This is a genomic window from Aeromonas sp. s4 (assembly GCF_040907855.1).
In the GTDB taxonomy this organism is placed as follows: domain Bacteria; phylum Pseudomonadota; class Gammaproteobacteria; order Enterobacterales; family Aeromonadaceae; genus Aeromonas; species Aeromonas caviae.
In genome coordinates, this window is sequence record NZ_JBFOCP010000044.1 from 55,260 (window position 1) to 112,804 (window position 57,545).

Here is a 57,545-nt window from a genome sequence, read left to right on the forward strand (position 1 = left end):
GGGTTGCCGTCCACAGGCACCGCCGCCTCACCGGCCATGGCGGGCGATGTCGGGGGCACCACCAGGCTCACATCCTGGCGCAGGGAGGCTTGCAACTGTTGCAGGAAGTCGTCGGGAGGCTGCTCGCCCTCGTCGTCCGCCCCCTTCGAGGAAGACGCGGACTCGGTGGCGGGCTCGTCAGACGCCAAAGATTTGGCAGCCGGGGCAAGCCCCTCCCGGGCGCCCTCGGCGGGCCCCTGGAGCGCTGGATTTCCCTGACTGGCTGGCGCCTTGCCCATCAGCTGGGCCATGGCCATGGCTTGCGAGAAGGCGGCCTTGCCCTCGCCTGACGGCTGCACGCCCCCTTCGCCCCCAACGGTGGGAGCCAGCAGGGTGGCGCTGCCATCGGCAGAAGGCGCCTGGGAGAGAGTGCTAATCAAGGGGGTCTGTATCATGCTGGGATCCCTGACGACGATTCGGTGACGGCCGCACGTGCGGTCATGGCTTGGCCCATCGGCCTCGCATGACCGGAAGAAAGCAAATTACAGGCCAGATTGGTGATAACGACGCAGGATGGCGTAGTCATCCAGCATCTTCTGCTCCTGGCGCTGGGCCTTCTGGCGCACCTTGTCCGCCTTCTTCTCCAGCAGCAGCTCGACCGCCTTGCGCCGCTGCTGGGCTTCGAGCCACTGGGTGCGGCACTCGGCCAGTGCCTCGCGCACCTGCAACACCCCTTGGTACTGCTGGGTCGCCGCGTTTTCGAGCTTGTTGATGAAGGCGTGATACTGGCTGTTCTGCTGGGGGCTGATCCCCTGCAGACCGCGCTCCGTCCACTGCTGGTGGTAGATCTGGCGGTACTGGTTGAGGGCGTTTTGCTGATCCATGAACAGCTTGAGATCCTGCTGGGCCTTGGCAAGCGCCATGGCGGCCTGCTGTTCGGCCTCCTCCAGCCGACTCGCCAGCAACGTCAATCCTTTACTCATAAGGGCTCTCCACCGGTCAACGCATCAGGGGCATGGCCACCAGTTGCAGGGATTGCAGGCCTTCATCGTAGTGAATGACCTCGCGCATTTTCTGCTGCAAGAACTGATCCAGATAGGGTTTCTGGATGATGGCCCGGTCGATGCGCGGATCCGATCCCTGGCTGTAGGCGCCGATGGTGATGAGATCCCGGTTCTGCTGGTAGAGGGAGTAGAACTGCTTGAAGGTGCGCGCCAGCTCCATGTGCTCCGGTGAGGTCACCATGGGCATGACCCGGCTGATGGATTTTTCGATGTCGATGGCCGGATAGTGGCCCGCATCCGCCAGCTCCCGCGCCAGCACGATGTGACCGTCAAGGATGGCCCGGGCCGCGTCGGCGATGGGATCCTGCAGATCGTCCCCCTCCGTCAGCACGGTGAAAAAGGCGGTGATGGAGCCCTGGCCGTCGCTGCCGTTGCCGGCCCGCTCCACCAGCGCCGGCAATTTGGCAAACACCGAGGGGGGATAGCCCTTGGTGGCCGGCGGCTCCCCCACCGCCAGTGCAATTTCCCGCTGGGCCTGGGCGTAGCGGGTGAGGGAGTCCATCAGCAGCAGCACGTTGAGCCCCTGCTCGCGGAAATACTCGGCGATGGCGAGCGCCGTCTCGCACCCCTTGAGGCGCATCAGCGGCGAGGCATCGGCAGGGGCGGCCACCACCACGGCGCGCTCGCGCCCCTCGGCGCCGAGGATCTCCTCGATGAACTCCTTCACCTCCCGGCCCCGCTCGCCGATGAGGCCCACCACGACGACATCCGCCACCGAGCCCCGGGTCATCATGCCAAGCAGCACGGATTTGCCGACACCGGAGCCGGCGAACAGCCCCATGCGCTGACCCCGGCCCACGGTGAGCACGGCATTGATGGCCCGTACCCCCACGTCCATGGGTTGATGGATGGGGCGACGGGCCAGGGGATTGATGCGGTGCTGGGCGAACTGCACCGTCTGGGACGAGAGGATGGGGCCGAGCCCGTCCAGGGGCTGGCCGATGCCGTCGATGACCCGGCCAAGCAGACTCATGCCCACCGGGATGCCGTGATCTTCGGTGACGGGCACCACCCGGGCGCCGGGAATGACTCCCTTGAGCTGCTCGCTCGGCATCAAGAACAGGCGATCCCCGGCAAACCCCACCACCTCGGCCTCCAGGGCCCCATCCTGGGTATCGATGCGGCACAGGGAGCCGATGGCGGCGCGGCAGCCAATGGCTTCCAGGGTCAACCCCACCACCCGGGTGAGCTTGCCTGCCACCGGCGGTATGGGGGCCTGCTCGCGAACCCGGTAGCCTTTAAGCCGATCAAGAAGGGGTGCCGTCATGTCGCCTCCGACGATGAGTGCCTGATGATGCCGTCAGCAGGGCGCTGCACGACGGGTTCGAACCGGGCCATGGCTCAGCTCGCGTTGTCACGCAGGAAATTGCGCAGCAGCTGATCGATGCGCCCGGAGAGGGTGAGATCGATGCTGGAAAGCTCGGTGGCCAGTTGCAGATCGCCGGGGGAGAAGGTGGGCTCGCTTTGCAGCCGCCAGTGGCGCCTGGCGCACTCCTCGGCGCCAAAGGCGGCCTCTACCCGGGTCACGTCCTCCGGGTGCAGCATCAGGGTGACCCCCTGCTCGGCGGCAGGGAGCAGGGCCAACCCCTGCTTGAGGGCCTCCAGCAGCAGCGTGGGGGAGGTTTGCGCCTCGTGGCGGATGAGGGCGCGGGCGAGCTGTTGCACCAGGGCGATGAGCTGCTGCTCCACCGCCTCGTCCATCTCGCCAAGGGGAGTGGCCAGGCGTGAGACCAGGGCTTGCCAGCGGGCTATCTCCAGCTCCACCTGCTCCCGCCCCATGGCGAGTCCCTCTTCCCTGCCCTGCTCCAGCCCGGCCTGGTGGCCCTGCTGCAAGCCTTCGAGCTTGCCCTCTTCCAGCCCCTTGGCAAAACCGGCCTCGCGCCCATCACGCATCCCCTCTTCCCAGGCGGCCTGACGAATCGCCTCCACCTCTTCGGCGGTGATGCTGGGGGCGGGTTCTTCGGGTTGTTCTTCCGGCAGGGCCGCATCGGCCTGCTCCTGACGATACCAGTCAGGAGCCAGCCCCAGGGCATTGGTTTCGACCTCGGCTTCGGTCTCCATCTCTGGCCAGCCCCAGGTCTCAATCTGCGCCGTGTCGGACTCGGGCCTCAGATAGCCGCGCAGTTTGCTGTTCTTGTCATTCATGTGCCGAAGAGACTCCTATCGAGGGCCGGGTACAGGGGCCGACATCATCGCACATTCCATGGCCCATGACTTAGAGGAACTCTTCGCCACCACCCGCCCCCAGCATGATCTCGCCCGCATCCGCCAGGCGGCGCGCGGTGGAGAGGATCTCCTTCTGGGCGGCCTCCACCTCGGAGACCCGGATCGGCCCCATGGCCTCGAGGTCGTCCGCCAGCATCTCGGCGGCCCGCTTGGACATGTTCTTGAATACTTTTTCCCGCATCTGGTCGTCCGACCCCTTGAGGGCCCGTTGCAGCAGATCCCCGGGCACTTCCCGCAACAGGGTCTGGATGCCCCGATCGTCCACGTCGATGAGGTTTTCGAACACGAACATCAGATCCTGGATCTGCTGGCTCATCTCCTCGTCCGACTCGCGGATGGAGTCCATCAGCTGCCCTTCGATGTTGGTATCCAGGTAGTTCATGATGTTGGCCGCCGCCTTCAGGCCACCCATCTTGGCCGCCTGGGCACCGGCCGCACCGGCGAACTGTTTCTCCATGATGTCGTTGAGCTCCTGCAGCGCCGCCGGTTGTACCTCTTCGAGGTTGGCGATGCGCATCACCAGATCCAGGCGCACCTGCTCCGGGAACTGGCTCAGGATCTCGGCGGACTGCTCCGGCTCCAGATAGGAGAGGACGATGGTCTGGATCTGCGGGTGCTCGTTCTGGATGATGCTGGCCACCTGGCGGGCATCCATCCACTTGAGGGAGTCGAGGCCACGGGCGCCTGAGCCCAGGATGATCTGATCCACCAGGTTGCTGGCCTTGTCCTCCCCGAGCGCCGCCACCAAGGCCTTGCGCACAAAGTCTTCACTGCCGATGCCGATATTGGTGTACTTCTGGATGTCGTCGATAAATTGACGATGCACCGCCGCCACCCGATCGTGGCTGAAATCCGACATGGAGGCCATGGACATGCCGAGCCGCTGTACCTGCTTGGGCTCGAGGTGGCGGAAGATCTGGGCCGCGTCCTCCTCGTTGAGGCTCAGCATCAGCACCGCCGCCATCTCCATGCCGCCCATCTGATCCAGGATCAGGCGCTGGCTTTCGGTGATGTCGTTGCCGGTGACCTGGCTTTTATTCTCTTCAGGCATCTTTGGTTACCCATTCTTTGATGACCTGGGCGGCCAGGTCAGGTTCGTTCGCTACCAGGGCGCGCACGGCCTTGAGCAGATCCTCGTCACGGTGCAGGTCAGGCAGCTTGAGCTGACCATCCCGCAGACCGAATACCGGTTCGGCCTCGGCCTGGGCGGCCAGCAGGCTCAGTTCGTCGTCGCCACCCAGCACGGTGTGGTTGTCGAAGTCCAGCTCCCCTTCCGGCTTGGCGTCCGGGTAGAGCAGGCGCTTGAGCATGGGCCGCACCACGGTAACGATGAGCACTATGATGACCAGCACGGAGGCGGCGATGCGCACCGCGCGCCAGAACCAGGGCTGCTCGTAGAGAGGGATGTCGGCCACGGTCTCGAGTTCCGGGCGGTTGAACGGAATGGCGACCACCTCCAGGGTATCCCCCCGGGTCACGTCAAAGCCCAGACCGCCGCTCAGCAGACGGCGCAGGGTATCGAGTTCGGCCTGGCTGCGGGCTTCCCGGGTCACGGCACCGTCGGCGCCGGGGATGGCCTTGTAATCCACCGCCACCGACACCGTCATGCGGCGAATGCCGCCCTGCTGGCGCCGAATGTGGCTGACGGTGGTGTCCAGTTCGAAGTTGCGGGTCGCTTCCTTGCGGGAACGGCCGGAAGAGGCGGTTCCTTCTGCGCCGGCAGCCTGCTCGGGAATGTTGGACGCGGCGGGCGGCTGGTTGGAGAGGGCGCCGGGCACCCCGCCGTTGCTGCCGCTGGCGCTGTTCTCTTCCATGGTCATTTCGGAGCGCACCGCCGGCAGGTCCGGGTTGTAGGTCTTGCGGGTCTGCTCCTGCTGGGAGAAGTCAAGGGAGAGATCCACCTCCGCCGTATAGTTGTCGGCCCCCAGCACCGGGATCAGGATGGCGTCAATTTTTTGTTTGTATTCGAGCTCCTGCTTCTGCTGCATCGCAAACTCCTTGCGGGTCTGGGCAGAGAGGGGATCCTGGGAGCCGGAGTTGAGCAGGCGACCGTTCTGGTCGGTCACGGTGACGCGGGTCGGCTCCAGACCGTGAACGGCGGAGGCGACCATGTCGACGATGGAGTCCACCTCACCCTGGCCCAGGGCGTTGCCCTTGAGGCTCAGGACCACGGTGGCGCTGGGCTTGCGTTCGTTGCGGGCAAACACGTTGTCTTTCGGGATGGCCAGCAGCACCTGGGCCTTGGCGACGTTCTGGAACTGCTCGATGGCGCTCGCTAGCTGACGCTCGCGGCTCAGTTTCAGGCGCTCGCTCTCCATGCGCTGGCTGACGCCGAAGCTGGAGTCCTTGAGCAGGATGGCTTCGCCGTCGTTGCTGGCGTCGCTGTTGTTGGCCAGACCGGCGCGGGTCAGGCGCAACCGGATGTCCGCATAGTTTTCGGCACTGACCAGCACGCTCTTGCCATCCACCTGATAGGGGATCTTCTGCTGATCCAGGTAATCCAGGGTGGAGACCAGCTCCTGGGTGGTGAAGGTGCCGAGGGGACGCATCTCCGGCTCCTTGCCCCACAAGAGGATGAAGACGGCGATGGCCAGACAGATGGTCAGCCCCAGGATCAGGGTGATCTGGCGCAACACATCGGTGTTGGACAGGAAGCCCAGCGCCGAGCTCTTCTGCTCGTGCTCGTCGAGGGCGGCCGCCCCCTCGTTGTTGATCAGCAGATCGCCGTTTTGATCAGTTGCCACGGTTTATGTCCTTGTTGCTGACATCTTCATGATGCTCGGTCGTCATGGGCCCGAGTTACACCGGCATGTTCATGATGGTCTTGTAGGCATCGACCATCTTGTTGCGCACCTGCACCGTCGCCTCGAAGGCGATGGAGGATTTCTGACCGGCGATCATCACCTGGGAGAGATCCACCGACTTGTCGCCGAGATCGAAGCGGGTACGCAGATCGTTGGCGGTGCCCTGCAACTCGTTGACGTTGTCCAGGGCCTGTTGCAGCATCTGGCCGAAATCCGAGCTGACCGGACGACCGGGCTGGGTCAACGGCGTGGCACCGGCTTCCACCTTGAGGGCCTGCATCTCTTGCATCAGGCTGCTTGCGCTAATTTCCATCTTCCCTTCCCAGACAAATCATTGACACTGACTGGCTTGAAGCAATAAAGGTGCCAACCAGAGCGAGATCTCGAGATCAGGGATAAAAGTGGGGCGCGATCAGGCCGGCGGGCACCGGCCATCCGGGGATCAGGTCGCAGATCCGGGGGGATCGCCCAGCAGCAGCCGCAGGTAGATGCTCTGCTTGTCCCACTCCCGGCGGTGGGCAACCATCCGATCCTGTTCGGCCTCATGGGTCATCTTGCTCTCCTGGTCGCCGGACTCTGTGCGGCGCCCATGAAAAAGAGGGCCCAAGGCCCTCTTTTTACTGCAAGTCCCGACAAGTAAACAGAGTGCACCTCGATCTCCTCCAAGAAAAAACGAGTCAGATCGGCAGGGATCACTTGTTCAGGTCATCATCCAGCCAGTACTTGGAGCCCGAGATGTTGGCGTCAAGCAACAGTCCCTTCTCGCCAATCTGATAGATGGCCATGCCCCCATTGTATTTGGCGGTGAGCTCGGCGCTCTCCTTGCCCGCCACGGCGCCCACCTCGGAGGTGGCTTCCCACCCCTTGCTGACGAAGGCATCGAACCTCGCCTTGTCTTCGAACAGGATCACCTGCTGGTAGAACTTGCCGCCGATCCCGGCCGCAAGACCGGCACCGAACATCTTCATGTAGGTGTGCTTGCCACTGGTGCGATTGACGGCGACCCCGGCCCCCTGATTGGTGTGGATCATCAGGGAGAACTTGCGCGAGTCGAACACCGCATAGCCATAAGCCTTGTCAAACAGCAACTTGGCCGAGGGCTGCTCGTTGAACAGCCGCACCAGGGCGGTATCGGCCATGGTATCGAGGGCGGTTCTCGCCTCCTCCGGGGTCTTGGGCTCGAGCATGGTGTCGAGCTTCTTGTCGGCGGCGGTCAGCCACTCCTTGCCGGTGGCCGCACTCTCTGCCGTCCAGGCCCCCGCCTTGTTGTAGGCCTCGGCCCCCCAGCTGGACACCGACTCCCAGGTCTCTTTGGAAAAATCGGTGATCCCCTTCCACGCCTCCTTGCTGGTATCGCTCACCGCGGTACCGAGTTCGGAGGCGGCCTCCTTCAGCTTTGCCCAGTCGGCCAGACCGGGGGTTGAGGCCAGCGCCAGTGCCGTGGCTATCACCAGGAATCGAATCTTCATTGTTTCCACCCTCTGTGATGAGTCGAAGGTCACAGTAGCAGATCTGGCGCCTGCCCGTTAAGGGCATCCCCCCGGCGCGGGTCAGACGCTGACGCGCAGGGGCTCAACGAAGCCGTTTACCCTGGCCGTCCACCACCTGCTCGCCATCCTCCTTGGCAAAGGCCCCTTGCTGCGGGTCGGGCAGGATATCGAGCACCACCTCCGACGGGCGGCACAACCGGGTGCCGAGGGGGGTGACCACGATGGGCCGGTTGATGAGGATGGGGTCGGCCAGCATGGCATCGATCAGTTCGTCATCGCTGAAGCGATCTTCTGCCAGCCCCAGCGCCTCGTAGGGGGGCACGTTCTTTCGCAGCAGATCGCGCACCGGCATGCCCATGGCGGCGATCAGGGCCACCAGCTCGTCGCGGGAGGGGGGCGTCTCCAGATAGTGGATGATGGTGGGCTCCACGCCGCTGCTGCGAATCAGCGCGAGGGTGTTGCGGGAGGTGCCGCACTCTGGATTGTGATAGATAGTGATTGCACTCATTTGCCTGTCTCTCATGACTCAAGTGAATAGAAATGGGTTAGTGGCCATCCGTTAGCGCCTTAGTCCCGCCTCGTACCAGGGTTTGCTGGCGTTGACCACGCGCACCACCAGCAGCATGACCGGCACCTCGATGAGCACCCCGACCACGGTGGCGAGCGCCGCGCCCGAATGAAAGCCGAACAGGCTGATGGCGGCGGCCACCGCCAGCTCGAAGAAGTTGGAGGCCCCGATCAGGGCGGAAGGGCAGGCCACCGAGTGCTTCTCCCCCACCTTGCGGTTGAGCCAGTAGGCGAGCCCGGAGTTGAACAGCACCTGGATCAGGATGGGCACCGCCAGGAGGGCGATGACCAGCGGCTGCTCGATGATGGCGTTGCCCTGGAAGGCGAACAGCAGCACCAAGGTGAGCAGCAGGGCCGCCACCGACCAGGGCTGGATGCGGGTCATGACGCCGTCAAAATGGGCCTGCCCCTTTCTCAGCAAGGCCTTGCGCAGCAGCTGGGCGAGGATGACAGGGATGACGATGTAGAGCCCCACCGAGGTGAGCAGGGTATCCCAGGGCACGACTATGCTGGAGACACCGAGCAGCAGCGCCACCAGCGGAGCAAAGGCAAACACCATGATGAGGTCGTTCACCGCCACCTGCGACAGGGTGAAGTAGGGATCGCCGTTGGTGAGGCGACTCCAGACAAACACCATGGCGGTGCAGGGGGCCGCCGCCAGCAGGATGAGACCCGCCACGTAGCTGTCCAGCTGATCCGCCGGCAGCCAGTCGGCAAACAGCACTCGGATGAAGAGCCAGCCGAGGAAGGCCATGGAGAAGGGCTTGACCAGCCAGTTGATGAAGAGGGTGACCCCAATACCCTTCATGTGGCCCTTCACCTGATGCAGGGCACCAAAATCTATCTTGAGCAGCATGGGGATGATCATCACCCAGATAAGCAGCCCCACCGGCAGGTTGACCCTGGCCACCTCCATGGCGCCGATGGCCTTGAAGAGCTCCGGCAGGCCCTGCCCGAGGCCAATGCCCACCAGGATGCAGAGGGCGACCCAGGCGGTCAGATAACGTTCAAAAAAGCCGATGGCAGGGGCTGCCTTGGCCTCACAGATTGCAGACATGATGACTCCCGGTGCGATCCACGCTCGCACCCCAGGTTGAATAGATGAATGGCACGGCACATGGGCATCGACAGCCCTGGCCCGTTACGACTCGCCGCAGCAGGGCGACGACCCCTCGGCGCGGGAGGCGCTACCGGGCCCGGCGGGCAGCAGGCCGCACGCCTCGGGATGACCGGCGCAGCACTCCTCGGTGAGGTAGGCGATCACCCCCAGCATCAGGGGGATGTTGGCGCGATAGCGCAGAAAGCGCCCCTCCTGCTCCACCGACAGCAACCCGGCGTTGAGCATCCCCTTGAGGTGAAACGAGAGGGTATTGGGGGCGATGTCGAGCTCGCCGGCCAGCTCCCCCGCGACCCGCCCCTCCAGCCCGGCCTTGACCAGCAGCCGCCACACCTCGAGCCGGATGCCGGAAGCCAGCGATTCAAAGACCTTGGTGGCCGTCTCTTTGTTCATGGGTCTCCCCCCTTGGATGCTTCATTTCAACTATACAAGAATTATTGAAATGATCAAAGCGTCACCACCGAGCCGACATCGCGACGGGACGGGCCGCCAGAGGCGCCGCCCCGGCCATATCGTGCCCGCCAGCGGCCTCATGCCAGTCATACGGCTAATATCTGGCCTCTCTTTATAAGGCACTCTTATGACCGTACCCTGGACAATCCTCCCGTTGGCCGCCCCGCCCACCGCGGCGCCCTGCCCCGCCGCAAAGCCGCAATGCCGCAGAGCCCCCCCCCGGCGCCGGATGCACCTCAAGGCGATGAAACAAGAGAGGGCCCCAGGGCCCCGCCATCAGATGACGGGGCCTGGGGAATCCGGGAGAAGCCGGGGAGGAGAGAGAGGCGCAATCAGGTGATCACGGGATCCCGATATTGCCGATGGATGGCACAAAACGCCTCCCGGCTTTGCAGCGCCGCCGCGACGCAGACAGGGTCGAACTGGCTGCCGGCATGGGTCTTGAGGTACTCGAAGGCCGTTTCGAGGGGCCAGGCCTGCTTGTAGGGGCGCTCGCTGGTGAGGGCGTCAAACACATCCGCCACCGCGACGATGCGGGCCTCCAGGGGGATCGCCTCCCCCGCCAGTCCTTCCGGGTAGCCCTGACCGTCGAAACGCTCGTGGTGGTAGGCGATGATGTTCTTGAGCATGTCGGTGTGATGGATGCCGTCGAGGCCGAACTCTCGGATCATCAGGGCGATCATCTCCCTCCCCTTGAAGGGGTGGGTCTTCATCACCCCGTACTCCTCGGCCGTGAGCTTGCCCGGCTTGAGCAGGATGGCGTCGGGCACCGCAATCTTGCCGATATCGTGCAGCTCGGAAAAAAGGTGAATGAACTCCACCTCCTCGTCACTCAAGGGGTAATGGGCCGCCACCTCCCGGGCGATGAGCCGCGAATAGGCCGACATGCGGTGCAGGTGATTGGCGGTCTCCTCGTCCCGGTAGCGGCTGAACTCCCGCACCGTGGTCAGGGCCCCGTTCAGGGTCTGGATGGAGAAGAACTCCACCGCGATGATGGCCGCCAGGATCTGGGCATAGGCCGCCAGCTCACCGCAAATGGCGCCATCGAAGTAACCGGGCTCTTTGGCATCGCAAAACAGAAAGCCGAACAAGCGACTGTTGAGCAGCAGCGGCTCGGTATAGCTCGACGCGTACCCGGCCGCCAGCACTTTGCGGCTGTGCTCGGAGGGGGAGCCCAGCAGGGAATCCAGGGTGTCGAGCACCCTGGGCTGCTGGTGCTCGGCCAGGTAGCGCAGGGAAGGCACCTCGCTCAGCCTGACCTCGTACTGCAACAGCGGCGAGCCCCCGTCCGTGCTGTGGGCAAAGGTCTTGAGCTGGTCCGTCTGCGGGTCGTAGATGGCGATCGCCACCCGGCTCAACTTGTCAAACCGCTGCCTGAGGGTGGCGTGCACGTTCTGCACTTTCTCACCAAATGAACTCTCCATCCCGCACATCCTTCTGATAGGCCTGTTGGGAGTATAGTGACACCCGTTTTGCCCCTCCTGCCAAATGGTGACGGCGCACAGGGATCGTGATCCCGCCCGCACCGGCGACGGCCCCCTCCCTGCCCGTGGTCATGTCACGCCGCCCCACCCCGCTTCCCCGGGCAAAGAGATTGTTCGCTTCCGACGTGTCGGCTGTATAGTTTTTGGTTAGCCATTCCGGTAAAATCCGCGCCCTTGAATAAGAGCCACCTAAGAGTGATTGAGCGATGTCCAACACAAAACAGGCCCCCAAAGTAGGATTCGTCTCCTTGGGTTGCCCCAAAAACCTGGTCGATTCCGAACGCATCCTGACCCAGCTGCGTACCGAAGGGTACGACGTGGTGCCCAGCTATGACGATGCGGAGCTGGTGGTGGTCAACACCTGCGGCTTCATCGACAGCGCGGTGCAGGAGTCCCTGGAAGCTATCGGTGAAGCCCTGGCCGAGAACGGCAAGGTGATCGTCACCGGCTGCCTGGGTGCCAAAGAGAACCAGATCCGCGAGATCCACCCCAAGGTGCTCGAAATAACCGGTCCCCACGCCTATGAAGAGGTGCTGGGCCACGTCCACAAATACGTGGAAAAACCCACCCACAACCCCTTCACCAGCCTGGTGCCGGCCCACGGCGTCAAGCTGACCCCGCGCCACTACGCCTATCTCAAGATTTCCGAAGGCTGCAACCACCGCTGCACCTTCTGCATCATCCCCTCCATGCGCGGGGATCTGGTGAGCCGCCCCATCGGCGAAGTGCTGGCCGAAGCCAAGCGCCTGAAAGAGGCTGGCGTGAAGGAGATCCTGGTGATCTCCCAGGACACCTCCGCCTACGGCGTGGACGTCAAGCACCGCACCGGTTTCTACGACGGCATGCCGGTCAAGACCAGCATGGTGGCCCTGTGCGAAGAGCTGGCCAAGCTCGGTATGTGGGTGCGCCTGCACTACGTCTACCCGTACCCGCACGTGGATGACGTCATCCCCCTGATGCGCGACGGCAAAATCCTCCCCTACCTCGACATCCCGCTGCAGCACGCCAGCCCGCGCATCCTCAAATTGATGAAGCGCCCCGGCTCCGTCGAGCGCACCCTGGAGCGGATCCAGAAGTGGCGCGAGATCTGCCCCGAGATCACCCTGCGCTCCACCTTCATCGTCGGCTTCCCCGGCGAGACCGAGGAAGAGTTCCAGATGCTGCTGGACTTCATCGACAAGGCGGAACTGGACAGGGTTGGCTGCTTCAAATACAGCCCGGTCGAGGGGGCCAAGGCCAACGAGCTGCCGGATCCGGTGCCGGCCGAGGTGCAGGAAGAACGCTTCCAGCGCTTCATGGAGCTGCAACAGCAGGTCTCCATCCGCAAGCTGGCCCGTAAAATGGGCAAAGAGATGCTGGTGCTGATCGACGAGGTGGACGAAGAGGGTGCCACCGGCCGCTCCGCCGCCGATGCCCCCGAGATCGACGGCCTGGTCTACCTGAACGGTGAAACCGGCCTCAAGCCCGGCGACATGGTCAAGGTCCGCATCGACGAAGCGGACGAGTACGACCTGTGGGCCAGCCTGGTGGAATAATCACGCCACTCCCCCTCAAAGCCAGTCGGTCTCACCGACTGGCTTTTTTAATGTCCGCCGCCCGTCAGGCTCTTGCATGCCCCCCTGTCATCCCCTGTCCCGCCCCTCGTCATCGATCTCCCTCCCCTTGCTCTTTTCGCACGCGCCCGTGAACCAGCGCACACTTCTCTCCTGCCACATGAGTCGCTTGTTTCCTGCGCAAAAATAAGCCGTGTCAACGGGGAAAAAACGAGCACGATCCAGCTCACATTATCGTTGTCACAGGGAGTGGCAAGGTGACTTTTTACTTTGTGAGAATTAATGCAACTTTATAATTTAAAAGGATTTAAAATGCATTTTGACGATAATGACGTGCGCCGTGCAATTTTTACGATATCGACGAAATGAAGAGTTGTTGTTTTCCTGTTAATTCTGCTTTTCTAAGGGCGTTGGACGACACAACTACAAGGGTGCAAAACCTGACCAACAGCGAGGGCCGGTATCCAAGCATGCGATGTCGGTGCTCCATTCCAAAACCATGGAAGACCAATAAGAAAGGAAAAAATATGCTTGCCAAAGTATCCAAAATCGCGACCTCAGTCATGCTGGGAACTCTGCTTGCCGGTGCCACCGGTACAGCCATGGCCGCCGACAACAAGACGGTGCTGACCCTGGTTGCCCAGCAGGAAACCGCATGGGTCAAGAACTTCAACCCCTTCCTGCAAGCGGGTCTGCTCCACACCACCCGTCACTTCATCTATGAGCCGCTGGTGATCTTCAACGATATGCAGGGTGGTAAACCCGTCTATCGTCTGGCTACCCACTACGCCTTCAGCGATGATCTGAAATCCGTCACCTTCGACCTGCGCGAAGGGGTCAAGTGGTCCGATGGTGAAGCCTTCACCGCCGACGACATCCTCTTCTCCTTCAACCTGGTCAAGGCCAACAAGGCGCTGGACGAGCGCTCCATCTGGACTCAGATCAAGGGTGTCGAGAAGCTGGGTGACCACAAGGTCAAATTCGACCTGGCCGAGATCAACACCAACGTGGTGAACGACCTGGTGCTGGTGCCCATCGTGCCGGAGCATCAGTGGAAGTCGGTGAAAGACCCGGTGGCCTTCACCAACGACAAGCCGGTCGGGACCGGTCCCTTCACCGAAGTGGACAACTTCTCCGCCCAGCTCTACACCCAGTGCCGCAACCCGCACTACTGGGACAACGCCAGCCTCTCCATCGACTGCCTGCGCATGCCGCAGATGGCCACCAACGACCAGGTTCTGGCCGCCGTGATGAAGGGTGACGTGGACTGGTTCGGCTCCTTCGTGCCGGACATCGAGCGCCTCTACGTCGGCAACGATCCGAAGAACAACAAGTACTGGTTCCCCGCCTCCGGCACAGTGGCGTTCAACGTCAACTTCCAGAGCAAGAACCCGGGCAACCACGAGGCCTTCAACGACATCAACTTCCGCCGCGCCTTCTCCATGGCCATGGACCGCCAGTCCATGGTGGACATCGCGGGCTACGGCTACCCCACCGTCAACGAGTACCCGTCAGGGCTTGGCAAGGCATTCGCTTCCTGGGACAACCCGGACGTCGAGAAGAAGTACGGCAAGTACAACAAGTTCGACCTGGAAGGGGCCAAGGCCCTGCTGAAACAGGCGGGCTACAAGGACTGTGACGGCGACAAGTTCCTCGACACCCCGAGCTGCAAGAAGATCGAGTTCAAGGTGCTGGTACCGAACGGCTGGACCGACTGGGTCAACACCGTCCAGATCGGGGTCGAAGGCCTGCAGGCCCTGGGCCTGAACGCCAAGACCGCCACCCCGGAAGCCACCGTCTGGACCGAGTCCCTGATCACCGGTGACTTCGACGTCGCCCTGCAGGGTTACTTTGCCGGTGCCAACCCGCACAAGTACTTCGAGACCGCCTTCCACTCCCGCAACATGGGTGAGCGCGGCAACCGCTTCGCGGCGCCCCGCTACAAGGATCCCGAGCTCGACAAGCTGATCGACGACTTCACCCAGACCGCCGATGCGGCCAAGCAGAAGGAGATCATGTTCGCCATCCAGGAGCGTGTCGGGGCCAACCAGACCATCATCCCGGTGTTCAACAACCCGACCTGGTACGAATACAGCACCAAGCGCTTCAATGGCTGGTTCAGTGCCGACAACCCGGTCGCCAAGCCGCAGGTTCACCCGGACACCCCGGAGCGTCTGCTGCACGTGCTGTCACTCAAGCCAAACAGCTAATCACCCCGGCCCCCTGCGGGGGGCCCTCTTCCCCGCCATGTCTTCCATCCCCCGTCGTTGCCGGGGTTGGGGGAGCTTTGCCCGGCGCGGGGCAGGCTTGCAGTAAAAGGTATCACCATGGGATTTATACTTAGACGCTTCTCCTTCTATCTGGTCGCCTTCCTGGTGGCCGCCACCATCAACTTCCTGCTACCCAGAGCCATGCCGGGGGACCCCGTCTCCGTCATGTTTGCCCGGGCCGGCGCCATGATGGAACCCGCCGCGCTGGAAGCCCTCAAAGCCACCTTCGGTTTCGTGGACGGCCCCATCGGCACCCAGTTTCTCACCTATGTGAAGAGCGTCTTCACCTGGGATCTCGGCACCTCGGTGCGCTACTACCCCCAACCGGTTGCCGACGTCCTCGGCCGCGCCATCGGCTGGACCCTGTTCCTGGTGGGCACCTCCACCATTCTGAGCTTCTCCATCGGCTCCATCGTCGGCATCTTCGCCGCCTGGTACCGGGGCGGACGCATGGACAGCATCCTCTCCCCGCTCACCCTGGTGATGCAGGCCATCCCCCCCGTGGTGGTCTCCCTGCTCGCCCTCTTCCTGTTCGGAGTGAGCCTCGGCTGGCTGCCCATCGGCTACGCCTACAGCCCCGAGATCCCCGCCGATTTTGGCTGGGAGCACATCAAGAGCATCCTGCTGCACGCCATCATGCCGGTGGGCACCCTGGCCGCCGTGCAGGTAGGAGGCTTTCTCATCACCATGCGCAACAACATGATCAATCTCCTGGGCGAGGACTACATCACCATGGCCAAGGCCAAGGGGCTCTCCAGCAACCGGGTGATCTTCAACTACGGCGCGCGCAACGCCGTGCTGCCCAGCGTCACCGCCCTCTCCATGGCGCTCGGTTTCGTCATCGGCGGATCCCTCATCACCGAGGTGATCTTCAACTACCCCGGCCTGGGATTGACCCTCTATCAGGGCATCCTGGCCCGTGACTACCCCCTCATCCAGGGGCAACTGCTCATCATGACCATCACCATGCTCAGCTTCAATTTCCTGGCGGACGTGCTCTACGTCTTCCTGGATCCCCGTCTGCGTACAGGAGGCAAATAAGATGCGTATGCCGACTATCTTGAAAATCCTGCTGGGCAACAAGAAGGCCGCCTTCGGCCTCGCCATCGTGGTCACCTTCGTGCTGATGGCCCTGTTCGCCCCGCTGCTCGCCAGCAACGAACCCACCAAGCGGGTCGCCCGCCCCCACCAGCCCCCCAGCGTGGAGCTGGTGATGGGTTCCAACCGCATGGGCCACGATCTCTGGGCCCAGTTCACCAACGGCGCCCGCATCTCCCTGATGGTGGGCTTCGGGGCAGGCCTGCTGGTGTGCGCCCTGGCCATCACGGTGGGCATCACCGCCGGCTACTTCGGCGGCGTGGTGGACGAGTGCCTCACCTTCCTGATGAACGTGGTGCTGGTGATCCCGAACCTCCCCCTGTTGCTGGTGCTGGCGAGCTTCATCGGAGAGGCCTCCCCCATGGTGATCGCCCTCATCATAGGGTTGACCTCCTGGGCCTATGGTGCCCGGGTCATCCGCGCCCAGACCCTGGCCCTGCGGGAAAAGGAGTTCGTCATCGCCGCAGAGGTGTTGGGTGAACCGGCCTGGCGCATCATCCTGGTGGAGATACTGCCCAACCTCATCTCCATCATCGGAGTGAGCTTCATCGGGTCCATCATCTACGCCATCGTCACCGAGGCGACCCTGGAGTTCCTGGGACTCGGCGACCCCACCGTCGTGAGCTGGGGCATCATGCTCTACAACGCCCAGACCTCGAGCGCCATCCTGGTGGGCGCCTGGTGGGAGATCCTGGCCCCCTGCTTCGCCATCGCCACCCTGGGGGCGGGTCTGGCCATGCTCAACTTCGCCATCGACGAAATTGCCAACCCGCAGCTTCGTTCCCACAAGGGCCTGCGTCGCTGGAAGCAGCTTGCCACTCCCATCACTGCTCAGGAGAAGACAGCATGAAGCCGCAACAACCCCTGCTGTCGGTGCGCCAGCTCTGCGTCGACTACATCACCGAGAGCGGCGACGTGCGCGCCGTCAATTCGGTCAGTTTTGACATCATGCCGGGTGAGGTGTTCGGCCTCGCCGGCGAGTCCGGCTGCGGCAAGTCCACGGTCGCCTTCTCGGTGGCGCGCCTGCACAAGCCGCCCGCCTACATCAGCGGCGGCGAGATCCTGTTCAAGGGAGAGAACATCCTCGGCTTCGACGACGAGCGACTGCGCAGCTACCGCTGGCGCCAGGCGAGCGTGGTGTTCCAGTCCGCCATGAATGCGCTCAACCCCGTGCTGCGCATGGAGGAGCAGTTCTGCGACGTGCTCTTGGCCCACAACCCCGGCATGACCCGCTATGAGGCGATCAAGCGTGCCCAGGCGCTGCTGGAGATCGTCGACATCCACCCGAGCCGGCTCAAGGACTACCCGCACCAGTTCTCCGGCGGCATGCGCCAGCGGCTGGTGATCGCCATCGCCATGGCCCTCAACCCCGAGCTCTTGATCATGGACGAGCCCACCACGGCGCTCGACGTGGTGGTGCAGCGGGAGATTTTGCAGAAGGTCTATGCGCTCAAGGCGAAGTTCAACTTCTCCATCCTCTTCATCACCCATGACCTCTCGCTCATGGTCGAGTTCTGCGATCGCATCGGCATCATGTACGCGGGGGAACTGGTGGAGGTGGCGCCGGCCAAGGCGATCCTGACCGCGCCCCTGCACCCCTACACCCGGGGCCTTGGCAACTCCTTCCCCCCCCTGCACGGGCCCAAGACCGTGCTGGAGGGGATCCCTGGCAGCCCCCTCAACCTGCTGGAGGTGCCGGTGGGCTGCCGCTTCCAGGCACGCTGCGCCAAGGTGCACGCGCGCTGCCGCCAGGAATACACCCGGCTGGCCGAGATCCGGCCCGGCCAACAGGCTGCCTGCCACCTTCATGAGGCAGCAGAGGAACAACCGGATCTTCCGATCCATCTGGACAAGGCCGCTGGCTGTTAAGGATGTCTGTCATGCAAATCGCCCAAACCGACGCGCCCATCATCGAGGTCCAGCACCTCTACAAGGACTTCGCCGTCAACTCCAACGCCATCAAGAGCGGCAAGATGCGGGCACTGTCCGACATCACCTTCAACCTGCACCGGGGCCGCGCCCTGGCAGTGGTGGGGGAATCCGGCTCCGGCAAGAGCACCATCGCCAAGATCATCGCCAAGATGTACAAGCTCTCCAACGGCCGCATCCTCTACCGTGGCCGCGACCTCGAGGAGTTCAACAAGGGCACCGCCCTGCTGGACTATCGCCAGAGCGTGCAGATGGTGTGGCAGGATCCGTTCGGTTCACTGAATCCGACCCACACCATCTACCACCACATCGCCCGCCCCCTGCTGCTGCACAGCAAGGTGAGTGACAAGCGGGATCTGCCCGACATGGTCTATGGCCTCCTTGAAAAGGTGGGGCTGACCCCCGCCAAGGCGACCGCGGCCAAGTACCCGCACCAGCTCTCCGGCGGCCAGCGCCAGCGGGTCAACATCGCCCGCAACCTGGCGGTGGAGGCGGAAGTGGTGCTGGCGGACGAGCCCACCTCCATGCTCGACGTCTCCATTCGCATCGGCATCCTCAACCTGATGGAGCAGATGAAGAACGAGCTCGGCGTCTCCATGCTCTACATCACCCACGACATCGCCACCGCCCGCTACGTGGCGGAAGATCTGGCGGTGATGTACGTGGGTCACATGGTGGAGTGGGGGGAGGTGGACGAGATCCTGCACCACCCCCAGCATCCCTACACCCAGTTGCTCATCTCGGCGGTGCCGGACCCCGAGAAGAGCATCCACGCCGAGCTGGAGGGAGGCCGCAAGGGGGAAATCCCGCTCTGGACCCCGGAATCCCGTGGCTGTCCCTTTGCCGGGCGCTGCCATCAGGCCATGCCCCGCTGCAAGGAGAGCCTGCCGCCGGTGACCCGGCTCGCCGACAACCACTTCGTGCGCTGCTACCTCCACGAACAGGGGTAAGCAGGCCCGCGGCCGGGCGCCGTCGCCCGGCCATGCCTCACGTCGGGGCCGCAAGGCCCCGCAATGAGCTTCGCCCGCCAGGGGCGAGCCTTCGGAGTAAGACCTTGATGGAACTTTTGATCAACCAGGTGGGTTACGAATGTGACGGGGAGAAGAGCGCCCTGCTGCAGTGCGGCGCCGACCTCGATATCCGCGGCCACGTCAGGCTGCTGCGCCAGCAGGACGACCACCTCCTGCTGGAGACGCCGCTGGTGGCGGCGGGATGCGTCCCCGGCTGGCAGGGGCGCCACTACTGGCGGGCCGATTTCTCCGCCTTCACCGAGCCCGGCCACTACCGGCTGGAAGCCGTCGTGACCACGGGAGCGCAGGAGCGCCTGGTGCGCTCCCCCCCCTTTGCCATCGGCCGGGGGCTGCTGGCGCGCCGCTGCCTCTCCGATGTCATCCACTACTTCAAGGGACAACGCACCAGCGGCACCTTCGATCGGGCGGACCGCAGGGCACGCCTCTTTGGCACCGATCAGCGCCGGGACGTACATGGCGGCTGGTTCGACGCCAGCGGCGACATGAGCAAGTACCTGAGTCACCTCTCCTACGCCAACTACCTCAATCCCCAGCAGACCCCCATGGTAGTCTGGTCCCTGCTCAAGTGCCGGGAGCTCCTGGCGACACGTCGCGACATCGACGGGATGAACCTGTGCAAACGGCTCAATGACGAGGGGCTGCACGGGGCGGATTTTCTCTGCCGGATGCAGGACGAGCGCGGCTTCTTCTACATGACCCTGTTCGACAAGTGGAGCAAGGATCCCGAACAGCGGGAGCTGTGCGCCTATGCGACCCAGCAGGGGATCAAGTCCGCCCGCTGGCAGGCGGGTTTTCGCCAGGGGGGCGGCATGGCCATCGCCGCCCTGGCCCGCGCCGCCCGGGAACCGATTGGCGGCGACCTTGACACAAGCCAGTACGCCGAGGCGGCCAGACGCGGCTACCTGCACCTGCGCGAGCACAACCTCGCCTACCTGGATGACGGGGTCGAGAACATCATCGACGACTATTGCGCCCTGCTGGCGGCGGTCGAGCTCACCAGAACGCTGGGCGCCGAGTGGCTCGCCGAGGCGCGGGATCGGGCCGGCCGGCTGTGCGCCCGCCAGCGCGCCCATCCCGATCTCGGCCACCATTGGGCCGCCAACGACGATGGCTCTCGCCCCTACTACCACGCCGCCGAGGCCGGCCTGCCGGTGCTGGCGCTGCTGGAGTATCTCGCCATCGAGCCGGATCCGGCGCGCCAGTGGGCGGCCCGGACCGTCGCCGAGCAGGCCCTGGCCGCCGAGCTGGCTCTCGCGGCCCGGGCAGGCAATCCCTTCGCCCTCGCCCGCCAGTATGTGAAAGGGGTCGATGAGACGCCCCGGGTGAGCTTTTTCATGCCCCACCACAACGAATCCGGTTACTGGTGGCAGGGGGAGAATGCCCGGCTGGCATCGCTCGCCACCATGGCATTTGCTGCCGCACAGCACCTGCCCGGGCAGAGCGCACTGCTCTGCACCTTCGGCCAGCAGCAGCTCGACTGGATCCTGGGGAGAAACCCCTTCAACGCCTGCATGCTGGCGGGTCAGGGCATCAACAACCCGGAATACACCGCCGGCTACCCCAATGCACAGGGGGGGATCTGCAACGGCATCACCGCCGGCTTCGATGACGAAAATGACGTGGCCTTTATTCCAGAGGCGTACAAGGATCGGCTGGATCAGAACTGGCGCTGGGGGGAGCAATGGATCCCGCACGCCGCCTGGTTCGCCCTGGCCATCACCTGGCAGAGCGCACAAGGAGGCCACCATGATTGAGAGCGGTTCGAACATCACTGGCACCGGGGAGAGCCCTGGCTCCTCCATACCGCCAGCCAGGTTTACCCTGACCATCACCTGGCAAAGCGCGCAGGGAGGCCCCCATGATTGAGTTCTGGGTCGGGGTGGATGGCGGCGGCACCCACACCCGGGCCCGCATTCGCAACAACACAGGCAAGCTGCTCGGCGAGGGGCGCGCCGCTGGCTCCAATCTGGAGCTGGGCATCGCCATCGCCCACGGCCATGTGCTGGCTGCCATCGATCAGGCCCGCATCGACGCGGGTCTGCCCAGGGAGAGCGAACAACGGATGGGAGTCGGGCTCGCACTCGCCTCCGCCGAGCTCGCCGACTGCTACCACGCCATGCTGACCATGCCCTTCCCGTTTGCGCGGGTGAAGCTCACCTCCGATGCCTTTGGTGCCTGCCTCGGCGCCTTCGACGGCCAGGAGGGGGCCATCCTGATCGCGGGCACCGGCTCGGCGGGGCTCATCTACCGGGAGGGACGCCTTCGCACCTGCTCGGGTCGCGGATTCCCCGTCTCGGATCTCGGCAGCGGCGCCTGGCTCGGGCTGCGCGCCATCCAGCAATCCCTGCTCTGCCACGACGGCATCCTGCCCCCCAGCACCCTGGCGGTGCGCCTGATGGATCACTTCAATCGGGATCAGGCCGAGGTGGTGCGCTGGGCTGCGCGCGCCATCCCGGCCGACTATGGCCGCTTCGCCCCCTGGGTGTTCGATGCCGCGAGCGACGGGGACGAGCTCGCCACCGCCCTGCTGGATGAGACCTGTGCCCAGCTCGGCATGCTGCTGGAGGGCATGACCCAGCTCGGGGCAGACCGGATCGCCCTGCTGGGCGGCATCGGCACGCGCCTCGCCCCCCGTCTGGGCCACTTCCATCTGGTCGCCCCCAAGCGCGACGCGCTGGAGGGGGCCATCCTGTTTGCCAGGACGGAGGCGCTGCCATGTCTGCATCCCTGAGCCTTGCCGGGCCGACAACACCTACGGGACAGGCTCCCGTTTCCTTCACCCCATCAGAGGAATTCCCATGTCCGCACCCCTGATCCACACCCGGGTCGATCACCGTGACGGTGACGATGTCTGGTTTCGCTTCACCCTGAGCCAACTGCCAGCAGCCCCCTGGAAACTCCACTTCTGCCTCGCCCGCCAGATCGATCCCCACTCGATCGAAGGGGGCTCCCTGGAGCGCCAGAGCGGCAGTTACAAGGTCATGGTGCCCCATGAGGGGGTGAGCGAGCTGCGCTTCTGTTGTCGCAACACCCCGCTCAAGCATGACTCCGATATGCCCAAGGGTTTCTTCCTGAGCCTGGAGAGCAAGGGACAGCTGCAACCCCTGGTGCTGGAGGGGGAAGACCTTGGCCTGACCAACCCGCCCTCCCCGGGACCCGACCTGCCACAGGTGGAGGCCGTCAACGGCCTCGTGCCCCAGCCCGCCCACCTGATTTATACAGAAGGCAACTTCCGGCTGGCCGAGCGGGCCCACGTCGACGGCCCCGTTCCCCTCGCCTCCCTGCTCGCCCATTTCAACGAGCTGACAGGCCTGGCCCTGACCCAGGATCACGATGCGGAGATCCACCTCGTCGAGGCGACACTTCCCCCCGAGGGGTATGAGCTCACCATCACCCCTGAGGAGATCGTCATCCGGGCCGCCGGCGAGGCGGGCTGGCGCCACGGGCTGGTGAGCCTGGCCCAGTGGGCACTCCAACACGGAGAGAGCCTGCCCTGCCTGACGGTGCGGGATGCACCGCGCTTCGGTTTTCGCGGCATCTTCCTCGACTGTGCCCGCCACTTCCACTCCATCGCCACCCTCAAGCGCCTGCTCAAGCAGATGAGCCTCTACAAGTTCAACCGCTTCCACTGGCACCTCACCGATGACGAGGGGTGGCGCCTGGAGATCAAGGCCTTCCCCCAGCTGACCGCAGTGGGAGCCTGGCGCGGCCATGGCCTGGCGGTGGGGCCCCAGCTGAGCGGCGGCCCCGATCCCTACGGTGGTTACTACACCCAGAGCGAGGTGCGCGAGCTGGTCGCCTACGCCGCCGGGCTTGGCATCACCATCATTCCGGAAATAGACATCCCGGGGCACTGTCACGCCGCCATCAAGGCGCTGCCCGAGATGCTGGTGGAAGAGGCAGACCGCTCCCGCTACCTCTCGGTGCAATATTTCGACGACAACGTGCTTAACCCGGCACTGCCCGGCACCTACCGGTTCCTGGACGCCGTGATGGACGAGGTGTGCGATCTCTTCCCAGGGAGTCAGGTTCACATGGGGGGGGACGAAGTGCCCACCGGCGTCTGGACCGACAGTCCCGCCTGCCAGCAGCTGATGGCCGAGCAAGGGTATCAGGATTGCCGCGAGCTGCAGGGCCACCTGCTGCGCCACTGCCAGCACTACCTGGCTGGCAAGGGCAAGCAGATGCTGGGGTGGGAGGAGATACTTCACGGTGACAAGGTGAGCCGGGAGGCCACCGTCTTCGCCTGGACCAGCTTCCAGGCCGGCCTGGATGCCGCCGCATCCGGTTACCCCGTGGTGATGGCGCCTGCCCAGCACCTCTATCTGGATCTCGCCTGGAGTCAGGACATCCACGAGCCGGGACTCTACTGGGCGGGTACCCTCAACCTGGCGCAGGTGCATGCATGCGATCCTGCCCCGGCCGATTTCCATGCCAACGATAACATCCTGGGGGTGCTGAGCCCCTTGTGGTCGGAACTGATCACCTCTCGCGATCGTCTCGACTACATGTTGTTCCCGCGCATGCTGGCCACGGCAGAGGTGGCCTGGAGCACTCCCGCCCGCAAGGTGTGGGAGCACTTCGTCGCCCGTCTGCCCGGCCAGCTGCACATCCTCGACCAGTTGCAAGTGCGTTACCGGGTGCCACAGAGGTAGTGTTATCTTTTTCTTTTCGGCGACCTTTTGGTCGCCGTTTTTTTACCCGTCGACAACAAAAACCCAACCTAGCCCCTACTTTTCATCTGCCTTTGTTGGCAAAATAAGGCCCCCGATGAAACCAGACAGGGGATGCACCTCCCTGCGGTTCCGCCACAATAACAATCAGCAAACAGATCGGAGCTTACCCTTATGGCCCGCAAACACGCCCAGGTCGTGGACAGTGAAGTGGAATTTCCCGCCGACGTGCAACTCGTTTCCACCACGGATCTGCGCGGCGTCATTACCTACGCCAACCCCGCCTTCTGCCGCATCGCCGGTTACCAGGTCGATGAACTGGTCGGCCACAACCACAACCTGGTTCGCCACCCCGACATGCCCAAGGCCGCCTTCGCCGACCTCTGGGATCGCCTCAAGGAGGGCAACCCCTGGCGGGGAGTGGTGAAAAACCGCTGCAAGGATGGCCGCTATTACTGGGTCGACGCCTACGTCACCCCCATCTACGAGCACGGCAAGATAAGCGGCTACCAGTCGGTGCGCTGCAAGCCCGACCCCCAGCTCAAGCAGGCTGCCGCCCAGGCCTATCGGGCCCTGCTTTCGGCCGAGCAACGGGGCACCCCGGCCCGCCCCTCGCTGCGCCGTTTCAGGCCGCTGATGCTCGGCCTGCCGCTGCTGGCGCTGCTGGTCTGGGCCGCCCTCACCCAGGGCCCCCTCACCGCGCTGCTGATGCTGCTTCCCCCCCTCGCCATTGCGGGCGCCTACTGGCGCGAACTCATCGCCCTGCCCCGCTATCTCAGGCAGCTCGGTCAGCAATATGACAGCCTGACCCGGCTGGTCTATTCGGGGGATGCCCCGGGTGCCATCGCCGATTTTCACCTGAAGATGCTGCAGGCCCGGATCCGCACCGTGCTGGGGCGGGTCGACGATGCCACTCATCCGCTTCAGGCCCTGGCAACCGATCTGCAGGACTCCTCACACCGCGCCTTCCTCGACATCAACGAGCAGGATGCCCAGACCCAGCAGATGGCGGCCGCCATGACCCAGATGGCCAGCACCGCCCACGAAATCGCCCGCAACATCCAGGACACCAACGGCCAGGTGACCGAGGCGCGCAGCAGTTGCCAGAGCACGGTGGAACAGCTGGACCAGACCCAGCAGCAGATGATCAGGCTGGCCAGCCAGGCGGAGCAGGCCTTCCACTCCGCGGTGGAGCTCGCCAGCGAGTCGGAGCGCATTGGCAGCGTGATGGGTGAAATCCAGGGCATAGCCGAACAGACCAACCTGCTGGCGCTGAACGCCGCCATAGAGGCGGCCCGGGCCGGGGAGCAGGGCCGCGGCTTCGCCGTGGTGGCGGACGAGGTGCGCACCCTGTCGACCCGTACCCACAAGGCGACCGAGCAGATCCAGGGCAGCATCAGCCAGATCCAGCACACCCTGGAACGCTGGCAGGGCATGATGCAGGACAACCTGGCCCAGACACGGGAATGTGTCGAGATGACCCGCCAGGGATCAGGCAACCTGCACCTGGTGCTGGGGGAAATCGATCAGGTGACCGAATTCTCCACCCAGATCGCCGCCGCCGCGGAGCAGCAGCAGGTGGTGGTGGAGGAGATCAGCCGCAACATCCACCAGATCTCCGAATACTCCCGCGCCAACAGCCAGAAGATCCAGGCGGTGGACGACTCCAGCCAGGAGCTGCTCAGGCGGGCCCGCGAGCTCAGGGGACTGAGCCAGACCTTCGGCTGACAGATTGCAAGCCCCATGACAGAAGCGCCACAATGGCGCTTCTGCTGTTTTTGACGAGCCATCATCATGAGAACGAACGCGCCCCCTCTGGACAAGACGGCCCGCATCGAGGCGATCCTCGCCCTGATCCCCCCCGGCCGCGTGGTGAGCTACGGCCAGGTGGCGGATCTCGCGGGCCTGCCCGGACGGGCCAGGCTGGTGGGAAAAGTCTTGCGGGAGACCGACAAGGTGCTGCCCTGGCACCGGGTGCTGGGGGCGGCAGGCACCATTTCGCTGCCAAAAGGATCCGCAGGCTTTGACAAGCAAGCAGGGCTGCTGCAGGAGGAGGGGGTGCCCGTGATTGGCGGGCGGGTCAGGATGCGGGAGTGGCAGTGGCAGCCCGACCTGGCCGAGCTGCTCTTTCTGGTTCCCTTCTGACGAGGCTGGCACGTCCCGAAGGGATGGGGGCTCTTGCAACAAAGGGAGGGCCTCTGTGATCGCCCTCCGTCACGTTCTCTTCCCTAGTCGCTGGCAATGGGTCCCAGAATGTCATCGCTGCGCACCTGTACCGGGATGGTCTCATCTTCCCGTTGCAAGAGCACCAGCAGACTCTGTCTGTCCACCTCCAGCACATAGGCTGTCCCTTCACGGGTCAGGCAGGTCATGCCCGGCCGTATTTCATGTATCTCCATGACAACTCCCTGTCTTGCGCTGCCATCCATGCAGCCATTCCAGTATATCGCCATCCACCAACAAAGAAGCCCCTCGCAAGGGGCCTCTTTCATCATGCTGTGAGCGGCGTCGCCATCAGGCTTTCTTCGCCTTGGGCAGGCTCTCCTGCCATTTTCCGTTGTCGTAATGGGCTGTCCAGCCGGTCGCCTTGCCGTTGACCTCGGTCATCACGTACTGCTCCTTGGTCTTGCGGCTGAAGCGCACCACGGAGGCGTTTCCGTCAGGATCTGACGCCGGGGCGTCCGCCAGGTACTGGTGCTTGGGGGAGAGGCGATCGCGGAAGCGCTTGAGCTCCTCCACCAGGGGCGCACGGGTCTCGCGGGATTTGGGGAAGTTGCTGGCGGCCAGGAAGAGGCCGGCGGCGCCGTCCCGCAGCACGAAGTGGGCGTCGGACTGGGTGCATTTCAGCTCGGGCAGGGGTACCGGATCCTCTTTCGGCGGCGCAATGTCGCCATTTTTCAGGATCTTGCGGGTGTTCTTGCAACTCTCGTTGGTGCAACCCATGTATTTGCCGAAACGGCCGTTCTTGAGCTGCATCTCGGAGCCGCAGCGATCGCACTCGATGCTCGGCCCTTCGTAGCCCTTGAGCTTGAACTGCCCCTGCTCCACCTCGTAGCCATCGCAATCCGGGTTGCGACCGCAGACGTGCAGCTTGCGGCTGTCGTCGATGATGTAGGCGTCCATGGCGGTGCCGCAGATCCCGCAGCGATGCTTGGCTCGCAGGGCATCGGTTTCCGCCTCGTCCCCGTCGGTGGCGGAGACGAACTCGTCCGCACTGACCAGGTTGATGGTCTTCTTGCAGCGCTCCTTGGGCGGCAGGGCATAGCCGGAGCAGCCGAGGAAGACGCCGGTGGTGGCGGTACGGATACCCATCTTGCGGCCACAATCCGGGCAGTCGATGTCGGTCAGCACCATCTGGTTGGCACGCATGCCCCCCTCTTCATGGGGCTTATCGGCCTGCTCCAGCTCCTGGGTGAACTCGGCGTAGAAGGCGTCGAGCACCTTCTTCCACTCCAGGCTCCCCTCGGCGATGCCGTCGAGCTTGTCTTCCATCTTGGCGGTGAACTCGTAGTTCATCAGCTCGACGAAGTTTTCCACCAGGCGGTCGGTGACGATCTCCCCCATCTTCTCGGCGAAGAAGCGGCGGCTCTCGACCCGCACATACCCACGGTCGACGATGGTGGAGATGATGGAGGCGTAAGTGGACGGACGGCCGATGCCGCGCTTTTCCAGCTCGCGCACCAGGGCCGCTTCGGTGAAGCGGGCGGGCGGCTTGGTGAAGTGCTGGCGCGGATCCAGCTTGACCAGTTTCAGCACCTCACCGACGGTCACCGCCGGCAGCTGGCTGTCTTCACCCTTGCGGCCCATGGGCGGCAGGGCCTTGGTCCAGCCGGCGAAGCGCAGGGTGCGGCCACGGGCCTTGAGCTCGAACTCCCCTGCCTTGACGGTCAGGGTGGAGGAGTCGTACTGGGCCGGGGTCATCTGACAGGCGACAAACTGGCGCCAGATGAGGTCATAGAGCCGCATGGCATCGGGCTCCATCCCTTCCAGCATCTCGGCAGTCACCTGGACGCTGGAGGGGCGGATCGCCTCGTGGGCCTCCTGGGCATTGGCCTTGGCGCCGTAGAGGTTCGGATCGCTCGGCAGGTAGGCGGCGCCATACTGCTCGCCGATGTATTCCCGCACCGCATCCACCGCCTCTTTGCTGAGGTTGGTGGAGTCGGTACGCATATAGGTGATGTAACCCGCTTCATAGAGACGCTGGGCCATCATCATGGTCTTCTTGACCCCGAAGCTCAGACGAGTAGAAGCCGCCTGCTGCAGGGTGGACGTGATGAAGGGAGCGGACGGCTTGGAGCCGGTCGGCTTGTCTTCCCGGTTGACCACCTTGTAGTCGACCCCTTCCAGGGCCGCTACGGCGGCGAAGGTCTCGGCCTGGGTCACCGGCTTGAAGTCGGCACCATTGCGGCTGACCACCTCCATGCGCAGCTCGCTCTTCTCGGCGGTGAGCAGGTCGGCGTTGAGATCCCAGAACTCCACCGGCACGAACGCCTTGATCTCGCGCTCCTTGTCGACGATGAGGCGCACCGCGACGGATTGCACCCGACCGGCGGAGAGGCCGCGGGCCAGCTTCTTCCACAAGAGCGGGGAGACCATGTAACCCACCACCCGGTCGAGGAAACGACGGGCCTGCTGGGCGTTGACGCGATGAATGTTCAGCTCGGACGGCTGGGCGAACGCCTCCTGGATGGCGCTCTTGGTGATCTCGTTGAACACCACGCGCTTGTAGCGGCTGTCGTCGCCACCGATGATCTCGCGCAGGTGCCAGGCGATCGCTTCCCCCTCTCTATCCAAGTCGGTTGCGAGATAGATGGTGTCGGCCTTGGCGGCCAGACTTTGCAACTCGCTGACCACTTTTTCCTTGCCGGGCAAAATCTGGTAGTTGGCCTGCCAGCCTGCGGTCGGGTTGATGCCCATCCTTGAGAACAGGGCGTTGCGATCCTTGGCCGCCTTCTCGGATTCGCTGAGCTTGATGCCGCGAATGACAGGTTTTTTGGGCTCGGTGCTGGCGCTGCCGCTGGTCGGCAGATCGCGCACGTGGCCTACGCTGGATTTCACCACGTAGTCCTTGCCCAAATATTTGTTGATGGTCTTGGCCTTGGCCGGAGACTCCACGATGACCAGTGATTTGCCCATGCTGTAACTATTATCCTCATTGCACCCGACGGGGTTGGCGTGCGGTTTTGTGGGGCTGTATAAGAGATTTGACGGGAAAAAGCAATCTTGCGGGTCAATTTGCCCGACAGCCCGAACCGCCCTGCTTCTTTATTTATTAATGCGAAGCCGGGGCGCGGGAAGCAACCGCTTTTTTGTTTTTATGCTATATCCCCCCCTTTTTTAGATTGGAAATGACATATCCAGCCACCCTTGTGACATAAAAACCCATTCTGGTTATCAGCTTGTTACAAAGGATGAAATCTCTTTATAATGGCCGCACACCGCAGCTTTGTGCGCGGAAGGAACCGCTCCCCATATAAAAATCGAAAGGATGTGATCATGAAGCACTTCGAGGTCAACTTCGACGGCCTGGTCGGCCCCACCCACAACTATGCCGGCCTCTCCTATGGCAACGTCGCCTCCCAGAGCAACGCCAAAGAGGCCTCCAACCCCAAGGAAGCGGCCAAGCAGGGGCTGCGCAAGATGAAGGCGCTGACCGACCTCGGCATGGTGCAGGGCGTGCTGGCGCCACAGGAGAGACCGGATCTCGCGACCCTGCGCCGCCTGGGCTTCACCGGCAACGACGCCAGCGTCCTCGCCCAGGCTGCCAGACAGGCCCCCGCCGTGCTGGCCGCCTGCTACTCCGCCTCCAGCATGTGGACTGCCAACGCCGCCACCGTCTCCCCGAGCGCCGACACCCAGGATGGCCGCATCCACTTCACCCCCGCCAACCTGACCAACAAGTTCCACCGCTCCCTGGAGCCCGAGGTGACCGGGCGCATCCTGCGGGCCGTGTTCAACAACGATCGCCACTTCTATCACCACCAGCATCTGCCGGAGAACGACCACTTCGGTGACGAAGGCGCCGCCAACCACACCCGGCTGTGCCGCGCCTATGGCGAAGCGGGGGTCGAGCTGTTCGTCTATGGCCGCAGCGCCTTCGACGTCTCCCAGCCCGCCCCCAAACGCTACCCGGCCCGCCAGACCCTGGAAGCGAGCCAGGCCATCGCCCGCCTGCATGGCCTTGGGGATGAGAGCGCCGTCTTTATCCAGCAGAACCCGGACGTGATCGATCAGGGGGTGTTCCACAACGACGTCATCGCGGTGGGCAACCAGAACGTGCTCTTCTTCCACCAGCAGGCGTTCCTCAATACCGAGGCGGCGCTGGCCGAGGTGCGTACCAAGTTCGGCGACGGGGAACTGCACTTCATCGAAGTGCCGACCAGCGAAGTGTCGGTGCAGGATGCAGTGAAATCCTACTTGTTCAACACCCAGATCCTCACCCTGCCATCCGGCGAGATGGCGATCATCGCCCCCACCGAATGCCGCGACAACCCGGCGGTGTCCGCCTATCTGGCCAGGCTGGTGACCCAGGGCACCCCCATCAAGGACGTCCACTACATGGATGTGAAGCAGAGCATGAGAAACGGCGGCGGCCCCGCCTGTCTGCGCCTGCGGGTCGCCATGAACGACACCGAGCTCGCCGCGGTCAACCCGGCCTGCCTCATCACCGACAGCCAGTTTGCCCGCCTAGATCAGTGGGTCGAGAAGCACTATCGCGACAGCCTGGCGCTGGACGATCTGCGCGACCCCTCCCTGGTGCTGGAGACCCGCACCGCCCTGGACGAGCTGACCCAGATCCTGAAACTGGGTTCCGTCTATCCCTTCCAACGCTGAGGTGCGCCATCGGCCTGCAGAGTCGACGCAATAAAAAAAGAGAGCCGGGCAATGCCCGGCTCTCTTTTTAGTCCTTTGCACTGAGCTATAAAACCTGTTCACGAGCTGTAGCGAGAGATCGTCAGCAAGGTGAAGAGCTGCGCAGGAACCGGAGTGTGTAGATACACATGAGGATTCCGAGCAGCACATGAGCCTTGATCACGACCTCGCTGTAAGCTCGAAACAGGTTCTCAGCGCCAGGGGCTCTGCTGCCACAGGCGGCCGAGGGCCCCCTCCAGCCCCAGTGCCGCCTGCTTGCCAAGCTTCTGGGTCAGGCTCCTGGGTTTGCTGTAGCGGATGCCGACCACCTTGTGATGGCTGGCCTGGGCCAGCAGGTAGTCATCGCTGGTGCAAAGCGCATCCACCAGTCCGAGCTGCTTGGCCTGGCTCGCCAGCCAATGCTCGCCGGTGGTCACCTTGTCGATGTCGAGACCGGGTCTGTGCTCGGCCACGAAGGCCTTGAACTGTTCGTGGATGGCCCCCAGCTCCTCGCGAAACTTCTCCCGCCCCTGATCGTCGTTCTCGCCGAACATGGTGATGGTGCGCTTGTACTGGCCTGCGGTGTGCATCTCGAATTCGATGTCGTGCTTCTTGAGCAGCTTGTTGAAGTTCGGCATCTGGGCAATGACACCGATGGAGCCGACGATGGCGAACGGCGCCGCCAGGATCTTGTCCGCGACGCAGGCCATCATGTAGCCACCGCTCGCCGCCACCTTGTCGATGGCCACGGTCAGCGTGATGTCCTTGTCCTGCAGCCGCTGCAACTGGGAGGCGGCCAGGCCGTAGCCATGCACCACGCCGCCGCCGGATTCGAGGCGCAGCAGCACCTCGTCCCCGGGCCGGGCCACGCCTATCACGGCACTCACCTCTTCCCGCAGGGAGGCCACTTCCTTGGCATCCATGCTGCCGTTGAAGTCGATGACGAACAGCCGGCTGCGCTCATCCTCCCCCTTGGCTTTGGCCTTGTGCTCGGCCTTGCGGGTCTTCTCCATCTGCTTGCGCTCGGCCTTGCCCGCCAGGGCTGCCTGCAGTTGATGGCGCCCCTGCTCCAGCTCGCCGGAGAGATCGGTCACCACCAGCTCCCCCTTGCGGGATTTGGGCAGGCGGCTGCTCGCCACCATCAGGATGACGGCGCCGATGGCCAGCAAGAAGGTGAGGGTCTTGGCCAGAAACAGGCCGTATTCGGTCAAAAATGCCACTTGATGCTCCGCGCTATGTCCGGTTTTTTCACATAGTAAGGAGTTTGCCCCCCTCGCGCAAAAACTCTGCCATCTTCCGTGCCAAGGGCGGAGGGATCGACGCTATCGCCCTGTTTTATTCACATTTTTGCCGTCTCATACTGGTCAACTGCCGGGCCGGGTCAGTACACTTGCCCACTCGATTCGTTGCGCCAAGCCGCCAGGCATTGTTAACAGGAGTCCACATGCTCGACTATCAGGCCCCCCGTGATCTGCTCAAGGACAAGGTCATTCTGGTGACGGGTGCCGGTGACGGCATCGGCCGCGAAGCGGCCCTCACCTATGCGGCCCACGGTGCCACCGTGATCCTGCTCGGGCGTACCAGTGCCAAGCTGGAGGCGGTCTACGACCAGATTGAAGCGGCCGGTCACCCCCTGCCCGCCATCGTGCCGGTGGACTTGAAAGGGGCCACTGCCGCCCACTACCGCGGCATGGCGGAGACCTTCGCCCAGCAGTTCGGCCGCCTCGATGGCGTGCTGTTCAACGCCGGGCTGCTCGGCACCCTGTCGCCGTTCGAACACATTCAGGAGCAGGAGTGGGACGAGGTGATGCAGGTCAACGTCAAATCCGAATTCCTGCTGACCCAGGCGCTGCTGCCCCTCATTCGCCAGACCGCCAAGGAGCACGGCGAGGCGTCCATCGTCTACACCTCCTCCAGCGTGGGCCGTAAAGGGCGCGCCTACTGGGGCACCTATGCCATTTCCAAGTTCGCCATCGAGGGGATGATGGAGGTGCTGGCGGACGAGCTGGAGAACACCACGGTGCGGGTCAACACCCTGAACCCGGGCGGCACCCGCACCAGGATGCGGGCCAGCGCCTTCCCGGCGGAAGATCCGCAAACCCTCAAGACCCCGGCCGATCTGATGCCCCTCTATCTCTACCTGATGGGGCGTGACAGTCAGGGCCAGAGCGGCAAGACCTTCGTGGCCCAGCCCAAATAAATCAACAAATCAACCGGATGGGATTACAGTGAAGAGGGGGTGCCAAGGCGCGCCCTGTTGAATCCCATCGGCCCCAGACAGGTTGCACTATGTTTCGTCCCAAGAGCACGTTTGAGCAATGGCGGATCTTTCAGGCGGTGGTGGACTGCGGCGGTTATGCCCAGGCTGCCGAGGCGCTGAACAAGAGCCAATCCTCCCTCAATCATGCGGTTGCCAAGCTGCAACAGAGTCTGGGGGTGGCCCTGCTGGAGGTGCGGGGACGCAAGGCGGTGTTGACGCCGGCGGGGGAGATCTTCCTCAAGCGGGCGCGCCAGCTCAGCCAGCAGGTGGAAGAGCTGGAGAACCTGGCCAACAACCTGGAGCGGCAGTGGGAGCCGCAGATCAACCTCTATGTGTCCGTGGTGCAGCCGCGGGAGCGCCTCTACCGGGCGCTGGCCCACTTCTATCCCCGCAGCCGCGGATGCCGCATCAACCTGCATGAGCGGATCCACTGCCACTTCAATGCGCTGCAGGCGGGAGATCTGATGCTCTCCGAGCACCTGCCCCAGGATCGCACCGGCCTGCCGCTGGACGAAGTCTGTCTGCTTCCTCTGTGCGCAGCGGGCCACCCCCTTGCGGAGCAGGGAGAGCCCATCACCGCCGAGGTGTTGGCCAGCCACAACCAGATAAGCCTGCATCCCCCCATCCACCGCTCGGTGGACTGGAACGATGCGGACGACACCGGCTGGAAGGCGACCCACTATCATGAGGTGCTCAACATGGTGCGCCTTGGCATGGGTTACGCCTGGGTGCCCCGCCACCTGGTGCAGGAGGAGCTCGCCGAGGGCTCGCTGGTGCAGCTCGATCTCACCGGCGGCAGCGAGCGCTATCTCTACACCTACCTGCTCACCCCCTCGGTGGAGGCGCTGGGGCCGGCGGCCGAGCTGCTGCTGCGCTGCCTGCGCATCGAATACCAGGGAGACAACCCCAGGTAAGGCCGCGTCTTCCCCGCACGACCGGGGCACTGGTGCCGGCACATCCGGGCATCGGCTCCCCTTTGCATCCCCTATACGTTGGGGACCCGCCAGCAGGCGGCCAGCGCCATCAGCGCCAGGGCCGCCGCCACCATGAAGACCCCGTGGAAGCTCCAGAACTCCGCCACCGTCCCCGCGATGGCCCCCGCCATGATGGAGCCGGTGCGGATGCTGTTGGAAAAGAGCGTGGTCGCCACCCCGGCGCGCCCCGGCATCAAGTCCTGGAAATAGGACATGCCGATGCCGGCCACGATGCCGATGAAGATGGCATTGAGCAGTTGCAGCGCAATGAGGGCATGCTGGCTCGACAGGGTCACGAGACCGCCATAGAAACCGACCCCGGCCAGCACCGCCAGCAGCATCATGGGCCGCTTGCCGAAGCGCCGGGTGTAGTAGCCCGCCAGCAGCATGAAGGGGATCTCCAGGGCCGCCGCCGTGCCCATCAGCAAACCGGCCAGCTTCTCCTCCAGCCCCAGCTCGCGGGTGATGTAGAGGGGCATGTTGATGAGGTACATGCTGTTGCAGGTCCACATCAGGGTGGAGGCGATGAAGAGCGCCCGCACCGACGGATCCCGCCAGCTGCTCACCCGCTCCACCTCGCTGTCCATCACCGGCAGCGGCAGGGAGGGAAGCCAGCGCCACACCACGAAGGCGCAGATGACATAGGCCAGCGCCGAGGCCAGATACATCACCTTGAAGCCGTAGCCGATGGCGAGCGCGAAGGCGATGGGCGGCCCGATCACCCAGGCCAGGGAGAACTGGGCCCGCAGCACGGAGCTGAACATGTCGGCCTGTTTGTTGCGGCTGTCGGCGTATTCCCGCGCCAGGGCGAACAGCTGCGGGCTGGCGGTGGCGGTCAGGCTCGCCAGCAGCACCCCCAGGCTCACCAGCAACCAGTACTGCCGGTTCCAGGCAAACAGCAGGGAGAGCACGATGCCGGCGAAGCAGCAGCGCAGGATCAGCTGCTTGCGATCCCCCTTGTTGTCGGAGCGGTGGCCGAGCCACTGGCTGATGAGGATGCCGATCACCGCGTTCACCGTGTAGAAGAGCCCCACCAGGAAGGGGCGCACCTGCACCTCCTCGGCCAGAAACAGGCTCAAGGTCGGCACCTGCAGCGCCACCGCCACCCCGGTCATGAAGGTCACGGCGAGAAACGAGAGAGAGACGGGATCCGGCCTCTTGCGGGCAGCAGACAGCAAACTCATAGAGATACCATTGATATGGAAGAAAAAAAGGAGCCAGATGCGGGCGGGCTTGGCGTATGGCGGCGGCTATTTTATGCCATTATCAACAGCTACCTCAAGGGTTGCGGGGGGGCGTCCAAGTCCGTACATTGGAAGCCCATCCAGCGCCAGTACAAGGATTTAACATGTTTGATTTTGACCGGGAAATAGATCGCAGCGGTACCATGAGCCTGAAATGGGACAAATACAAGGGTCAGGATGTCCTGCCCATGTGGGTCGCAGACACCGACTTCGTCTCTCCCCCCGCCGTACTGGAGGCCCTCACCAAACGGGTCGCCCACGGCATCTTCGGCTATTCGCGCCCCTCTCCCCGGCTCATCGAACTCATCGTATCGCGTCTGGCCAGCCGCTATGGCTGGACCATCCAGCCCGAATGGCTCGTCTTCCTGCCCGGGGTGGTGCCGGGCCTCAACCTCGCCTGCAAGGCTTGGAGCCAGCACGGGCGCGGCATCATCACCCCCAAGCCGGTCTACTACCCCTTCCTGCAGGCACCGGGCTTTAATGACCGCCCCCTGCTCACCGTCCCCGTGGTGGAGGAAGAAGGTCGCTGGGTGCTGGATCTCGAAGAGCTTGAGCGTCAGGCCCCCTCGGCGGATCTGCTGCTGCTGTGCAACCCCCACAACCCGGGCGGCACCGTCTTCACCCGGGAAGAGCTGCTGGCCATCGACGCCATCGCCGAGCGCCACAACCTGGTGATCTGCTCCGACGAAATCCACTGCGACCTGCTGCTGGACAAGGATGCCCGCCACATCCCCTATGGTGCCCTGAGCCCGGAGGCGGCCGAGCGCTCCGCCGTCATGATGGCGCCGAGCAAGACCTTCAACATCGCAGGGCTGTGCTGCTCCTTCGCCGTGATCCCCAATGCCCGCCTGCGGCTCAAGCTGCAACAGGCGATGCGCGGCATCAGCGCCGACGTCAATCTGCTGGGGTTCGTGGCGGCCGAGGCGGCCTATGAGGGGGGCGAGCAGTGGCTGAATGAACAGCTCGACTATCTGGCCGGCAACCTGGCCCTGATCGAGCAGGCTGTGGCCCGCTGGCCCGGCGTCAAGCTGGCCCGCAACCAGGCCACCTACCTCGCCTGGATCGACATGAGCGCCCTGGGCCTGGACGATCCCGTCGCCTTCTTCGAACAGGCGGGCGTGGGTCTCTCCCCCGGTGCCCAGTTCGGCAACAGCCAGTTCGTGCGACTCAACTTTGGTTGCACCCGGGCCCGTCTCACCGAGGCCCTGGCCCGCATGGAGAAAGCCATTCTCCAGACCCGCTAGCGAACCGTCCCGGGCGGCGACTCCAGGCCGCCCGGTGCGCGCGAAAGCGGTAAAATCCGTTCAGCTTCCCGTCTGATACGGATAAGATGAGGCTCATCACCGGATGAGCCCGCCTCCTCCTTATGTTCAGCCACGGTTTCGGTCCACTATGCGCCCATTCGCCTTCTCTGCCCTGTTGCGTCTGTCACGTACCGCCCTGCCCTGGCTTGCGGCCGTGCTGGCGCCCTCCCTCTTCGCCTCCCCCGCCTATGTCACCATCGGCACGGGAGCCCTCAACGGCGTCTACTACCCCACAGGGGGGGCCATCTGCCGCCTGCTCAACGAGGAGAGTGCCCGCCACGGCCTGCACTGCACGGTGCAGAGTACCTCGGGCTCCATCGCCAATCTGGCGGCGCTCGCCAAGGGAGAGGTACAGCTCGCCCTGATGCAGTCGGATGTGCTCTACCATGCGGTGCACGGCACCGGCCCCTTCGCGGGCCAGGCCCCGGACGATCAGCTGCGCAGCCTCTTGCGGCTCCACAAGGAGTCCCTGACCCTGATTGCCAGCGCCACCAGCAACATCACCACCCTGGCCGACATCAAGGGCAAGCGGGTCGATGTCGGCGCCCCCAACTCCGGGGACAGGGTCACCAGCCGGGCCCTGCTCGATGCCATGGGGTGGCGGATCGCCGACTTCAGCCGCCCGCCCGTGATCTCCCCGGGCAACCGGCTGGAGGGGCTCTGTGACGGCACCCTGGATGCCGCCTTCGTGGTCGCCGGTCACCCCAATCAGGCCATCGGCGATCTCACCGGCCGCTGTCAGGCCCGCCTCATTCCCATCGAGGGGGAACAGGTGGACAAGCTGCTCAAGCAGCACCCCTACTATGATCGCAGCCGCATCGGCGCCAACCTCTATCCGGGGCAGACAAGCGGCGTCAATACCTTCGCCGTCACCGCCGAACTGGTGGCGCGGGCCAGTCTGCCCGAGAGCGAGGTGCGCACCCTGCGGGACGTGCTGAACGAGCGGCTCAAGCAGTTCACCCGGCTGCATCCGGCACTGACCACCCTCACCTGGGAAGGCATGCAGGCGGGCAGCATCGCCCTGCTCCATCCCGGCATGCTGGATGCCGTGCCCACCCTCCCGGCGGACACCCTCACGGCATCCGGGGCAGAGGCCACCTCGGGCGCCCTGCCGACCTTGTCCCCGGCGAGCAGCGCGGCCACACCGACCGATGGGACAGGCCCCCTGGAAGGCACCGCGCCACTGGAGGGGTCCGACACCTTGCCGGAGCAGCCGGCCGCCGCGACCCTCTCAACCAGTTCGGGGGCGGCCTCCACCAACCAGGCCCCGGCCCTGACCGAGCCGCCCACACCGGGCAGCGCAACCCTGGCGCCAGGCCATCCCCTGACCCCGCCTGAGGCGCCCGCCTCGGCGGCAACGCCGCTGGATGCGCCATCACCGGAGGCCATGCCGGCCAGCCCGCCCAGCCACGCGGTGGAGACCACAGCCCCCGCCGGGCAATGAACACCAACCAAGAGGCCACCCCAGGGGTGGCCTCTTGGTTATCGGGAACGGGCGCCTGGCCTGTCACGGCGCCAGCAGCAGCGCCGGATTCTGGATCTCCTCCTCCACCCAGTGCAGCAGTTGCTTGATGGCCCGGGACAGCACCTGGTTCTGGCGCACCACGTACCCCAGGCTGGTACCGGGAAAATCGGTGAGCCGGGTCACCGGGGCGGTCAGCTTGAGCCTGGGGTGCAGGGAGAAATCCGGCACGATGGCGACGCCAAAGCCCGCCTCGGCCCAGTCGAGCTGGGCATCCACGCTCCCCACTTCCATGATGCGGCAGCTCGGCAGACCGAGCAGGGGCAGGGAGGGGTCGATCAATGCCCGGGTCCGGGTGTCGTGCCCCAGCAGGATCAGGGTCGGCTCGTCCAGAGGATCGCTCTCCCCCGAGTTGGCCCGCGCCTGCCAGCGGGCCAGGCCGTGCCCCAGGGCACACCAGGTCACCTGCTGCAACTCGGTGTAGAAGAGCGGCTCGCTGCGCTTTTGTGCCATCACGAAGCCCAGATCCGCCTTGCCCGCCCGCACCAGATCCGCCGCCTGATCCGAGGTGGTGTTGAACAGGGTGAGGTCGATGCCGGGGAAGGCCTGCTTGAAGCGCTGGAACGGCTGGATGAGCAGCAGGCGCGAGATGATGTCGCTGGCGGCGATGGCGAGCGTCCCCTGGCTCAACTGGCTCAGGGCATTGAGATCGGACTGGCAGAGCTGCAACTCGTTGATGGCGCGCTCGGCGCTTTGCAGCAGCCGCTCCCCCGCCTGGGTCAGGCGAAACGGGCTGCGCTCCACCAGCTTGACCCGGGTCGCCTGCTCCAGGTTCTTGAGGTGCAGGCTCACATTGGGTTGCGTCATGTGCAGTTCGGTGGCCGTCTGGCCGAAGTGCTGCAACCGGGCCAGGGTGACGAAGGTGTGCAGCCAGTGAATGTCCAGCATGGGGTTCCTCTTCTCCCGGGTCGGTGGCAGGGCCAGCGCCGCCAGGGCACGGGCACCACGCAAGGGAGCGCGGTGTCGATAATTGCACCGGAATTATATGGCTTCCTTATCGGAATTATAAAGATAATTAATTTTTCTAATCCTCACGGGGCTCCTAGGATGGACGCCTAACGTCTTAGGAGAAAGAGTCATGTCGTCTATCGTAGTCGTAGGTGCTAACTGGGGTGATGAAGGCAAAGGCCGCATCGTCGATTATCTGGCAGGCCAGGCTGGCGCCAGTATTCGTTTCCAGGGCGGCAACAACGCCGGCCACACCGTGGTCAACGATCTGGGCACCTTCAAGCTGCACCAGGTGCCGAGCGGCGTCTTCAACCCGGATTGCCTGGTCGTGCTGGGCCCCGGCATGGTGATCAGCCCCGAGAAGCTCACCGTCGAGCTGGAAGAGGTCAAGGCCTCCGGCGTCATTCCCAAGCTCGCCATCTCTGACCGTGCCACCCTCTGCCTGCCGCTGCACGCGCTCGAAGACACCCTGGAAGAGCAACGCCTGGGTGACGGCGCCTACGGCTCCACCCGTCAGGGCATCGCCCCGGCTTACGGTGATCGGGTCATGAAAAAGGCGATCCTGGTGGGCTGGCTGAAACAGCCGGACGTGCTGGTCGAGCGCATCCAGTTCATGCTGGACTGGAAACTGCCGCAGATGAAGGCTCTCTATCCGGACTTCGAATTCACCCAGACCGCCCAGGAGATGGCCGACTGGCTGCTGGAAGTGTCCGCTCCCTGGCTGGACGCCGTCTGCAACGTCAGCATGCCCCTCAAGGCGCTGCAAGCCGAAGGCAAGACCCTGCTGTTCGAAGCCCAGCTGGGTGCCGGCCGTGATCTCATCTACGGCGAATACCCCTGGGTCACCTCCTCCCACGTTTCCGGCGCCTACGCCGGCATCGGTGGCGGTCTGCCGGGCCTGCGCCCGGAGCGCGTCATCGCCGTGGCCAAGGCATTCAGCTCCTCCGTCGGTACCGGCACCCTGCTGACCGCCATGGAGAACCAGGACGAGTTCCGCAAGATCACCAACGAGTTCGGCGCCACCACCGGCCGTCCCCGTGACGTCGGTTACTTCGATGCCGTTGCCACCAAGAACGGCGTCGAGCTGCAGGCTGCCACCGAAGTGGCCCTGACCAAGCTGGACTGCCTGACCGGTCTGCCGGATCTGAAGATCTGCGTGGCCTACGAAGGTGCCCACACCGAGAACCCGATCTGGCCGCAGACCGCCGCCCTCACCCCCGTCTACGAGAAGATGGAGAGCTGGAGCGAAGACATCAGCGCCTGCCGCACCTTCGCCGAGCTGCCCAAGGCTGCCCAGGACTATGTGCTGCGCATCGAAGCCCTGCTGGGCGTGCCAGTGCCCATGGTCTCCGTCGGCCCGGGCCGTGACGAGATGATCCTGCGCTAAGGCCCCTCGCCTCTCCCAAAAACCGGCATCCCAGGATGCCGGTTTTTTTATGCCCCTCAAAAGCCCCGAACAGCTCACAAAAGCCACCTCCATGGCATAATTTGAGCCATATGGGCACTCTGTTTTGAGCCAGCCTCCTTAGAGTGAATGCCATATTCACACAAAGGAGTGCCCATCATGAGATCCCCCATTATCCCGCTGCTGCCCCTGCTCTGCCTCGCGGCCCTGCCCGCCGGCGCCATGACCCTCAAGAGTACCGACATCCGCGAGGGTGAACCCATGGACAAGGTCTTCAGCTTCAACGGCTTTGGTTGCAGCGGCGAGAACCGCTCCCCCCAGTTGAGCTGGCAGAGCCTGCCCGCCGGCACCCAGAGCGTCGCCATCACCGCCTATGACCCGGACGCCCCCACCGGCAGCGGCTGGTGGCACTGGCTGGTGGTGAACCTGCCGGCCAGCCAGAGCGAGCTGCCGAGCAATGCCTCCGGCAAGCTCAAGCAGGGGCTGGAGCTTGGCACCGACTACGGTACCCAGGGTTATGGCGGCCCCTGCCCGCCCGCCGGTCACGGCATGCACCGCTACCAGTTCACCGTCTGGGCCCTGCCCAAGGCGCTGGAGGTGAAGGCCAACACCCCGCCCGCCATGGTAGGCTACATGCTCAACAGCCTGGCCCTTGGCAAGGCCACCCTGACCGCCACCTTCACCACCCCCTAGGAGCCCGCCCGATGAGCACGCCCCTGCTGCAACTGAATCACTACTTCGGGATCCGCCAGCAGCCCCTGCGCCGGGTGCTCATCTACGCGCCGACCCTCATCTGGGTGCAGCAGGGCCGCAAGCAGCTGTGGTGGCGGGAGCAGCGCCTCTCCTTTGACAAGGAGAGCTGGCTGCTGATCCCGGCGGGTCACCGGCTCACCTTCGTCAACCAGCCGGAGCAGGGCACGTTTCGCTCCCAGGCGCTCACCCTGCTGGCCCCGCCACCGGCCGAGTGGCTGGCAGAGAGCCCCCTCGATCTCCTCAAGCCACCGGCCATCAGGGTGACGTCGGCCCTCGCCTTCTGCTTCGATCTCGTCACCACCATGGCGCAGCGGCAGCTCTGCGAGACGGCCCAGACCCAGCTGCTGCAAGGGTTTTATGGCGAGCTCAGGGAAGCGGGGGGCCTTGGCCTGCTCTTTCCTGCCACCACCATGACCCTGGGGGAGCGGCTGGCCCGTTACCTCAGCGTGGAGCCTGGTCTCGATCACCGGCTGGAGACGGTAGCGACCCACTTCGCCATGAGCCGCGCCTCTCTGGTCCGCAAACTGGCCGCCGAGGGGCGCAGCTTTCGCCAGGTGCTGACCCAGGTACGCCTGGGGCACGCCCTCACCCTGCTGCAACAGGGGCTCACGCCGCTTCAGACCGCCCTCGCCTGTGGCTACGACTCCCCCGGCCGCTTTGCCGCGCGCTTCAAGGAGGAGTTCGGCCTGACCCCCCACCAATACCTGCGTACCTGCCCCTCCTCTCTCTCACTGACTGCCACCACAAAAGTAAATAATTACTAAAATGCAAAGCTATGTAACCTCGTGTAACCGGGTGATCCGGCTCACACTCGCCCCTCCTGCACTGTGACACAGCGCCAACAATCCCGTCAGAATCGCCCTATAATGGCTCTCACAAACGCTTTCACTAAAACAAATACTAAAAAACACCTTCCTTAACCTACAAAAACTGTCATTGGAGCGAGAGATGTTTCGTAAAAGTTTACTATCCGTCACCCTGAGCGTCGCCCTGTTCGGCCTCACTGCCTGCAACGGCAATGACTCCAGCAGCCCGGCCGCCCCCAGCGCCACCCTGGCGAACCAGTATCAGAACGTGATCGACCGCAGCGGCACCCCGCTCCAGTTCCGTGACTTTGACAGCTACGCCAACCTCAAATACAACCCGCTGCTCGATCTCGGTGCCTGGCACGGCTTCCTGCTGCCCGCCAGCGACAGCGAGTGGGGCGGCTTCACCGGCCCCATGGTCATCGCCGAGGAGTACAGCCTCTTCTTCGCAAGCGAGCTGGACAAGCTGACCCTGAGCGACGAGAGCGGCCGCGCCTTTCCGCTCACCAGCGCCAGCAAGCACGAGATCTACGCCATCCCCGGCGCCCTGGTGCAACGCTTCGAATTCGACCCCTTCACCCTGGAGCTGGAGCTGCGCTACGGCGATGCCCGCACTGCGCTGGTTCGCACCCGCCTCATCAACCACACTGACGCCCCCCTCACCCTCAAGCTCAACTGGCAGGGGGAGCTGCTCAACCAGTGGGATGCCAACAAGACGGTCGCCGAGCAGTACCCCGCCTGGACCCGCACCATCAGCCAGACCGAGCGCGGCGTGGCATTCCAGTTCGGCAAGCTGCGCAGCACCTGGAACATCATGCAAAGCGGCAGCGCCAGCTACCGCATCGATCGCACCCTGCCCAGTCGCACCACCCTCGACGAACAGGGCCTCGGCTACGTGAGCGAGGCCAGCCTCACCCTGGCAGCCAAGGGCCAGCAGGATATCTACACCCTGCAGAGCTATGTCCACAGCAGTGCTGACGCGAGTCGCTTCGAGCAGAGCCGCCAGGCGCTGCTGGCCGACCCCGCCAGCCATTTCGACGACTCCATCCGCCGCTGGGAGGATTACCTGGCGCGCGGCCTCTCCAATCAGGGGATCCCGGAGTCGGAGCGGCGCATCGCGGTCAAGGCGATGGAGACACTCAACGGCAACTGGCGCTCGCCGGCCGGTGCCATCCTGCACGACGGGGTGACCCCCTCCAACACCGCCCGCTGGTTCGACGGGGTCTGGGCCTGGGACAGCTGGAAACACGCCTATGCCATGGCCCACTTCAACCCGGAAGTGGCCAAGAACAACGTACGCGCCATGTATGACTACCAGATCCAGGCCGATGACCCGGTCCGGCCGCAGGATGCCGGCATGGTGATCGACGCCGTCTTCTACAACAAGCTCGCCGATCGGGGTGGCGAAGGCGGCAACTGGAACGAGCGGGACACCAAGCCGCCCCTCTCCGCCTGGGCCATCTGGGAGATCTACAGCGCCACCCAGGACAAGGCCTTCATCGCCGAGATGTATCCGAAGATCCAGGCCTATCACGACTGGTGGTATCGGGCGCGGGACAACAACCGCAACGGCATCATCGAATATGGCGCCACCCGCCACGTCGAGCACAACGACGAGTTCGGCAACATCACCTTCAAGGTGCAGTACCCGACGGGGGCTCCGGCCGGGCTGGATCTGTCGAGCTGTACCAATGAAGGAGATGGCTGGTATGGCTGCGCTGGCATGGCGCTCTATCAGCAGGTATTGAGCGTTGGCGGCTACGCCGACATGGATATCGGCGCCCAGCACGGGGCCGGCTGGGAGTCCGGCATGGACAACGCCGCCCGCTTCGGCTTTATCGAGCCGGATCAGCTCAAGCGCTATGCCGACAAGACCTATGGCGGCGACATGGCCAAGGCGCGCCAGGACTGGAACGTCTTCTTCTTCGAAAACCATCAGGATGACGGCAGCCTCATCGGCTTCTCCATCGATCAGGAGTCGGTGGAGCTCAACGCCTTCCTCGCCAAGGAGAAACGCATCCTGGCCGACATGGCCGAGCTGCTAGGCAAGCCGGACGAGGCGAGCCGCTATCGCGAAGGGGCGGCCCAGCTGGCCGGTTATATCAACAGCTGCCTGTTCGATGAGGCCTCCGGCTTCTATTACGATCGCCAGATAGCCCAGGGGGATCTGCCCGACGCCAACGGCTGCGTCGGCAAGCTGTTGACCGCCCGCGGCCGTGGCCCGGAAGGGTGGAGCCCGCTCTGGGCCGAGGTGGCGGACAAGGAGAAGGCGGCGCGGGTGCGCGAGGTGATGCTCAATGCCCAGGAGTTCAACACCAAGGTGCCGCTCGGCACGGCGGCACTGACCAACCCGGCCTACGACCCCGACATCTACTGGCGCGGCCGGGTCTGGCTGGATCAGTTCTACTTCGGGGTGAAGGGGCTGGAGAACTACGGCTATCGCAGCGATGCCCAACAGCTCGTCAACAAGCTGTTTAGCAATGCCGAGGGGCTGGCGGGCAGCGGCCCCATCCGCGAAAACTACAACCCGGAGACCGGCGCCATGCAGGGGGCCAGCAACTTCAGCTGGAGCTCGGCCCACCTCTACATGCTCTATCGCAACTTCCTGAAAACCGAGGGTTGATCCCTCTTTGCAGCAATGAGCCAACAAAAAGGCCTCCGCAAGGGAGGCCTTTCTTATGGCTGCGCCGCAGGTGGCGACTTACTTGACGGTCACCCGGGCAAACTTGCGCTTGCCAACCTGGTAGACGGCGGTACCGGCACCGATGAGTGCCTTGCCATCGTCCAGCTTCTCGCCGTCGCGCTTCACCGCGCCCTGCTTGATCATCCGCAGCGCTTCGGAGGTGGTGGCCACCAGATCGGCATCTTTGAGCAGGTTGGCGATGGCCAGCCCTTCCCCTTCCAGTGCCAGCTCGACTTCCGGCATGTCGTCCGGAATGGCGTTCTTGGAGAAGCGCTGGGTGAAATCTTCGTGGGCCGCTTCGGCCGCCGCCTCGTCGTGATAACGGGCGATGATCTCCTTGGCCAGCCAGATCTTCACGTCGCGCGGGTTGAGAGTACCGGCGGCGATGCCCGCCTTGAACTCTTCGATTTCAGCCAGCGGACGGAAGGAGAGCAGTTCGTAGTAGTTCCACATCAGATCGTCGGTGATGGACATGATCTTGCCGAACATCTCGCCCGGGGCATCGTGCACGCCGATGTAGTTGGCAGCGGACTTGGACATCTTCTTGACGCCATCCAGACCCACCAAGAGCGGCATCATCAGCACGCACTGGGTCGCCATGCCGGCATCTTTTTGCAGCTCGCGGCCCATCAGCAGGTTGAACTTCTGGTCGGTACCGCCCAGCTCGACGTCCGCCTTCAGCGCGACCGAGTCATAGCCTTGCAGCAGCGGATAGAGGAATTCGTGAATGGCGATGGACTGGCCGTTGCTGTAGCGCTTCTTGAAGTCGTCGCGCTCCATCATGCGGGCCACGGTCTGCTTGGCCGCCAGCTTGATCATGCCGGTCGCGCCCAGCTCGCTCAGCCAGGTCGAGTTGTACTCGATGCGGGTCTTGGCGGGATCGAGGATCTTGAACGCCTGCTCGGCATAGGTGAGGGCGTTGTGCTTGATGGCCTCTTCGGAGAGCGGCGGACGGGTGGCGTTCTTGCCGGAGGGGTCACCCACCATGGCGGTGAAGTCACCGATCAGCAGGATCACTTCATGGCCCAGATCCTGGAAGGTCTTCAGCTTGTTGAGGATCACGGTATGACCCAGGTGGATGTCCGGCGCGGTCGGGTCCATCCCCAGCTTGATGCGCAGGGGGCGCCCTTCCTTCAACTTGGCGATCAGTTCTTCTTCAACCAGAATTTCTTCCGCTCCGCGCTTGATCTCGGCTAGCGCCACCTCGAGCTGGGACATTTTTTGACTCTCCAATCACGATTCCACAGGGCCAGACATATTACTGGAATGGCGGGCCAATTGGAAAGGCGGTAAACTCCGACCTTCTTCCGGGTTCAACTTTGTCTGCTTCTCATGGTCCTTTGGCACGCCTTCAACTCTCTCCCTCACTGGCACCGCAAGATGGTGCTGATCCTGAGCATCATGGTGATGATGCTGGCGGCCTGGCCGAGCGAACAGGCAGTCGCCACCCGGGTCGATGACAACGACAACGAACTGGCCGTCGAGCAGCAGGTCGACGAGGAGGCCCAGCTGGCACGGGCCGAGCCCGTCACCCCGCCCAAACCGCGCTATGTCACCAGACAGGTGAAGGTGCGAAGCGGCGACAACATGGGGGTCATCTTCCAGCGCCTGGGCCTCAGCACCACGGATCTGCACCTCATCGACCAGCTCGAGGGCACGGATACCCTGCGCCTGCTCAAACCCGGTCAGGAGCTCACCTTCAAGCTCACCAAGGGCGGCGAGCTGCACAGCCTCTATTACCCCCACAGCCTGGAGCAGGCGCTCAAGGTGAACCGCCGGGATGACGGCTTCGTGGCCAGGCCGGTGAAGATCGAGCTCGACACCCGCGAACAGGTGGCCCAGGGGGAGATCCGCTCCAGCTTCTGGGGCGCCGCCGTCGAAGCGGGCATGACGGAAGACCAGATCATGGATCTCGCCGCCATCTTCGGCTGGGACATCGACTTTGCCCAGGACCTGCAACCGGGGGACAGCTTCCGGGTGGTCTACCAGGACAAATACCAGGATGACGAGCGGGTTGCTTCCGGCGACATCCTGGCCGCCGAGTTCGTCAACCAGGGGGCCATCTACCGCGCCGTGCTGAATGAGGATGGCAACTACTACACCCCGGACGGCAAGGCGATGCGCAAGAGCTTCCTGCGCGCGCCGGTCAACTTCAAATACATCAGCTCCAACTTCAATCCGCGCCGCCTTCACCCGGTCACCGGCAAGGTGCGTCCCCACAACGGCATCGACTACGTGGCGCCGGTGGGGACCCCCATCATGGCGGCGGGCGGCGGCAGCGTGGTGGCCGCCGGCTACAACCAGTTCAACGGCAACTACGTCTTCATCAAGCACGCCGGCAACTACGTGACCAAGTACCTGCACCTCTCCAAGCGCACCGTCAACAAGGGGCAGCGAGTGAAGCAGGGGCAGACCATCGGCCTGCTTGGCGGCACCGGCCGGGTCACAGGCCCGCACCTGCACTATGAATTCGTGGTGGGCGGCGTGCACAAGAACCCGCGCACCCTCAACCTGCCCCAGGCGGAGTCTCTCAGCGGGCGGGCGCTGGCCAGCTTCAAGGCCCAGGCCATGCCCCAGCTGGCCAAGCTGGACAGCCCCGAGCTGCAACTGGCCAGAAACAAGGGCAACGGCGACGACAGCTGAACGCTGTCGACCAAGGTGGAACACGGTATCAGACCGTTCCTCTGCACCACTGAAGAGGTGATGTCATGAGCGGGCCATATATCCGATTGATGTCGGGGACCAAGGCGGAACACGGTATCGAACCGTTCCTCTGCATCATTGAAAGGGGGTTGTCATGACTGAGCGCTATATAGGCTGGATGCCCGGTACCAGAGCGGGGCATGGTATCGAACCGTTCCCCTGCATCATTGAAAGGGGGTTGTCATGACTGAGCGCTATATAGGCTTGATGTCCGGTACCAGCATGGACGGTATCGACGCCGTGCTGGTGCAGCTCGAGGGGGATGCACTGCGGGTCGAGGCGGCGCTGTGCCATCCCTGGCCTGCCGATACGGCTCGCACCCTGCATGCGCTTTGCACCCCGGGGGAGAACGAAATCGACCGCATGGGGGTCGCCGACAACCTGGTGGCCCGCGAATTTGCCGCCGCCACCCAGGCCCTGCTCGCGAAGGCGGCGCTGACTCCCAAGGAGATTCGCGCCATCGGCAGTCACGGCCAGACCATACGCCACCGCCCTGCCCTCGGCTTTACCCTGCAAATTGGCAACGCGGCCCTGCTGGCGGCCCTGACCGGCATCGACGTGGTGGCCGATTTTCGCACCATGGACATGGCCCTCGGCGGTCAGGGGGCGCCCCTGGTGCCCGCCTTCCATCAGGCGCTCTTTGCCCGCCCTGGCGCCCTTCGAGTGGTGCTGAACCTCGGCGGCATTGCCAATATCTCGGTGCTGCCCGGCCAGACCGACGGGGGGGCGGGTTCAGGGGTATATGGCTTCGATACCGGCCCCGCCAACACCCTGCTCGACGGCTGGTATCGCCGCCACCAGCCCCACGGTGGCAGCTATGATGCCGGTGGCCAGTGGGCCGCCAGCGGCAGGCTTATCCCTGCGCTGCTGGAGCAGTTGCTGGCTCACCCCTACTTCGCCGCCCCCGCCCCCAAGAGCACGGGGCGTGAGATGTTCACCCTCGACTGGCTCGACGGCGAGCTGGACGGCTGCACATACGCCCCCGCAGATGTGCAGCGTACCCTGCAATCCCTCACCTGCCACAGCATCGCCCGCCAGTTGCCCGCCCACAGTGATGCGCCAACCCGGCCCGAGCTGTTTGTCTGCGGCGGCGGCGCCCACAACGCCCCCCTGCTGGCGGAGCTCGCCGCCCTGCTACCCGACTGGCATCTGACCAGCACCGCCCAGCTCGGCCTTGCACCGGACTGGGTGGAAGGGGCCGCCTTTGCCTGGCTGGCACAGCGCTTTATCCAGCGAAAGCCGGGCAACCTGCCTGCGGTGACCGGTGCGAGCCGCCCGGCGGTGCTGGGCGCCCTCTATCCCGCCTGAGCCGCTTCCCGAGCGCCCTCCCCCTAATGGAACAAGCCCGAACAGGTGCACCTGTTCGGGCTTGTTGTTATTCCTGACGCCGGATGGCGCAGACCCGTCACTCTGTGCTCCCTACCCGAGCCGCTCTTTCAACCTGGCCGCCTGCGCCTTGAAGGTCTCATAATCGGCGACATGCCGACTCCTGGCGGCGGTGATCCACTGCACGCCCGTCTCGTCGGCGTGGGAAAATTCGATGCAAAACTCATATTTCGCGCTGGAGAGCAGCCCCATCAGGGCGCCAGACAGAAAACCCACCAGGGGCAGGAAGAGCACGATGAGCCAGTTGCCCGCCTGCTCGTAGGAAGGGGTGAAGTAAAAGAGCACACTGGAGGTAACTACTCCCAGCAACAAGGTCTTCTTGAGCCGCTCCATCCAGCCGAGTGCTTTTACCTGCACGCCGACGATGCGGCCCAGATCGTAGCAATCCTTGTTGACCCTCAGTGTGTTGTCCGACTGCTCAATGGCAATGGCCATCCTGATACTCCGTTCTGTTGGCTATGGCGATAAGGGGTTGCCGTGGCGGCCCCGGGTTGTGCATCCCGAGGGCATGACGGGACCAGCGGCCAGCCACGGGGGCAATAGGCAGCGCCTCCCCCCAACAGGAACACACGCTGCGCATGGTATCGTATGGCGCCAAACATCAAAAGACGTTCACATCAAAAGGCGAGGTGGATCACCTTCTGCCCGACCCTTGTCCCCCGTGCAGCCGTTGGCTTTTCTGGCCATCCCCTCTTGGGCAAGGTAGCCGGGGGATCAGGGGTCAGTGAGATAACAGCCCCGTGATGACCCTCAGGAGGGGCGGGCCGATGGGATGGCACCATGGGCCCGCACCTCGAGAGCACTCCCATGGCCCTAGAAGGCCCACTTCAGGAAGCGGTTTACCTGGCGCTTGACCGGTGCACAGAGCGGCGGTTTGGGAGGCTCCAGGTTGATTTGTCTGCGGCCCACCCTGGCTTCGCCCCGCAGCAGGATCTGGAGATAGTGGGAGTGCTGGCGCTGGATGAATCGAGAGATCTCATGGGCCCAGGGTTTGGGGACTCCCCACAGGGTCGAGGCCAGGGCGCCGACGATACAGAAGAAGGCGGGCTCGTGCATGCCCATCCTGACGCCATTCTCCAGCGCCTCCTTGAAGGAGCCCGAATGGGCGATGCAGGTCATCACATTGACCATGAAGGCGGCATAGTCATCTTCCCCGCCGTGGCCCACCCTGGCCACCAACCCGGCCTGTGGCCTGTAGCCGAACTGGTGGCCGATGTGCTCAAGCACTGCATTGCGCTGGCGAATGACCTTGGCATAGAACATCAGCATGGCGGTACAGTCGAGCGCCTGGCTCAAGGCCGCCTGATGGGGATGGGTCTGGGTGGGACGGGACGGGGCGTGGTCAGCAGCGCGATCTCCTCCGATATGGCGAGCAGACCGATGGGCACCGCCGTGCTGATAAAGGCGAGATCAATGGCGATCGCCAGGTCCTGGCCCTCCTCCATCCGGCCAATGACCACCTGCTCGGCAAAGAGGCGACGCTGGCGCTCGATAAAGGCGCCATAGATCAGGGCCCTGAACTTCTTCTGGGGATAGGGGGTATCGAGCAGGGTCTCCATGGTCAGGATGGCGGCACCGGTGCGACCGCGCAGTTGATAGTCGGGGGCGAGGGGGAAGTGCTTGCCTAGGCGGGGGGGTGGCCGAAACCCGCTGGTGCGGCTGTACATGTCACCCAGAATGAATCCAAGCATAAAACCTCCGAAGTCAGATGACGGGGATCGCGATGCGATCGCATGTGCCACTCCCGGGCAGATGAGTGCCGATCCGTGCTGCTCGTCGGCAGGGTCCCTGATTTCATTATTAATCATACAGTTAATAATCCACCCAAACCCCGACCCAGGTCGCAATAACGGCAGTTGATGACAAAGAACACAAATAAGGATGGTGCGGTGAAGATGAGCCGGCTGCATCGCAAGGAGTGCGGGATACGCCAGGGCGGCAAAGCAGGGCGGACTCCGGGGCCCCCTCACAGCGAGGGTCATGACAGGAGTGATATGCATCGGGGGGCGGCAAGTCGGGGCAGGCAAGGGGAAGGCCCCCTCCCCTTGCTTATGAGCCCTGCTGGCGGGCTGCGTTCGCGCCGCTGAAAAGATATGGCATAGGCGGTGTGGCGACCCGCCCATGTCAGCCTCCGCCGCAGGGGCTAAAAAGCGCCCTCTCTTTCTCCCGTATTTATGTCATGACCTGTGGCCATGCAAAGAGGGTGAATGTTATTTCAGTGTGCTCGCCGCAGCATATTTTGGCGGCGCTGAACAGGGCGTCGAGAGAGCGATAAATAGATAGCTATGCAAAACCGGGAGAATAAGCTGCAATTTCGCCAAAAGTATTAACGGAGGATTCACAGGCTGTAACCCTGATGCGCGACAATATGGCGCTATCTGGTTCCACTTTCATGGTAAAGCGGGATCATCATCACCTTTATTTGCCATGCCCGTCATGAATTGAATCGCAAAATGAATATATTTCACTCTGTTGAGCCACCTCATAGAAACAGGATCCCGGTTTGCATCCCCGGATAACCGCCCCCTAGAATTCTCCCGTCTGAATCACCAGGCCAACTTCTCTCCCTTGTCTGCTGCACGCGCTGTCTGCATCGAAACAGGGCTCGACACTGTGATGATCGTTCTCCTTTTCTCCGTCGCCCTGCGGCGGGAACGGGCAACTGTTGCCGCAATATCACGAGTCATCAGCGTGCCGTATTCGGCCAGGGAAGAACAATGCGGCCCGGACCCTACATCAAAAACGAAAAAGGAGTATCGCCATGAGTGGTACCATCATCAAATCCGCCAGAAATACCCCCAATGCGCCTCAGGATCTGGGGCCCTATACCCAGAGCGTGGCTTTCTCCCACTACAACAATATTGCCGCCCAGCTCCCCGTCAATCCGAAAACGGGCGCGCTGGTCGCAGGGGATATCCAGGCGCAGGCCAGACAGTGTCTCACCAATATCCAGGCCATCGTCCAGAGCATTGGCCACGGCATGGAGGACATGGTGAAGGTGACCCTGTTCCTCGCGGACATCGCCGACCTCGATGCCGTCAACGCCGTCTATCGGGAATTCTTCCCCCACTCGCTGCCGACCCGCACAGTGCTCGCCGTCGCCGGTCTGCCGCTCGGCGCCGGGGTGCAGATGGACGCCCTGCTCTCCAACGGGGAAGGCACCTTCCCCCAGGCTCCCTGCCCGCTGCTCAAACTCGCCCGCAATAGCGACCACGCACCGCAGGATCCGCTCTCCAGCCAGAGCGTCGCCTTCTCCCATTACAACAATATCGGTGCCCAGCTGCCCCTCGACCCCGCCTCCGGTGCCCTGGTTGACGGTGGCATCCGCGAGCAGGCGGCCCAGTGCCTGCGCAATATCAAAACCGTGCTGGAGAGCATCGACGTGCCCTTCGACGACATCGTCAAGGTGACTGTCTATCTGACCAATCTGGCGGATCTCGACGCCGTCAACGAGGTCTACACCACCTTCTTCCCGGACTCCGCCATCGCCCGCGCCGTCGCCTATCTGCCCGCCCGCTCTGTGGTCAGTGCCGTCGCCCTGCCGCTGGGCGCCCGGGTGCAGATGGATGCGGTCATCTCCCACGGTGACGGTACCCCGCCACAGCTGGTGGAAGACAGGCACAACCTGGTGATTCGTGCCCGCAATACCGACAAAGCACCGAGAAGCCCGCTGCATACCCAGAGCGTCGCCTTCTCCCACTACAACCATGTCGCCGGCCAGCTGCCGATCGACATGGCCACCGGCAAGGTGCTGACCGGTTGCGTCCGTGAGCAGACCGCCCAGTGCCTGAGTCATATCAAGGCCATCGTCGAGAGCATCGGCCATGTGATGGACGATATCGTCAAGGTCAATATCCAGGTGAAGAACATCGAGGATCTGGAGGACGTGGATGCCATCTACGCCAAATATTTCCCGGGCTATCTGCCTGCCCGCACCGTATTCGGGGTAAGCGAACTGCCCGCCGGCGCCTTGGTGCAGATGGATGCGGTGATGTCCAATGCGGAAAGCACCCCGCCGCAGGTGTAACACGTTGCTTTTACGATAAAAAGACACCGGCTTAGGCCGGTGTCTTTTTATTTAAAAATATAATAGCAACTGAGAATATCACTGTTTACCTTCGCCAGTACTTGGACTTACTTTATCAACCAAATCACGGATGAACTCAATACAATAGAATAAATCAGAAATACTTACGGCCGGCAACCCTAGTTTCTCATATGAATATCTGCTTCTGACGAAAAGCTTATCGTAAGGCCTAACTAGCTCGATTAATTCACCGAAGGAGTGATTAATTGACCCATTATCAAACAAATTACCAATATTAATTTTAACAGCATCATCAACATTAGCTAAAATAATACTTAAGTCGTGCTCGCATGTCTTAGCCTTTTCCGTAACCTCGCCACCTCTACTACCATCTGAATATGTTTCATAGTTTTCAATAACTGAAAGTGTATTTAGTGACTTTATGTATAGCTCCATTGCCAGTGCTGCATTTGTTAGCATTGGCAGTAATACTCCGGAGCCTGGTGGCATATCTTTTAGAATTTTAGCGCTCTGATAAAACTGTTCAGCCGCATCCAAAACCACGATGTTAGGTATTTCTAGCCGCTTATATCTTTTCATCATACTTTACCGTTATCAACCTTACATTGATAATATTGATAAAATCACTTAATAGCTGTCATGTACAGATAATAAAAGTCAGACTGACTAAATAAAAAGCGCCTCCCGAGGGAGGCGCTTTTCAATTCAGAATCAAGCAATCAACGATTACAGGGACTCTGCGGTCGCAACCACGTTTTCCACGGTAAAGCCGAATTCCTTGAACAGCAGCTCGGCCGGGGCGGACTCACCGAAGGTGCGCATACCGATGATCTTGCCGCCGAAACCGACGTACTTGTACCAGTAGTCGGCGATGCCCGCTTCGATGGCCACACGCTTGGTGACGGCGGCCGGCAGGACGGACTCCTTGTATTCGGCGGACTGGGCATCGAACACGTCGGTAGACGGGATGGAGACCACGCGCACGGCACGGCCCTTGGCAGTCAGCTGCTCATAGGCGGCAACGGCCAGCTCCACTTCGGAACCGGTGGCGATCAGGATCAGTTCCGGGGTACCGGCGCAATCCTTCAGCACGTAACCACCCTTGGCGGCATCGGCCAGTTGCTGGGCGGTGCGGTCCATCTGGGCCAGGTTCTGACGGGAGAAGATCAGGGAGGTCGGGCCGTCGGTACGCTCGATGGCGTGTTTCCAGGCGATGGCGGACTCTACCTGGTCACACGGGCGCCAGGTGCTCATGTTCGGGGTCAGACGCAGGGAGGCGATCTGCTCGACCGGCTGGTGAGTCGGGCCATCTTCACCCAGACCGATGGAGTCGTGGGTGTAAACGAAGATGGCGCGCTGCTTCATCAGGGCGGCCATGCGCAGGGCGTTGCGGGCGTACTCCATGAACATCAGGAAGGTGGCGCCGTAGGGGATGAAACCACCGTGCAGGGCGATGCCGTTCATGATGGCGGACATGCCGAACTCGCGCACGCCGTAGTGGATGTAGTTGCCTGCGGCGCTCTCGGGAGTCAGGGACTTGGAGCCGGACCACATGGTCAGGTTGGACGGCGCGAGATCTGCGGAGCCGCCCATGAATTCCGGCAGCAGCTTGCCGAAGGCTTCCAGGGAGTTCTGGGACGCTTTACGGGTCGCGATCTTGGCCGGGTTGGCCTGCAGGGTTTCGATGATCTTGGCGGATTCAGCAGCCCAGTTGGCCGGCAGCTCGCCAGCGGTACGGCGCTTGAACTCGGCAGCCAGGGCCGGGTGAGCGGCTTCATAGGCGGCGAACTTGGCAGCCCAGTCGGATTCGAGCTTGGCACCCTTCTCCTGACCGTTCCACTCGGCGGCGATGTCGGAAGGGATGACGAACGGCGCGTGGTCCCACTTCAGGAAGGCACGGGCGGCGGCGATCTCGTCGTTGCCCAGCGGTGCGCCGTGGCAATCGTGGGAGCCGGACTTGTTCGGGGAACCGTAGCCGATGATGGTGCGGCAGCAGATCAGGGTCGGCTTGCCGGTCTCGGCCTTGGCGGCTTCGATGGCGGCGTTGATGGCTTCCGGGTTGTGACCGTCAACGGCCGGGATGACGTGCCAGCCGTAGGCTTCGAAGCGCTTGGGCGTGTCGTCGGTGAACCAGCCTTCTACGTGACCGTCGATGGAGATACCGTTGTCATCCCAGAATGCAATCAGCTTGCCCAGACCCAGGGTGCCGGCCAGGGAGCAGGCTTCGTGGGAGATACCTTCCATCAAGCAGCCGTCGCCCATGAAGGCGTAGGTGTAGTGGTCAACGATGTCGTGACCCGGCTGGTTGAACTGCTCGGCCATGGCCTTCTCGGCGATCGCCATGCCCACGGCGTTGGTGATGCCCTGACCCAGCGGACCGGTCGTGGTTTCAACGCCCGGCGCATAACCGTACTCCGGGTGACCCGGGGTGCGAGAGTGCAGTTGGCGGAAGTTTTTCAGATCGTCGATGGAGAGGTCATAACCGGAGAGGTGCAGCAGGGAGTACAGCAGCATGGAGCCGTGGCCGTTGGAGAGAATGAAACGGTCGCGGTCGGCCCACTTGGGGTTGTTCGGGTTGTGTTTGAGGTGGCTGCGCCACAGCACTTCAGCGATATCCGCCATTCCCATGGGGGCGCCCGGGTGACCGGAGTTGGCTTTTTGAACGGCATCCATACTCAATGCACGAATGGCATTGGCAAGCTCTTTACGAGAAGGCATCTGTATCTCCTGCGATTGCTTCATTTGATGGCCAAGATTAAGGCGCGTTATTGTCCCAGCAGGGGGCGCGGCGTGCAAATATTATCTGGGCGAATAAAGTGGCTTTGGGAGCACAATCGCTTTTCTGGGCGGGGAAAACGATTCAATCCGCCCCCTGCCTTACCTCCATGGAGGTGGATCCCTTCCCCATCCCGCCCCGGGCGGCTCCACCCCCAAATAGTGCTGGCAATCACCGGATGACCTATTTAAAATAGACGTCCAGATGTAGATACCTCTACAGTCATCCTGTCATTATCCGGTTATGGCCAAGGCGATAACCCTTACGAATCGAGAACCAAACATGGCAAAGCTGTTTACTTCCGAGTCGGTCTCCGAAGGCCATCCCGATAAAATCGCCGACCAGATCTCCGACGCGGTGCTGGACGCCATCCTGCAGCAGGACACCAAGGCGCGCGTCGCCTGCGAAACCCTGGTCAAGACCGGCATGGTGATGGTAGCCGGCGAAGTGACCACCTCTGCCTGGGTCGACATCGAACAGATCGTGCGCGACACCGTGCGCGAGATTGGTTACACCCACTCCGACATGGGCTTCGACGCCGACTCCTGCGCCGTGCTGAACGCCATCGGCAAACAGTCTCCGGACATCAACCAGGGCGTCGACCGTACCGACCCGCTGGAGCAAGGTGCCGGTGACCAGGGCCTGATGTTCGGCTACGCCACCAACGAAACCGACGTGCTGATGCCCGCGCCCATCACCTACTCCCACCTGCTGGTGAAGCGTCAGGCAGAAGTGCGCAAGAACGGCACCCTGCCGTGGCTGCGTCCGGACGCCAAGAGCCAGCTGACCTTCGCCTACGACGACGCAGGCAAGATCCTGGGTGTGGATGCCGTGGTGCTCTCCACCCAGCATTGCGACTCCATCAGCCACAGCGATCTGGTGGAAGCGGTGCGCGAAGAGATCATCAAGCCGGTGCTGCCCGCCGAGTGGATCAACAAGGACACCAAGTACTTCATCAACCCGACCGGCCGTTTCGTCATCGGCGGCCCCATGGGTGACTGCGGTCTGACCGGTCGCAAGATCATCGTCGACACCTACGGCGGCATGGCCCGTCACGGTGGTGGCGCCTTCTCCGGCAAGGATCCGTCCAAGGTGGACCGCTCTGCCGCCTATGCCGCCCGCTACGTGGCCAAGAACATCGTGGCCGCAGGTCTCGCGGATCGCTGTGAAGTGCAGGTCTCCTACGCCATCGGCGTGGCCGAGCCCACCTCCATCAGCGTCGAAACTTTCGGCACCGGCAAGGTGGCCGAAGCCCTACTGGTCAAGCTGGTGCGCGAGTTCTTCGAGCTGCGCCCCTATGGTCTCATCGAGATGCTGGATCTGAAGCGCCCGATCTACCAGGCAACCGCCGCTTACGGCCACTTCGGCCGCGACGAGTTCCCCTGGGAGAAGACCGACAAGGCCGAGCTGCTGCGCGCTGCCGCTGGCCTGTAAGGCTCGAGGTTGTGATAAAAGGGGAGCCTGGCTCCCCTTTTGCTTTTGTGTCCTGTCCCGAGGATCCCATGCCTGCCACTGCCACCCGGCTTGACCCCGCCCTCATCGAGACGCTGCTCGCACGCGTCGATGCCTGCTTTGTGCAGGCCGAAACGCGTCTTGGCCGCACCTTCCCCCGCCCGCAAGTCCACTGCAACATGCGGGGCCGGGCGGCAGGCTCGGCGCGGCTGCAAACCTGGGAGCTGCGTTTCAATCCGGCGCTCTATCAGGCCAATCAGCAGGCGTTTCTCAGGGAAGTGGTGCCCCACGAGGTGGCGCACCTGCTGGTCTATGCGCTCTGGGGAGAGGGGCGCGGCAAGAGCCGGGTACTGCCCCACGGTCGCCAGTGGCAGTCGGTGATGCGGGAGCTGTTCGGTCTCGAACCCAGCACCACCCACAGCTTCGATCTGGGGGTGCTGGCCCAGCGCACCTTCGTGTATGCCTGCGCCTGCCAGCAGCATCCCCTCTCCGTGCGCCGCCACAACAAGGTGATGCGCGGCGAGGCCCGCTATCACTGCCGCCGCTGTCGCCAGCCCCTGGTGTGGCAGCGCGACACGACGGCGGATTGAGTCACCCCGTGTCGCGCTCCTGTGATAGGGTGCGCGCCTACTTCATTCAACTGTCTCATTGCCAAGGATATTCATGTTTCGCCCTCTGCTCTCCCTCTGCC

General features: G+C 63.4%; 49 protein-coding genes (2 of these 49 cut by a window edge). 26 read left to right on the top strand and 23 right to left on the bottom strand.

Annotation, left to right across the window (positions count from 1 at the left end; translation table 11 throughout):
* The 12 genes from AB5Y89_RS14555 to AB5Y89_RS14610 form a co-directional block, all read right to left on the bottom strand.
* Window positions 1-434 carry the 5' portion of a flagellar hook-length control protein FliK gene (locus tag AB5Y89_RS14555; protein ID WP_368224026.1) on the bottom strand. The gene continues 1,480 nt to the left of window position 1, outside the view, so 434 of the gene's 1,914 nt are visible here — the first part of the coding sequence; it begins with the start codon at window positions 432-434; its stop codon lies off the left edge, out of view.
* Between the two features lie 87 nt (window positions 435-521).
* Entirely contained in the window at window positions 522-962 is a 441-nt protein-coding gene (gene fliJ / locus AB5Y89_RS14560) for a flagellar export protein FliJ (protein WP_039039911.1), read from the bottom strand.
* 16 nt (window positions 963-978) lie between these two features.
* Window positions 979-2,310, bottom strand: a complete 1,332-nt coding sequence (gene fliI / locus AB5Y89_RS14565) for a flagellar protein export ATPase FliI (RefSeq protein WP_029314163.1) — start codon at window positions 2,308-2,310, stop codon at window positions 979-981.
* Between the two features lie 74 nt (window positions 2,311-2,384).
* Complete coding sequence (gene fliH, locus AB5Y89_RS14570; protein WP_042878970.1) at window positions 2,385-3,188, bottom strand: flagellar assembly protein FliH; 804 nt, start codon at window positions 3,186-3,188, stop codon at window positions 2,385-2,387.
* A 70-nt stretch (window positions 3,189-3,258) separates the two neighbouring features.
* Window positions 3,259-4,320, bottom strand: coding sequence for a flagellar motor switch protein FliG (gene fliG / locus AB5Y89_RS14575; protein WP_010673917.1), 1,062 nt, complete (start codon window positions 4,318-4,320; stop codon window positions 3,259-3,261).
* Window positions 4,313-6,013 carry a flagellar basal-body MS-ring/collar protein FliF gene (gene fliF / locus AB5Y89_RS14580; RefSeq protein WP_010673916.1) on the bottom strand — a complete coding sequence of 567 codons (1,701 nt, stop codon included), beginning with the start codon at window positions 6,011-6,013 and terminating at the stop codon, window positions 4,313-4,315. Before fliF ends, fliG begins: the two co-directional genes overlap by 8 nt.
* A 55-nt stretch (window positions 6,014-6,068) precedes the next feature.
* Window positions 6,069-6,386 carry a flagellar hook-basal body complex protein FliE gene (gene fliE, locus AB5Y89_RS14585; RefSeq protein ID WP_029314161.1) on the bottom strand — a complete coding sequence of 106 codons (318 nt, stop codon included), beginning with the start codon at window positions 6,384-6,386 and terminating at the stop codon, window positions 6,069-6,071.
* 379 nt (window positions 6,387-6,765) lie between these two features.
* A complete protein-coding gene (locus tag AB5Y89_RS14590; protein WP_041212621.1) occupies window positions 6,766-7,542 on the bottom strand; it encodes a lipoprotein in 777 nt (258 codons plus the stop codon).
* A gap of 103 nt (window positions 7,543-7,645) precedes the next feature.
* On the bottom strand, window positions 7,646-8,071 hold the full coding sequence (gene arsC, locus AB5Y89_RS14595; protein WP_216987593.1) for a glutaredoxin-dependent arsenate reductase: 426 nt from the start codon (window positions 8,069-8,071) through the stop codon (window positions 7,646-7,648).
* Between the two features lie 51 nt (window positions 8,072-8,122).
* Window positions 8,123-9,187, bottom strand: a complete 1,065-nt coding sequence (arsB, locus tag AB5Y89_RS14600; RefSeq protein ID WP_216987594.1) for an ACR3 family arsenite efflux transporter — start codon at window positions 9,185-9,187, stop codon at window positions 8,123-8,125.
* Window positions 9,188-9,271: 84 nt separating this feature from the next.
* On the bottom strand, window positions 9,272-9,640 hold the full coding sequence (locus AB5Y89_RS14605; RefSeq protein WP_039039917.1) for a helix-turn-helix transcriptional regulator: 369 nt from the start codon (window positions 9,638-9,640) through the stop codon (window positions 9,272-9,274).
* Window positions 9,641-10,032: 392 nt separating this feature from the next.
* Entirely contained in the window at window positions 10,033-11,124 is a 1,092-nt protein-coding gene (locus AB5Y89_RS14610) for an HD domain-containing phosphohydrolase (RefSeq protein WP_039039918.1), read from the bottom strand.
* 266 nt (window positions 11,125-11,390) lie between these two features.
* On the opposite strand from AB5Y89_RS14610, the gene rimO reads away from it, so the two are divergent.
* From rimO to AB5Y89_RS14665, 11 genes are all read left to right on the top strand, one after another.
* Entirely contained in the window at window positions 11,391-12,719 is a 1,329-nt protein-coding gene (gene rimO / locus AB5Y89_RS14615) for a 30S ribosomal protein S12 methylthiotransferase RimO (RefSeq protein WP_368224028.1), read from the top strand.
* A 545-nt stretch (window positions 12,720-13,264) separates the two neighbouring features.
* Entirely contained in the window at window positions 13,265-14,947 is a 1,683-nt protein-coding gene (locus tag AB5Y89_RS14620; RefSeq protein ID WP_010673906.1) for an ABC transporter substrate-binding protein, read from the top strand.
* 117 nt (window positions 14,948-15,064) lie between these two features.
* Window positions 15,065-16,048, top strand: coding sequence for an ABC transporter permease (locus tag AB5Y89_RS14625; RefSeq protein WP_010673905.1), 984 nt, complete (start codon window positions 15,065-15,067; stop codon window positions 16,046-16,048).
* 1 nt (window position 16,049) lies between these two features.
* Complete coding sequence (locus tag AB5Y89_RS14630; protein WP_010673904.1) at window positions 16,050-16,955, top strand: ABC transporter permease; 906 nt, start codon at window positions 16,050-16,052, stop codon at window positions 16,953-16,955.
* Window positions 16,952-17,974, top strand: a complete 1,023-nt coding sequence (locus tag AB5Y89_RS14635) for an ABC transporter ATP-binding protein (RefSeq protein WP_368224029.1) — start codon at window positions 16,952-16,954, stop codon at window positions 17,972-17,974. The genes AB5Y89_RS14630 and AB5Y89_RS14635 overlap by 4 nt, the downstream gene beginning before the upstream one ends.
* Before the next feature lie 11 nt (window positions 17,975-17,985).
* On the top strand, window positions 17,986-18,984 hold the full coding sequence (locus AB5Y89_RS14640; RefSeq protein WP_039040529.1) for an ABC transporter ATP-binding protein: 999 nt from the start codon (window positions 17,986-17,988) through the stop codon (window positions 18,982-18,984).
* Between the two features lie 107 nt (window positions 18,985-19,091).
* Complete coding sequence (locus AB5Y89_RS14645) at window positions 19,092-20,819, top strand: glycoside hydrolase family 9 protein (RefSeq protein ID WP_368224051.1); 1,728 nt, start codon at window positions 19,092-19,094, stop codon at window positions 20,817-20,819.
* Between the two features lie 104 nt (window positions 20,820-20,923).
* Window positions 20,924-21,796, top strand: coding sequence for a BadF/BadG/BcrA/BcrD ATPase family protein (locus tag AB5Y89_RS14650; protein WP_368224031.1), 873 nt, complete (start codon window positions 20,924-20,926; stop codon window positions 21,794-21,796).
* 67 nt (window positions 21,797-21,863) lie between these two features.
* Window positions 21,864-23,720: a beta-N-acetylhexosaminidase gene (locus AB5Y89_RS14655; RefSeq protein ID WP_201968696.1), complete on the top strand. Its 1,857-nt coding sequence runs from the start codon at window positions 21,864-21,866 to the stop codon at window positions 23,718-23,720.
* 192 nt (window positions 23,721-23,912) lie between these two features.
* Window positions 23,913-25,466, top strand: a complete 1,554-nt coding sequence (locus tag AB5Y89_RS14660; protein WP_368224032.1) for a methyl-accepting chemotaxis protein — start codon at window positions 23,913-23,915, stop codon at window positions 25,464-25,466.
* 66 nt (window positions 25,467-25,532) lie between these two features.
* On the top strand, window positions 25,533-25,883 hold the full coding sequence (locus AB5Y89_RS14665; RefSeq protein ID WP_039040524.1) for an MGMT family protein: 351 nt from the start codon (window positions 25,533-25,535) through the stop codon (window positions 25,881-25,883).
* Between the two features lie 83 nt (window positions 25,884-25,966).
* Here the strand turns inward: AB5Y89_RS14665 and AB5Y89_RS14670 are convergent, their stop codons facing one another.
* The gene (locus AB5Y89_RS14670) at window positions 25,967-26,137 is read right to left on the bottom strand and encodes a hypothetical protein (RefSeq protein ID WP_164882089.1); all 171 of its coding nucleotides are present in this window, start codon (window positions 26,135-26,137) and stop codon (window positions 25,967-25,969) included.
* A gap of 115 nt (window positions 26,138-26,252) precedes the next feature.
* A complete protein-coding gene (gene topA, locus AB5Y89_RS14675; RefSeq protein WP_039040523.1) occupies window positions 26,253-28,874 on the bottom strand; it encodes a type I DNA topoisomerase in 2,622 nt (873 codons plus the stop codon).
* A 360-nt stretch (window positions 28,875-29,234) separates the two neighbouring features.
* Between topA and astB the strand changes: the two genes are divergently transcribed.
* Entirely contained in the window at window positions 29,235-30,572 is a 1,338-nt protein-coding gene (astB, locus tag AB5Y89_RS14680; RefSeq protein WP_324029355.1) for an N-succinylarginine dihydrolase, read from the top strand.
* 230 nt (window positions 30,573-30,802) lie between these two features.
* Here astB and sohB read toward each other — a convergent pair whose 3' ends face one another.
* Window positions 30,803-31,810 carry a protease SohB gene (sohB, locus tag AB5Y89_RS14685; RefSeq protein WP_368224034.1) on the bottom strand — a complete coding sequence of 336 codons (1,008 nt, stop codon included), beginning with the start codon at window positions 31,808-31,810 and terminating at the stop codon, window positions 30,803-30,805.
* 224 nt (window positions 31,811-32,034) lie between these two features.
* Here sohB and AB5Y89_RS14690 point away from each other — a divergent pair, with 224 nt between their 5' ends.
* On the top strand, window positions 32,035-32,790 hold the full coding sequence (locus AB5Y89_RS14690; protein WP_319907972.1) for a YciK family oxidoreductase: 756 nt from the start codon (window positions 32,035-32,037) through the stop codon (window positions 32,788-32,790).
* An 89-nt stretch (window positions 32,791-32,879) separates the two neighbouring features.
* On the top strand, window positions 32,880-33,764 hold the full coding sequence (locus tag AB5Y89_RS14695; RefSeq protein WP_049637266.1) for a LysR family transcriptional regulator: 885 nt from the start codon (window positions 32,880-32,882) through the stop codon (window positions 33,762-33,764).
* A 71-nt stretch (window positions 33,765-33,835) separates the two neighbouring features.
* On the opposite strand, the gene AB5Y89_RS14700 is transcribed toward AB5Y89_RS14695, so the two are convergent.
* Window positions 33,836-35,008 (bottom strand): MFS transporter, encoded by a 1,173-nt coding sequence (locus AB5Y89_RS14700; protein WP_368224035.1) that lies wholly within the window; start codon window positions 35,006-35,008, stop codon window positions 33,836-33,838.
* 164 nt (window positions 35,009-35,172) lie between these two features.
* On the opposite strand from AB5Y89_RS14700, the gene AB5Y89_RS14705 reads away from it, so the two are divergent.
* Entirely contained in the window at window positions 35,173-36,312 is a 1,140-nt protein-coding gene (locus tag AB5Y89_RS14705; RefSeq protein ID WP_319863168.1) for a PatB family C-S lyase, read from the top strand.
* A gap of 148 nt (window positions 36,313-36,460) precedes the next feature.
* Complete coding sequence (locus AB5Y89_RS14710; protein ID WP_368224037.1) at window positions 36,461-37,816, top strand: TAXI family TRAP transporter solute-binding subunit; 1,356 nt, start codon at window positions 36,461-36,463, stop codon at window positions 37,814-37,816.
* Between the two features lie 63 nt (window positions 37,817-37,879).
* Here the strand turns inward: AB5Y89_RS14710 and AB5Y89_RS14715 are convergent, their stop codons facing one another.
* Window positions 37,880-38,782: a LysR family transcriptional regulator gene (locus AB5Y89_RS14715; RefSeq protein WP_202042988.1), complete on the bottom strand. Its 903-nt coding sequence runs from the start codon at window positions 38,780-38,782 to the stop codon at window positions 37,880-37,882.
* A gap of 190 nt (window positions 38,783-38,972) precedes the next feature.
* On the opposite strand from AB5Y89_RS14715, the gene AB5Y89_RS14720 reads away from it, so the two are divergent.
* The 4 genes from AB5Y89_RS14720 to ygjK all read left to right on the top strand — a co-directional run bounded on the left by AB5Y89_RS14720 (window position 38,973) and on the right by ygjK (window position 44,429).
* Entirely contained in the window at window positions 38,973-40,229 is a 1,257-nt protein-coding gene (locus tag AB5Y89_RS14720; protein WP_042880306.1) for an adenylosuccinate synthetase, read from the top strand.
* 177 nt (window positions 40,230-40,406) lie between these two features.
* Window positions 40,407-40,940: a YbhB/YbcL family Raf kinase inhibitor-like protein gene (locus AB5Y89_RS14725; protein ID WP_069652866.1), complete on the top strand. Its 534-nt coding sequence runs from the start codon at window positions 40,407-40,409 to the stop codon at window positions 40,938-40,940.
* Window positions 40,941-40,951: 11 nt separating this feature from the next.
* On the top strand, window positions 40,952-41,764 hold the full coding sequence (locus AB5Y89_RS14730) for a helix-turn-helix transcriptional regulator (protein ID WP_042015603.1): 813 nt from the start codon (window positions 40,952-40,954) through the stop codon (window positions 41,762-41,764).
* Between the two features lie 184 nt (window positions 41,765-41,948).
* On the top strand, window positions 41,949-44,429 hold the full coding sequence (gene ygjK, locus AB5Y89_RS14735) for an alpha-glucosidase (RefSeq protein ID WP_368224039.1): 2,481 nt from the start codon (window positions 41,949-41,951) through the stop codon (window positions 44,427-44,429).
* A 78-nt stretch (window positions 44,430-44,507) separates the two neighbouring features.
* Here ygjK and tyrS read toward each other — a convergent pair whose 3' ends face one another.
* Window positions 44,508-45,707, bottom strand: a complete 1,200-nt coding sequence (tyrS, locus tag AB5Y89_RS14740) for a tyrosine--tRNA ligase (RefSeq protein WP_041215604.1) — start codon at window positions 45,705-45,707, stop codon at window positions 44,508-44,510.
* A 114-nt stretch (window positions 45,708-45,821) separates the two neighbouring features.
* On the opposite strand from tyrS, the gene AB5Y89_RS14745 reads away from it, so the two are divergent.
* Complete coding sequence (locus tag AB5Y89_RS14745; protein WP_200164641.1) at window positions 45,822-47,132, top strand: peptidoglycan DD-metalloendopeptidase family protein; 1,311 nt, start codon at window positions 45,822-45,824, stop codon at window positions 47,130-47,132.
* A gap of 243 nt (window positions 47,133-47,375) precedes the next feature.
* Complete coding sequence (locus AB5Y89_RS14750; RefSeq protein ID WP_368224041.1) at window positions 47,376-48,500, top strand: anhydro-N-acetylmuramic acid kinase; 1,125 nt, start codon at window positions 47,376-47,378, stop codon at window positions 48,498-48,500.
* Between the two features lie 111 nt (window positions 48,501-48,611).
* On the opposite strand, the gene AB5Y89_RS14755 is transcribed toward AB5Y89_RS14750, so the two are convergent.
* The 3 genes from AB5Y89_RS14755 to AB5Y89_RS14765 form a co-directional block, all read right to left on the bottom strand.
* Window positions 48,612-49,013, bottom strand: coding sequence for a hypothetical protein (locus AB5Y89_RS14755; RefSeq protein WP_010673880.1), 402 nt, complete (start codon window positions 49,011-49,013; stop codon window positions 48,612-48,614).
* 378 nt (window positions 49,014-49,391) lie between these two features.
* Window positions 49,392-49,874, bottom strand: coding sequence for a hypothetical protein (locus AB5Y89_RS14760; RefSeq protein WP_368224042.1), 483 nt, complete (start codon window positions 49,872-49,874; stop codon window positions 49,392-49,394).
* A complete protein-coding gene (locus AB5Y89_RS14765; RefSeq protein ID WP_368224044.1) occupies window positions 49,871-50,269 on the bottom strand; it encodes a hypothetical protein in 399 nt (132 codons plus the stop codon). Before AB5Y89_RS14765 ends, AB5Y89_RS14760 begins: the two co-directional genes overlap by 4 nt.
* A gap of 1,070 nt (window positions 50,270-51,339) precedes the next feature.
* Here AB5Y89_RS14765 and AB5Y89_RS14770 point away from each other — a divergent pair.
* The gene (locus AB5Y89_RS14770) at window positions 51,340-52,605 is read left to right on the top strand and encodes a Rid family detoxifying hydrolase (RefSeq protein ID WP_368224046.1); all 1,266 of its coding nucleotides are present in this window, start codon (window positions 51,340-51,342) and stop codon (window positions 52,603-52,605) included.
* Between the two features lie 78 nt (window positions 52,606-52,683).
* Here the strand turns inward: AB5Y89_RS14770 and AB5Y89_RS14775 are convergent, their stop codons facing one another.
* Both AB5Y89_RS14775 and tkt read right to left on the bottom strand, forming a co-directional pair.
* Window positions 52,684-53,205, bottom strand: a complete 522-nt coding sequence (locus AB5Y89_RS14775) for a hypothetical protein (RefSeq protein WP_319896877.1) — start codon at window positions 53,203-53,205, stop codon at window positions 52,684-52,686.
* A gap of 147 nt (window positions 53,206-53,352) precedes the next feature.
* Window positions 53,353-55,344, bottom strand: a complete 1,992-nt coding sequence (tkt, locus tag AB5Y89_RS14780) for a transketolase (RefSeq protein ID WP_182976411.1) — start codon at window positions 55,342-55,344, stop codon at window positions 53,353-53,355.
* Window positions 55,345-55,684: 340 nt separating this feature from the next.
* Between tkt and metK the strand changes: the two genes are divergently transcribed.
* From metK to AB5Y89_RS14795, 3 genes are all read left to right on the top strand, one after another.
* A complete protein-coding gene (gene metK / locus AB5Y89_RS14785; RefSeq protein ID WP_010673869.1) occupies window positions 55,685-56,836 on the top strand; it encodes a methionine adenosyltransferase in 1,152 nt (383 codons plus the stop codon).
* Between the two features lie 68 nt (window positions 56,837-56,904).
* Entirely contained in the window at window positions 56,905-57,444 is a 540-nt protein-coding gene (locus tag AB5Y89_RS14790; protein ID WP_109112953.1) for a SprT family zinc-dependent metalloprotease, read from the top strand.
* Window positions 57,445-57,517: 73 nt separating this feature from the next.
* Window positions 57,518-57,545 carry the beginning of an endonuclease gene (locus AB5Y89_RS14795; protein ID WP_039040144.1) on the top strand. Its footprint extends 665 nt past the window's final position, so the window shows 28 of its 693 coding nt (coding positions 1-28); it begins with the start codon at window positions 57,518-57,520; its stop codon lies off the right edge, out of view.

What these genes read in the sequence shown, in the direction of transcription:
- AB5Y89_RS14745 (WP_200164641.1), top strand. Translation starts at nt 45,822, where the DNA reads ATGGTCCTTTGGCACGCCTTCAACTCTCTCCCTCACTGGCACCGCAAG.
- AB5Y89_RS14765 (WP_368224044.1), bottom strand. Translation starts at nt 50,269, where the DNA reads ATGCTTGGATTCATTCTGGGTGACATGTACAGCCGCACCAGCGGGTTT.
- AB5Y89_RS14710 (WP_368224037.1), top strand. Translation starts at nt 36,461, where the DNA reads ATGCGCCCATTCGCCTTCTCTGCCCTGTTGCGTCTGTCACGTACCGCC.
- AB5Y89_RS14670 (WP_164882089.1), bottom strand. Translation starts at nt 26,137, where the DNA reads ATGGAGATACATGAAATACGGCCGGGCATGACCTGCCTGACCCGTGAA.
- AB5Y89_RS14755 (WP_010673880.1), bottom strand. Translation starts at nt 49,013, where the DNA reads ATGGCCATTGCCATTGAGCAGTCGGACAACACACTGAGGGTCAACAAG.
- AB5Y89_RS14715 (WP_202042988.1), bottom strand. Translation starts at nt 38,782, where the DNA reads ATGCTGGACATTCACTGGCTGCACACCTTCGTCACCCTGGCCCGGTTG.
- AB5Y89_RS14645 (WP_368224051.1), top strand. Translation starts at nt 19,092, where the DNA reads ATGGAACTTTTGATCAACCAGGTGGGTTACGAATGTGACGGGGAGAAG.
- AB5Y89_RS14705 (WP_319863168.1), top strand. Translation starts at nt 35,173, where the DNA reads ATGTTTGATTTTGACCGGGAAATAGATCGCAGCGGTACCATGAGCCTG.
- AB5Y89_RS14770 (WP_368224046.1), top strand. Translation starts at nt 51,340, where the DNA reads ATGAGTGGTACCATCATCAAATCCGCCAGAAATACCCCCAATGCGCCT.
- AB5Y89_RS14750 (WP_368224041.1), top strand. Translation starts at nt 47,376, where the DNA reads ATGACTGAGCGCTATATAGGCTTGATGTCCGGTACCAGCATGGACGGT.
- fliJ (WP_039039911.1), bottom strand. Translation starts at nt 962, where the DNA reads ATGAGTAAAGGATTGACGTTGCTGGCGAGTCGGCTGGAGGAGGCCGAA.
- AB5Y89_RS14775 (WP_319896877.1), bottom strand. Translation starts at nt 53,205, where the DNA reads ATGAAAAGATATAAGCGGCTAGAAATACCTAACATCGTGGTTTTGGAT.
- fliH (WP_042878970.1), bottom strand. Translation starts at nt 3,188, where the DNA reads ATGAATGACAAGAACAGCAAACTGCGCGGCTATCTGAGGCCCGAGTCC.
- topA (WP_039040523.1), bottom strand. Translation starts at nt 28,874, where the DNA reads ATGGGCAAATCACTGGTCATCGTGGAGTCTCCGGCCAAGGCCAAGACC.
- fliE (WP_029314161.1), bottom strand. Translation starts at nt 6,386, where the DNA reads ATGGAAATTAGCGCAAGCAGCCTGATGCAAGAGATGCAGGCCCTCAAG.
- tyrS (WP_041215604.1), bottom strand. Translation starts at nt 45,707, where the DNA reads ATGTCCCAGCTCGAGGTGGCGCTAGCCGAGATCAAGCGCGGAGCGGAA.
- AB5Y89_RS14700 (WP_368224035.1), bottom strand. Translation starts at nt 35,008, where the DNA reads ATGAGTTTGCTGTCTGCTGCCCGCAAGAGGCCGGATCCCGTCTCTCTC.
- arsB (WP_216987594.1), bottom strand. Translation starts at nt 9,187, where the DNA reads ATGTCTGCAATCTGTGAGGCCAAGGCAGCCCCTGCCATCGGCTTTTTT.
- AB5Y89_RS14790 (WP_109112953.1), top strand. Translation starts at nt 56,905, where the DNA reads ATGCCTGCCACTGCCACCCGGCTTGACCCCGCCCTCATCGAGACGCTG.
- metK (WP_010673869.1), top strand. Translation starts at nt 55,685, where the DNA reads ATGGCAAAGCTGTTTACTTCCGAGTCGGTCTCCGAAGGCCATCCCGAT.
- AB5Y89_RS14635 (WP_368224029.1), top strand. Translation starts at nt 16,952, where the DNA reads ATGAAGCCGCAACAACCCCTGCTGTCGGTGCGCCAGCTCTGCGTCGAC.
- AB5Y89_RS14630 (WP_010673904.1), top strand. Translation starts at nt 16,050, where the DNA reads ATGCGTATGCCGACTATCTTGAAAATCCTGCTGGGCAACAAGAAGGCC.
- AB5Y89_RS14605 (WP_039039917.1), bottom strand. Translation starts at nt 9,640, where the DNA reads ATGAACAAAGAGACGGCCACCAAGGTCTTTGAATCGCTGGCTTCCGGC.
- AB5Y89_RS14625 (WP_010673905.1), top strand. Translation starts at nt 15,065, where the DNA reads ATGGGATTTATACTTAGACGCTTCTCCTTCTATCTGGTCGCCTTCCTG.
- AB5Y89_RS14730 (WP_042015603.1), top strand. Translation starts at nt 40,952, where the DNA reads ATGAGCACGCCCCTGCTGCAACTGAATCACTACTTCGGGATCCGCCAG.
- AB5Y89_RS14610 (WP_039039918.1), bottom strand. Translation starts at nt 11,124, where the DNA reads ATGGAGAGTTCATTTGGTGAGAAAGTGCAGAACGTGCACGCCACCCTC.
- rimO (WP_368224028.1), top strand. Translation starts at nt 11,391, where the DNA reads ATGTCCAACACAAAACAGGCCCCCAAAGTAGGATTCGTCTCCTTGGGT.
- AB5Y89_RS14720 (WP_042880306.1), top strand. Translation starts at nt 38,973, where the DNA reads ATGTCGTCTATCGTAGTCGTAGGTGCTAACTGGGGTGATGAAGGCAAA.
- AB5Y89_RS14665 (WP_039040524.1), top strand. Translation starts at nt 25,533, where the DNA reads ATGAGAACGAACGCGCCCCCTCTGGACAAGACGGCCCGCATCGAGGCG.
- AB5Y89_RS14690 (WP_319907972.1), top strand. Translation starts at nt 32,035, where the DNA reads ATGCTCGACTATCAGGCCCCCCGTGATCTGCTCAAGGACAAGGTCATT.
- AB5Y89_RS14590 (WP_041212621.1), bottom strand. Translation starts at nt 7,542, where the DNA reads ATGAAGATTCGATTCCTGGTGATAGCCACGGCACTGGCGCTGGCCTCA.
- AB5Y89_RS14660 (WP_368224032.1), top strand. Translation starts at nt 23,913, where the DNA reads ATGGCCCGCAAACACGCCCAGGTCGTGGACAGTGAAGTGGAATTTCCC.
- fliI (WP_029314163.1), bottom strand. Translation starts at nt 2,310, where the DNA reads ATGACGGCACCCCTTCTTGATCGGCTTAAAGGCTACCGGGTTCGCGAG.
- tkt (WP_182976411.1), bottom strand. Translation starts at nt 55,344, where the DNA reads ATGCCTTCTCGTAAAGAGCTTGCCAATGCCATTCGTGCATTGAGTATG.
- AB5Y89_RS14650 (WP_368224031.1), top strand. Translation starts at nt 20,924, where the DNA reads ATGATTGAGTTCTGGGTCGGGGTGGATGGCGGCGGCACCCACACCCGG.
- ygjK (WP_368224039.1), top strand. Translation starts at nt 41,949, where the DNA reads ATGTTTCGTAAAAGTTTACTATCCGTCACCCTGAGCGTCGCCCTGTTC.
- fliG (WP_010673917.1), bottom strand. Translation starts at nt 4,320, where the DNA reads ATGCCTGAAGAGAATAAAAGCCAGGTCACCGGCAACGACATCACCGAA.
- AB5Y89_RS14620 (WP_010673906.1), top strand. Translation starts at nt 13,265, where the DNA reads ATGCTTGCCAAAGTATCCAAAATCGCGACCTCAGTCATGCTGGGAACT.
- astB (WP_324029355.1), top strand. Translation starts at nt 29,235, where the DNA reads ATGAAGCACTTCGAGGTCAACTTCGACGGCCTGGTCGGCCCCACCCAC.
- arsC (WP_216987593.1), bottom strand. Translation starts at nt 8,071, where the DNA reads ATGAGTGCAATCACTATCTATCACAATCCAGAGTGCGGCACCTCCCGC.
- AB5Y89_RS14640 (WP_039040529.1), top strand. Translation starts at nt 17,986, where the DNA reads ATGCAAATCGCCCAAACCGACGCGCCCATCATCGAGGTCCAGCACCTC.
- AB5Y89_RS14655 (WP_201968696.1), top strand. Translation starts at nt 21,864, where the DNA reads ATGTCCGCACCCCTGATCCACACCCGGGTCGATCACCGTGACGGTGAC.
- AB5Y89_RS14695 (WP_049637266.1), top strand. Translation starts at nt 32,880, where the DNA reads ATGTTTCGTCCCAAGAGCACGTTTGAGCAATGGCGGATCTTTCAGGCG.
- AB5Y89_RS14725 (WP_069652866.1), top strand. Translation starts at nt 40,407, where the DNA reads ATGAGATCCCCCATTATCCCGCTGCTGCCCCTGCTCTGCCTCGCGGCC.